Origin of the sequence: Rheinheimera sp. MMS21-TC3 (genome assembly GCF_032229285.1) — a bacterium.
GTDB lineage: Bacteria > Pseudomonadota > Gammaproteobacteria > Enterobacterales > Alteromonadaceae > Alishewanella.
Map to the genome: position 1 here is coordinate 977,675 of NZ_CP135084.1, position 56,814 is coordinate 1,034,488.

General features: G+C 42.2%; 58 protein-coding genes and 1 other RNA gene (1 of these 59 running past the window's edge). 24 read left to right on the plus strand and 35 right to left on the minus strand.

The features are described 5' to 3' along the window. Positions 1-410 carry the 3' portion of a DUF599 domain-containing protein gene (locus RDV63_RS04925; protein WP_313908393.1) on the plus strand. The gene continues 268 nt to the left of window position 1, outside the view, so the window shows 410 of its 678 coding nt (coding positions 269-678); its start codon lies off the left edge, out of view; its stop codon occupies positions 408-410. Between the two features lie 70 nt (positions 411-480). Here RDV63_RS04925 and RDV63_RS04930 read toward each other — a convergent pair whose 3' ends face one another. Genes RDV63_RS04930 through RDV63_RS04945 form a run of 4 tightly spaced genes read right to left on the minus strand, consistent with a single transcriptional unit; the run spans position 481 to position 3,843 of the window. Then, entirely contained in the window at positions 481-1,050 is a 570-nt protein-coding gene (locus tag RDV63_RS04930) for a BON domain-containing protein (protein ID WP_313908394.1), read from the minus strand. Between the two features lie 8 nt (positions 1,051-1,058). Next, a complete protein-coding gene (locus RDV63_RS04935; RefSeq protein WP_313908395.1) occupies positions 1,059-1,634 on the minus strand; it encodes an SIS domain-containing protein in 576 nt (191 codons plus the stop codon). Positions 1,635-1,659: 25 nt separating this feature from the next. After that, complete coding sequence (locus RDV63_RS04940) at positions 1,660-2,004, minus strand: YraN family protein (protein WP_313908396.1); 345 nt, start codon at positions 2,002-2,004, stop codon at positions 1,660-1,662. 6 nt (positions 2,005-2,010) lie between these two features. Then, positions 2,011-3,843, minus strand: a complete 1,833-nt coding sequence (locus RDV63_RS04945) for a penicillin-binding protein activator (RefSeq protein WP_313908397.1) — start codon at positions 3,841-3,843, stop codon at positions 2,011-2,013. A 96-nt stretch (positions 3,844-3,939) separates the two neighbouring features. Between RDV63_RS04945 and rsmI the strand changes: the two genes are divergently transcribed. From rsmI to lpxC, 18 genes are all read left to right on the plus strand, one after another. After that, positions 3,940-4,791 carry a 16S rRNA (cytidine(1402)-2'-O)-methyltransferase gene (gene rsmI, locus RDV63_RS04950; RefSeq protein WP_313908398.1) on the plus strand — a complete coding sequence of 284 codons (852 nt, stop codon included), beginning with the start codon at positions 3,940-3,942 and terminating at the stop codon, positions 4,789-4,791. A 19-nt stretch (positions 4,792-4,810) separates the two neighbouring features. Beyond that, an RNA gene (rnpB, locus tag RDV63_RS04955) (RNase P RNA component class A) lies at positions 4,811-5,190 on the plus strand. 325 nt (positions 5,191-5,515) lie between these two features. Continuing rightward, positions 5,516-5,980 carry a division/cell wall cluster transcriptional repressor MraZ gene (gene mraZ, locus RDV63_RS04960; RefSeq protein ID WP_313908399.1) on the plus strand — a complete coding sequence of 155 codons (465 nt, stop codon included), beginning with the start codon at positions 5,516-5,518 and terminating at the stop codon, positions 5,978-5,980. Then, positions 5,981-6,925 carry a 16S rRNA (cytosine(1402)-N(4))-methyltransferase RsmH gene (gene rsmH, locus RDV63_RS04965; protein WP_313908400.1) on the plus strand — a complete coding sequence of 315 codons (945 nt, stop codon included), beginning with the start codon at positions 5,981-5,983 and terminating at the stop codon, positions 6,923-6,925. Further along, positions 6,918-7,226: a cell division protein FtsL gene (gene ftsL, locus RDV63_RS04970; RefSeq protein WP_313908401.1), complete on the plus strand. Its 309-nt coding sequence runs from the start codon at positions 6,918-6,920 to the stop codon at positions 7,224-7,226. Before rsmH ends, ftsL begins: the two co-directional genes overlap by 8 nt. Further along, on the plus strand, positions 7,223-8,971 hold the full coding sequence (locus RDV63_RS04975; protein WP_313908402.1) for a penicillin-binding transpeptidase domain-containing protein: 1,749 nt from the start codon (positions 7,223-7,225) through the stop codon (positions 8,969-8,971). Before ftsL ends, RDV63_RS04975 begins: the two co-directional genes overlap by 4 nt. Further along, positions 8,961-10,418: a UDP-N-acetylmuramoyl-L-alanyl-D-glutamate--2,6-diaminopimelate ligase gene (locus RDV63_RS04980; protein ID WP_313908403.1), complete on the plus strand. Its 1,458-nt coding sequence runs from the start codon at positions 8,961-8,963 to the stop codon at positions 10,416-10,418. The genes RDV63_RS04975 and RDV63_RS04980 overlap by 11 nt, the downstream gene beginning before the upstream one ends. Beyond that, positions 10,415-11,803 (plus strand): UDP-N-acetylmuramoyl-tripeptide--D-alanyl-D-alanine ligase, encoded by a 1,389-nt coding sequence (gene murF / locus RDV63_RS04985; protein ID WP_313908404.1) that lies wholly within the window; start codon positions 10,415-10,417, stop codon positions 11,801-11,803. Before RDV63_RS04980 ends, murF begins: the two co-directional genes overlap by 4 nt. Continuing rightward, positions 11,797-12,879, plus strand: coding sequence for a phospho-N-acetylmuramoyl-pentapeptide-transferase (gene mraY, locus RDV63_RS04990; RefSeq protein ID WP_313908405.1), 1,083 nt, complete (start codon positions 11,797-11,799; stop codon positions 12,877-12,879). The genes murF and mraY overlap by 7 nt, the downstream gene beginning before the upstream one ends. A gap of 4 nt (positions 12,880-12,883) precedes the next feature. Continuing rightward, positions 12,884-14,209: a UDP-N-acetylmuramoyl-L-alanine--D-glutamate ligase gene (gene murD / locus RDV63_RS04995; protein WP_313908406.1), complete on the plus strand. Its 1,326-nt coding sequence runs from the start codon at positions 12,884-12,886 to the stop codon at positions 14,207-14,209. Continuing rightward, positions 14,206-15,417: a putative lipid II flippase FtsW gene (gene ftsW, locus RDV63_RS05000; RefSeq protein WP_313908407.1), complete on the plus strand. Its 1,212-nt coding sequence runs from the start codon at positions 14,206-14,208 to the stop codon at positions 15,415-15,417. Before murD ends, ftsW begins: the two co-directional genes overlap by 4 nt. Beyond that, a complete protein-coding gene (gene murG, locus RDV63_RS05005) occupies positions 15,410-16,537 on the plus strand; it encodes an undecaprenyldiphospho-muramoylpentapeptide beta-N-acetylglucosaminyltransferase (RefSeq protein WP_313908408.1) in 1,128 nt (375 codons plus the stop codon). Before ftsW ends, murG begins: the two co-directional genes overlap by 8 nt. Next, on the plus strand, positions 16,534-17,988 hold the full coding sequence (gene murC / locus RDV63_RS05010; protein ID WP_313908409.1) for a UDP-N-acetylmuramate--L-alanine ligase: 1,455 nt from the start codon (positions 16,534-16,536) through the stop codon (positions 17,986-17,988). Before murG ends, murC begins: the two co-directional genes overlap by 4 nt. Further along, the gene (locus RDV63_RS05015) at positions 17,985-18,923 is read left to right on the plus strand and encodes a D-alanine--D-alanine ligase (protein WP_313908410.1); all 939 of its coding nucleotides are present in this window, start codon (positions 17,985-17,987) and stop codon (positions 18,921-18,923) included. Before murC ends, RDV63_RS05015 begins: the two co-directional genes overlap by 4 nt. Beyond that, positions 18,920-19,672 carry a cell division protein FtsQ/DivIB gene (locus RDV63_RS05020; protein WP_313908411.1) on the plus strand — a complete coding sequence of 251 codons (753 nt, stop codon included), beginning with the start codon at positions 18,920-18,922 and terminating at the stop codon, positions 19,670-19,672. Before RDV63_RS05015 ends, RDV63_RS05020 begins: the two co-directional genes overlap by 4 nt. Further along, entirely contained in the window at positions 19,669-20,904 is a 1,236-nt protein-coding gene (ftsA, locus tag RDV63_RS05025) for a cell division protein FtsA (RefSeq protein ID WP_313908412.1), read from the plus strand. Before RDV63_RS05020 ends, ftsA begins: the two co-directional genes overlap by 4 nt. Before the next feature lie 33 nt (positions 20,905-20,937). Then, positions 20,938-22,146 (plus strand): cell division protein FtsZ, encoded by a 1,209-nt coding sequence (gene ftsZ / locus RDV63_RS05030; protein WP_313908413.1) that lies wholly within the window; start codon positions 20,938-20,940, stop codon positions 22,144-22,146. A gap of 174 nt (positions 22,147-22,320) precedes the next feature. Further along, positions 22,321-23,232 carry a UDP-3-O-acyl-N-acetylglucosamine deacetylase gene (gene lpxC / locus RDV63_RS05035; protein ID WP_313908414.1) on the plus strand — a complete coding sequence of 304 codons (912 nt, stop codon included), beginning with the start codon at positions 22,321-22,323 and terminating at the stop codon, positions 23,230-23,232. A gap of 79 nt (positions 23,233-23,311) precedes the next feature. Here the strand turns inward: lpxC and RDV63_RS05040 are convergent, their stop codons facing one another. Then, the gene (locus RDV63_RS05040) at positions 23,312-23,773 is read right to left on the minus strand and encodes a DciA family protein (RefSeq protein ID WP_313908415.1); all 462 of its coding nucleotides are present in this window, start codon (positions 23,771-23,773) and stop codon (positions 23,312-23,314) included. Positions 23,774-23,978: 205 nt separating this feature from the next. Between RDV63_RS05040 and secA the strand changes: the two genes are divergently transcribed. Both secA and mutT read left to right on the plus strand, forming a co-directional pair. Continuing rightward, complete coding sequence (secA, locus tag RDV63_RS05045; RefSeq protein WP_313908416.1) at positions 23,979-26,705, plus strand: preprotein translocase subunit SecA; 2,727 nt, start codon at positions 23,979-23,981, stop codon at positions 26,703-26,705. A gap of 2 nt (positions 26,706-26,707) precedes the next feature. Continuing rightward, a complete protein-coding gene (gene mutT / locus RDV63_RS05050; RefSeq protein ID WP_313908417.1) occupies positions 26,708-27,160 on the plus strand; it encodes an 8-oxo-dGTP diphosphatase MutT in 453 nt (150 codons plus the stop codon). Positions 27,161-27,370: 210 nt separating this feature from the next. Here the strand turns inward: mutT and RDV63_RS05055 are convergent, their stop codons facing one another. The 18 genes from RDV63_RS05055 to nadS form a co-directional block, all read right to left on the minus strand. Continuing rightward, on the minus strand, positions 27,371-27,880 hold the full coding sequence (locus RDV63_RS05055; protein WP_313908418.1) for a hypothetical protein: 510 nt from the start codon (positions 27,878-27,880) through the stop codon (positions 27,371-27,373). A 475-nt stretch (positions 27,881-28,355) separates the two neighbouring features. Beyond that, positions 28,356-28,589, minus strand: a complete 234-nt coding sequence (gene yacG, locus RDV63_RS05060; protein WP_313908419.1) for a DNA gyrase inhibitor YacG — start codon at positions 28,587-28,589, stop codon at positions 28,356-28,358. A gap of 67 nt (positions 28,590-28,656) precedes the next feature. Beyond that, positions 28,657-29,403 carry a cell division protein ZapD gene (zapD, locus tag RDV63_RS05065; protein ID WP_313908420.1) on the minus strand — a complete coding sequence of 249 codons (747 nt, stop codon included), beginning with the start codon at positions 29,401-29,403 and terminating at the stop codon, positions 28,657-28,659. 14 nt (positions 29,404-29,417) lie between these two features. Further along, a complete protein-coding gene (coaE, locus tag RDV63_RS05070) occupies positions 29,418-30,032 on the minus strand; it encodes a dephospho-CoA kinase (protein ID WP_313908421.1) in 615 nt (204 codons plus the stop codon). Positions 30,033-30,069: 37 nt separating this feature from the next. Further along, positions 30,070-30,972 carry an A24 family peptidase gene (locus RDV63_RS05075; RefSeq protein WP_313908422.1) on the minus strand — a complete coding sequence of 301 codons (903 nt, stop codon included), beginning with the start codon at positions 30,970-30,972 and terminating at the stop codon, positions 30,070-30,072. After that, the gene (locus RDV63_RS05080) at positions 30,972-32,201 is read right to left on the minus strand and encodes a type II secretion system F family protein (protein WP_313908423.1); all 1,230 of its coding nucleotides are present in this window, start codon (positions 32,199-32,201) and stop codon (positions 30,972-30,974) included. Before RDV63_RS05080 ends, RDV63_RS05075 begins: the two co-directional genes overlap by 1 nt. Before the next feature lie 168 nt (positions 32,202-32,369). After that, on the minus strand, positions 32,370-34,064 hold the full coding sequence (gene pilB / locus RDV63_RS05085) for a type IV-A pilus assembly ATPase PilB (RefSeq protein WP_313908424.1): 1,695 nt from the start codon (positions 34,062-34,064) through the stop codon (positions 32,370-32,372). A 343-nt stretch (positions 34,065-34,407) separates the two neighbouring features. Further along, positions 34,408-34,596 carry a hypothetical protein gene (locus tag RDV63_RS05090; protein WP_313908425.1) on the minus strand — a complete coding sequence of 63 codons (189 nt, stop codon included), beginning with the start codon at positions 34,594-34,596 and terminating at the stop codon, positions 34,408-34,410. Beyond that, a complete protein-coding gene (locus RDV63_RS05095) occupies positions 34,586-35,059 on the minus strand; it encodes a hypothetical protein (protein ID WP_313908426.1) in 474 nt (157 codons plus the stop codon). Before RDV63_RS05095 ends, RDV63_RS05090 begins: the two co-directional genes overlap by 11 nt. A 4-nt stretch (positions 35,060-35,063) precedes the next feature. Continuing rightward, positions 35,064-35,840: a hypothetical protein gene (locus tag RDV63_RS05100; protein ID WP_313908427.1), complete on the minus strand. Its 777-nt coding sequence runs from the start codon at positions 35,838-35,840 to the stop codon at positions 35,064-35,066. 345 nt (positions 35,841-36,185) lie between these two features. Then, positions 36,186-36,578 (minus strand): hypothetical protein, encoded by a 393-nt coding sequence (locus RDV63_RS05105; RefSeq protein WP_313908428.1) that lies wholly within the window; start codon positions 36,576-36,578, stop codon positions 36,186-36,188. 2 nt (positions 36,579-36,580) lie between these two features. After that, positions 36,581-37,291: a DNA/RNA non-specific endonuclease gene (locus tag RDV63_RS05110; protein WP_313908429.1), complete on the minus strand. Its 711-nt coding sequence runs from the start codon at positions 37,289-37,291 to the stop codon at positions 36,581-36,583. A 331-nt stretch (positions 37,292-37,622) separates the two neighbouring features. Then, entirely contained in the window at positions 37,623-38,567 is a 945-nt protein-coding gene (locus RDV63_RS05115) for a hypothetical protein (RefSeq protein ID WP_313908430.1), read from the minus strand. 9 nt (positions 38,568-38,576) lie between these two features. Continuing rightward, entirely contained in the window at positions 38,577-39,482 is a 906-nt protein-coding gene (locus RDV63_RS05120; RefSeq protein WP_313908431.1) for a hypothetical protein, read from the minus strand. Next, positions 39,483-39,983: a hypothetical protein gene (locus tag RDV63_RS05125; RefSeq protein ID WP_313908432.1), complete on the minus strand. Its 501-nt coding sequence runs from the start codon at positions 39,981-39,983 to the stop codon at positions 39,483-39,485. A 38-nt stretch (positions 39,984-40,021) separates the two neighbouring features. Continuing rightward, positions 40,022-40,771, minus strand: coding sequence for an Imm49 family immunity protein (locus RDV63_RS05130; protein ID WP_313908433.1), 750 nt, complete (start codon positions 40,769-40,771; stop codon positions 40,022-40,024). Positions 40,772-40,780: 9 nt separating this feature from the next. Beyond that, positions 40,781-41,863 carry a hypothetical protein gene (locus RDV63_RS05135; RefSeq protein ID WP_313908434.1) on the minus strand — a complete coding sequence of 361 codons (1,083 nt, stop codon included), beginning with the start codon at positions 41,861-41,863 and terminating at the stop codon, positions 40,781-40,783. A gap of 325 nt (positions 41,864-42,188) precedes the next feature. After that, positions 42,189-42,476, minus strand: coding sequence for a NadS family protein (nadS, locus tag RDV63_RS05140; protein ID WP_132581636.1), 288 nt, complete (start codon positions 42,474-42,476; stop codon positions 42,189-42,191). 493 nt (positions 42,477-42,969) lie between these two features. On the opposite strand from nadS, the gene RDV63_RS05150 reads away from it, so the two are divergent. After that, positions 42,970-43,656, plus strand: coding sequence for a transposase (locus RDV63_RS05150; protein WP_313908436.1), 687 nt, complete (start codon positions 42,970-42,972; stop codon positions 43,654-43,656). 177 nt (positions 43,657-43,833) lie between these two features. Here the strand turns inward: RDV63_RS05150 and RDV63_RS05155 are convergent, their stop codons facing one another. The 4 genes from RDV63_RS05155 to RDV63_RS05170 form a co-directional block, all read right to left on the minus strand. Next, positions 43,834-44,181, minus strand: a complete 348-nt coding sequence (locus tag RDV63_RS05155; RefSeq protein WP_313908437.1) for a prepilin-type N-terminal cleavage/methylation domain-containing protein — start codon at positions 44,179-44,181, stop codon at positions 43,834-43,836. A gap of 223 nt (positions 44,182-44,404) precedes the next feature. Next, entirely contained in the window at positions 44,405-45,205 is an 801-nt protein-coding gene (locus tag RDV63_RS05160; protein ID WP_313908438.1) for a DUF1294 domain-containing protein, read from the minus strand. A gap of 377 nt (positions 45,206-45,582) precedes the next feature. Continuing rightward, positions 45,583-46,491 carry a carboxylating nicotinate-nucleotide diphosphorylase gene (gene nadC, locus RDV63_RS05165; protein WP_313908439.1) on the minus strand — a complete coding sequence of 303 codons (909 nt, stop codon included), beginning with the start codon at positions 46,489-46,491 and terminating at the stop codon, positions 45,583-45,585. A gap of 50 nt (positions 46,492-46,541) precedes the next feature. Further along, a complete protein-coding gene (locus tag RDV63_RS05170) occupies positions 46,542-47,096 on the minus strand; it encodes a TIGR02281 family clan AA aspartic protease (RefSeq protein ID WP_313908440.1) in 555 nt (184 codons plus the stop codon). Between the two features lie 80 nt (positions 47,097-47,176). Between RDV63_RS05170 and ampD the strand changes: the two genes are divergently transcribed. Then, positions 47,177-47,749 (plus strand): 1,6-anhydro-N-acetylmuramyl-L-alanine amidase AmpD, encoded by a 573-nt coding sequence (ampD, locus tag RDV63_RS05175; protein WP_313908441.1) that lies wholly within the window; start codon positions 47,177-47,179, stop codon positions 47,747-47,749. Continuing rightward, positions 47,746-48,609, plus strand: coding sequence for a regulatory signaling modulator protein AmpE (gene ampE / locus RDV63_RS05180; protein WP_313908442.1), 864 nt, complete (start codon positions 47,746-47,748; stop codon positions 48,607-48,609). Before ampD ends, ampE begins: the two co-directional genes overlap by 4 nt. Positions 48,610-48,667: 58 nt before the next feature. Here the strand turns inward: ampE and RDV63_RS05185 are convergent, their stop codons facing one another. From RDV63_RS05185 to RDV63_RS05220, 8 genes are all read right to left on the minus strand, one after another. Next, a complete protein-coding gene (locus RDV63_RS05185) occupies positions 48,668-49,954 on the minus strand; it encodes an amidohydrolase (protein WP_313908443.1) in 1,287 nt (428 codons plus the stop codon). Between the two features lie 90 nt (positions 49,955-50,044). Continuing rightward, positions 50,045-50,521, minus strand: a complete 477-nt coding sequence (locus tag RDV63_RS05190) for a hypothetical protein (RefSeq protein WP_313908444.1) — start codon at positions 50,519-50,521, stop codon at positions 50,045-50,047. Positions 50,522-50,765: 244 nt separating this feature from the next. After that, positions 50,766-51,299 carry a hypothetical protein gene (locus RDV63_RS05195; protein ID WP_313908445.1) on the minus strand — a complete coding sequence of 178 codons (534 nt, stop codon included), beginning with the start codon at positions 51,297-51,299 and terminating at the stop codon, positions 50,766-50,768. 3 nt (positions 51,300-51,302) lie between these two features. Further along, positions 51,303-52,640 (minus strand): hypothetical protein, encoded by a 1,338-nt coding sequence (locus RDV63_RS05200; RefSeq protein ID WP_313908446.1) that lies wholly within the window; start codon positions 52,638-52,640, stop codon positions 51,303-51,305. A gap of 101 nt (positions 52,641-52,741) precedes the next feature. Further along, a complete protein-coding gene (gene dusC, locus RDV63_RS05205) occupies positions 52,742-53,701 on the minus strand; it encodes a tRNA dihydrouridine(16) synthase DusC (protein WP_313908447.1) in 960 nt (319 codons plus the stop codon). An 8-nt stretch (positions 53,702-53,709) separates the two neighbouring features. Beyond that, positions 53,710-54,174, minus strand: a complete 465-nt coding sequence (locus RDV63_RS05210) for a hypothetical protein (protein ID WP_313908448.1) — start codon at positions 54,172-54,174, stop codon at positions 53,710-53,712. A gap of 88 nt (positions 54,175-54,262) precedes the next feature. Beyond that, positions 54,263-56,119: a M48 family metallopeptidase gene (locus RDV63_RS05215; protein WP_313908449.1), complete on the minus strand. Its 1,857-nt coding sequence runs from the start codon at positions 56,117-56,119 to the stop codon at positions 54,263-54,265. A 15-nt stretch (positions 56,120-56,134) separates the two neighbouring features. Then, positions 56,135-56,728 carry a LemA family protein gene (locus RDV63_RS05220; protein WP_313908450.1) on the minus strand — a complete coding sequence of 198 codons (594 nt, stop codon included), beginning with the start codon at positions 56,726-56,728 and terminating at the stop codon, positions 56,135-56,137. Positions 56,729-56,814: the final 86 nt, after the last annotated feature.

A 56,814-nucleotide genomic window follows, 5' to 3' on the forward strand; every position in this document is an offset into this window, starting at 1 on the left:
CTGATCAAGTTAGTTCTATGCTAACAAACTTGCTGCCTTGGTCTACGGCAACGGGTACTAGTGTGCAGTTAAAGATATTATTTTTGACCTTTATTTACGTGTTCGGTTTCTTTCAATTTACTTGGTCATTGCGCCAATATGGTTTTAGCGGTGTTTTAGTTGGTGCAGCGCCAGATGGCCGTTCTATGACTGATGAAGAAAAAGAGCTATTTGCTAACAGGGCAGCAAAGGTTTTAGACCAGGCCGGTCACTCATTTAATTATGGTTTAAGATCGATTTATTTTTCACTGGCGGCATTAAGCTGGTTTATTCATCCTTTGCTATTAATCATCTCGTCGGTAGTAGTAGTGGTGGTACTTAAACAACGTGAGTTTCATTCCGCAGTATTAAAAGCTTTACGGCTTTGTTAAGTTAGATTTTGCCTAAAAAAAGCAGCTATAAGCTGCTTTTTTTTTAATCTATTGTTGGTTAGCCAACTAGTTAACGAACCTCAAACGCTTTAATCACTCTAGATACACCATCGACATGGCGGGCAATATTGACGGCAGTATTGGCTTCTTGCTCGCTGACTATGCCCATTAAAAATACTTCAGCGTTTTCTGTTACTACTTTGATATTTAAACCGCTGACTTCTTTATCAGCCAAAAGCTGCGATTTTACTTTGGTAGAAATCCAACTGTCGCGGGTACGGGTTGTCATAGAGGTATTGCTACTTAAGCGTATTTGGTTTTGTACACTGCGCACACCTGCGATTTGCTTTACAGTTGCAGTGGCTTGTTGTCGGGTCTGTTCACTTGCAGTTTGCCCTGTTAGTAATAAAACACCGTTATAACTAGTAACATTAATATTGCTGCCATTGGCTGTAGCAGGATTATCAGCTAAAGCGCGTTGGGCTTTAAGGACAACGTTTTTATCATCAATTTGTGCACCAAGTGTACGCCTATCATTGGCTGAGGTGACAGCAGTTGCACCACCAGCAACAACTGCAGCGGCGCAACCTTGTAAGATAGCGACTACTACAAATACACTTAGCAATTTTGTTGTGTTCATAAGGCTCCCTATTGCGGAAAAAGTGTCATATCTATCAGTTCACATAAGCTGTGTACTAAAAATGTGTAACATTCAAAAACACGGGCTCTGCGATGCGGTGGTACTTTTAATTCAACATCTTGTTGATTAAGTAGTCCAGAGAGTTCACCACTGTTATCAACCGTAAGTGCAATGATTTTCATATCATTAGTTAATGCTGCTTCGACTGCTTTAATTAAGCTAGGTTCAGCGCCGGTTAGTGAAATAACTAATAAAATATCGTCAGCTTGGCCTATAGCTTTGATTTGTCGCGCTAAGTAATCACTATCGCGTTGCGGATTATAGTGCAAGCTGGCGTGGTGAGGTTGTAAAGCGATAGCCGGTAAACAAGGCCGCTCAGTTTCAAACTGATCAAGTAATAATGCACAAATATGGTTACTTAATGCTGCAGTAGAGCCTTCACCACAACAGATTATTTTACCGCCATTAATTAAGCTGTTTACCATGACAAAAGCAGCATTCTCTAATGGCTGTGCTAGGCTTTCGCCACTGGCAATCATGGTTTGGATATTTTCGCTAAATAGCTGGCGAATATGTTCTTGCATGGATTAATCCTGTATCTGAAGTAGGCTAGTTAATGGCATTGCGAATCCAGTGATACTGATAAGGTTCAAGACCTTCAATGGCAATAACATCGAAGCGGCAGGCAGCATTGCTAAGGTTGTGTTGTTGTAAATACCATTTTGCAGTACGGATTAGCTTTTTTTGCTTCGCCACTGTTACTGCAGCCGCCGCGCCACCAAAGGCATTGCTAGCACGATATTTTACTTCGACAAATACTAGCTGCTTATCATGCTGCATAATTAAATCTATCTCGCCTACTTTGCATAAAAAATTTTGCTGAATTAAACGCAAGCCTTGCTGTTGCAAATAAGCAAGAGCAAGCAATTCAAAGTGCTGGCCGCGATTATTCATGACGATTTAGGGTTCTTGTACCGCTACTAAACGGTTATTTTGGTATTTAGCCCAACTAAGTTGCCGCACAATACTGCCGTTGCTGTTTAAACGCAACTGACCGGTTAAACCAGGAAAGACAATAGCGCTTAATTGTTGCTGTTGGCGTAAGCTGCCAATTAGCCGGTAGGCATCAAAGCCCATGGCAAAAAGGCGTTGCAAGCTTTCATCTTGAGTTTGGAACAGCTGTTGATATTCCTCGCGTAAGGCCGGGTTGGTCTTCAATGGTAGCATCCAAGGCATTTCGGTAAAGGTTAAGCCATTTAAATCACGTTGCTCGGTACTGTCTAAGGCGGTGCTATGGCTGCGAGAACTAGCATAAATGGGTAATCTTGGCGCTGTTTCACTTACTGATACATCGACAAAAGGTTTAAACAGTTGGGTTTGCACTGGGTCGGCAATTAAATAAATTGCATCAATGTCTAAGCGGCTATGGGTGTCGCTATGCAACTTAACTGGCACTAAGTTATCTATTTGCTGCACTCTTTCCTTACTTTGTTCGGTTTCTAATAACTGATTAATTAAGGTATCTAAATCAGCTTTATCATTAAATTGATAAAGCTGCGGAGCTTTATGGCCTAACTGCTGCCAAGACTGAGAAAACTGCTGTTGCATTCGTAAGCTAATATTATTAGCAGCACTAATGACCACAGGTTGCTGATAATCTTTTTGTTGAAATAATAAAGCAGTTTGCTGTGCTTCATCTTCCATACTTAAGGCAAAGAAAAAGTGTTTGTTGTGGTAAGGCAGTTGGCTATCTTGGCTATTTAAAAATAAAGTTGGCCAAATCCATTGTTCTAGCTGGCTTATAGTATCCACTTGATTTTTTAATAAAGGCCCAAGCACAAAATCAGCTTGTTCTGCTGTCAATTGTTCTACTAGCTGCTGTGGGCTTTGTTCACTATCGATAAAAATAATTTGACTGGATTGGGCTTTAGCAGCTGCCGCTAAAATACCGTACTGAATAGCCAGTGCATGTTGTCTAAATTGGCCACTTAGTGGTAGCAAGACGGCAATCTTTTGCGGCTGAAAGGGTTGCAGCGATAACAGTTGCTGTACTGTTTCTGGCATGGCTTGTGGTTGTGGCATCCAAGGGTTACGTTGTTGCCAATCGGCATAAGCTGCTTGTAATTGCTCTGGCTGACCAAGCAGTCTTCTACTTAAATCGGCTAATGCTAGCCAACTACTACTTGGACTATTAGGGTTAGACTGCAAACTAAGAAGTTGGTTATCAGTTAAGGCGGTAATGTTTTGCCATAATAGCGCCATATGCTCAGGGTAAGTGGTTTGGCTGTTAGGTACGTCAGCCAGCAATAATAAGTTTCGGCTGGCAGCTAACAGTCGTTGTTGTTGGCTTAAATATTGACTACTTAGCCATAAATACTCAGCGCTATCTTCTTCTGCAATCTGTGAGATAGTAGTGTTTCTTAATAGTAGTTGTAAGCTTTGGTGCTGTTCGGTAGCAATATAAGCTTGTAATAGCGGCAAGATATTTTGCGCTTTAATATTAGGGTAGGGACTTTGCTTTAAGTTTTCACTAATAGCTAGTGCTAGCAAATAGTCTTGCTCGGCAATAGCTAATCTGGCTGCCTTTAATAAATGATAGTGCTGTGGTTCGGCCTGATATTGAGTGGCTAATTTATACTGGATTCGGGCAGAAGGGCTATCTAGCTGCTCTTGACTAGCCTGGCTCTGCTCAGGCTGCTGCTTGGGATCTGTTGTAGTGATATTTGATGCACAACCAAATATTAAACTACTGCAGCCGATAAAAATTAAGGTCTTTAATTTGCTGGAAATCACAATGCGCAGTACCATATTAAAATAATAGTTAAATAATAGCCTTATCTTACTGGCAGTGTTAGATAAGCTCAAATAAATAGCGATATATAATCGAAAATGATAACAGAAACTGGTTGTTTATATGTAGTTGCCACTCCTATAGGAAATTTAGGTGATATTAGTCAACGCGCTATTAGTACTTTGCAGCAGGTGCAATGGATTGCTGCTGAAGATACCCGTCATACTGGGCGTTTATTACAGCACTTAGCTATTGCAACCCGTACTATTGCCTTGCATGACCATAACGAAAAACAACGCGCAGCTAGCATTATTGATAAATGCTTAGCAGGTGAGTCTGTCGCTTTAGTGTCAGATGCTGGCACGCCTTTAATTAGTGACCCTGGTTATACTTTAGTGCGGCAATGCCGGGAAGCGGGGGTACGCGTTATCCCTATACCTGGGCCTTGTGCTTTAATTACTGCTTTATGTGCTGCGGGCTTACCTACAGATAAGTTTCACTTTATTGGTTTTTTACTGCCCAAAAGCTTACAGCGCCAAGCCCAACTTGCAGCTGTGCCTAATGGTGTTGGTACTATTATTTGTTATGACACTGCAAGGCGCATTAAAGCTACATTGCAAGACGTAACAGCAGTGTTTGGTCCAGAGCGTGAGTTAGTCTTAGCCAAAGAACTGACAAAAACCTTTGAACACCTAGAATATGGTACAGCTGAGCAAATAACTGCATGGTTAGAAGCCGATCCACAGCGCTGCCAAGGCGAGATGGTACTTATGATAGCGCCCACGCCAAAATCTGATGGCGATATCAATGAAGAAGTGCAAAAAACTCTACAATTACTGTTGGCTGAACTGCCGCTAAAAAAAGCCGCTGCTCTTACGGCGCAAATTCATAATGAAAAGAAAAACGCTTTATATAAACTCGCTTTGCAATGGGCTGGTACTGAGCAGTAAATCGGGTATAATCGCGCCGTGAGTTGGCCAAGGCAATCGCTGCTTGCGTAAGCAAGGGGAGGAAAGTCCGGGCTCCATAGGGCAGGGTGCCAGGTAACGCCTGGGGGGCGCGAGCCTACGACTAGTGCAACAGAGAGTATACCGCCGATGGCTCAACTTTGTTCGCAAAGGCTGAGAACAGGTAAGGGTGAAAGGGTGCGGTAAGAGCGCACCGCGCGACTGGCAACAGTTCGTGGCACGGTAAACTCCACCCGGAGCAAGATCAAATAGGCTCTCTTTGGCGCGGCCCGCGCTGAGAGCGGGTAGATTGCTTGAGGCTTAGGGTGACCTAAGTCCTAGAGGAATGATTGCTACTCTGGCAACAGAGCACAGAACCCGGCTTAATGGCTAACTCACACCTACTTTATAAAACCGCTATTAATGATAATAGCGGTTTTTGCTTTTAAGCAGATTAATATTAATTCTTACTTGGCTGTCTACAGTTGTTTAATCGTTAATCTATCCCACTTTATCCCACCAAATTATTAATCTTGCTATAGCGCTTATTTTTACCGCTTTAGATATCCGACTATCAGTAGGGTTTTTACCTTGACAATAGACAAAGCTGCACCCTAAACTGTAGGTTCGTGGAGAATTGTGGGTAATTGTGGGTCAAAAGTGATTCGGCAGTAAAATTATCTAGCAAGAGGCCGTAAATTGAACAGTAAATAATGCAGGCAACTTAATGTTTCGTGGCTCATTTACATTGACATTAGATGCAAAAGGCCGGTTAGCGCTACCCGCACGCTACCGTGAAACCTTGCTGTCTGATTGTCAGGGCCATTTAATCTGCACTATTGATATCCACGATAATTGCTTATTGCTGTACCCGTTAGCTGAATGGGAAGTGATTGAAGAGAAATTAAATAGGTTATCTAACATAGATCCTAAAGCACGGCGCTTACAACGTTTACTGTTAGGTCATGCAACTGATTGTGATATGGATAAAAATGGCCGTATTTTGCTGCCAGCATTATTACGAAATCATGCTGGGTTAAATAAAAATATTCGTTTAGTTGGCCAACTTAATAAATTTGAAATCTGGGATGAAACAGCCTGGTTAGAGCGTGCAGCAGAAGATATAGCACTAGAGCAAGCTCAAGCCGGTGATGTTGAATTATCAGAACGATTACAGGACTTTTCACTGTAAATGACTACTTCAGCCCATATTAGTGTGTTATTAGAAGAAGCAATTCAAGGCTTGGCTATCAAGCCTGATGGTTGCTATCTGGATGGCACCTTTGGTCGTGGCGGACATAGTAGAGCAATTTTAGCGCAATTAGGGCCACAAGGGCGCTTATATGCCATTGATCGTGACCCTGCAGCCATAGCAACCGCAGAAGCGTTTAAAGAAGATAGTCGCTTTCACATTACCCATAGCGCCTTTTCGGCTTTAGCCGATATTGCAGAGCAGCAAAATATCGTAGCTAAAGTTGACGGTATTCTATTAGATCTTGGCGTTTCTTCGCCGCAACTTGATGATGCCGATCGCGGCTTTAGCTTTATGCGCGATGGCCCTTTAGATATGCGGATGGACCCAACAAGTGGTATCAGTGCTGCAGATTGGCTAGCCCAAGCTGATGTGGAAGATATCAGCTTTGTGTTAAGAGAATACGGTGAAGAGCGCTTTGCTTGGCGTATTGCCCAAGCTATTGTTGCGGCTCGCGTTGCAACTCCTTTTACCCGTACTGCTGAGCTAGCTAAACTTATTAGTGACAGCGTGCCAAAAAGCAATAAAGAGAAAAAGCACCCCGCGACCCGCAGTTTTCAAGCTATTCGTATTTATATTAATAGTGAGTTAGAGCAAGTTAATCAGGCTTTGCATGCGGCACTTAAAGTATTAAAGCCGGGCGGCCGCTTAGTGGTAATTAGCTTTCACTCTTTAGAAGATCGTTTAGTGAAACAATTTATGCGCCGCTTCGCTAAAGGCGAGCCAGTTCCGCGCGGCATTCCACTAACCAATGCTCAAATGCAGCAACGCACCGAATTAACGCTTGTTGGCAAAGCCATTAAAGCCTCAGAGGCAGAATTAGTGGCTAATCCAAGGGCACGAAGTGCCGTGCTGCGTATAGCCCAGAGGCAAGCTTATGACTAGTATTAGCTTACCTCGTCTTATTGGCCAGCAGTTATGGCAGCAAAAGTTTGCTGTGGTGTTATTAGTAGCTTGTATTATTACTGCTTTAGCCATTGTTCAATTTGCCCATTTAAATAGGCAATTAATTACTACTCAAGACAAGTTGTATCATGAGCGTGATCAGTTAGATATTGAGTGGCGCAACTTATTATTAGAACAGCGGGCCTTGTCGGAGCATAGTCGGGTAGAGGATATAGCCCGTCATCGGTTAAACATGATTAGGCCCAGTGGTGCTCAAGACATTAGGGTGACAATGCCATGAGCCGAAGCACAAAAACACCTCAGGCTAAAGCCAGAACTACACCGTCAGTAATAAGCTGGCGTTTTGCGTTAGTAATGGGGCTATTAACTACAGTGTTTTTTGCTTTAGTCGCACGAGCGGCTTGGTTGCAGGTAATAGAGCCGGATATGTTAATTAGCCAAGGTGATAGACGCAGTTTACGCGTCGAGTCTGACAGTGTTATGCGCGGTATGATTGTAGACCGTCATGGCGAAGAATTAGCCGTAAGCGTGCTGGTTGAAGCTATTTGGGCCGATCCAAAAGTTGTTATTGAAGAAAATGCTGCAGCAGATGAGCGGCGTTGGCATGCACTAGCTGAAATTTTACAATTAACACCAGCCGAATTATTAAACAAAATTGGCAGCAATACTCAGCGCCGTTTTGTGTATTTACAACGTCAAGTTAACCCTGCTGTTGCCGGTTATGTACGGCAATTAAAAGTGCCGGGTATTTTCTTTCGGCAAGAATCGCGTCGTTATTATCCTGCAGGTGAAGTGACGGGCCAGTTAATAGGCTTTACCAATGTTGATGATGTTGGAGTTGAAGGCATTGAAAAGCGCTTTAATGATTATTTAACCGGTACTGAAGGTCGCAAGGTTATCCGTAAAGACGCCAAAGGCCGAGAAATAGAAGTTGTTGCCCGCGAACAAGCAGAAAAAGCCAATAACTTACAGCTAAGCATTGATCAGCGTATTCAATCTGTCACTTACCGTGAATTAAAGTCGGCAGTGTTGTCTTATGGTGCTACTTCTGGTTCGGCTATGGTAGTAGATGTGCAAACAGGTGAAGTGCTAGCTATGGTCAATAGCCCTTCTTTTAACCCCAATAACAGACGTAACGCCCCTGCTTATTTATTCCGTAACAGAGCCATTACTGACACTTTCGAGCCGGGCTCGACTATGAAACCGCTAGCAGTGTTAAGTGCTTTAGAATTTGGTGCCACTAGCCTAGATGCAAAAGTAGATACCAATCCAGGTTATATGCGGGTAGGCGGCAGCTGGGTTCGGGATGGCGTCAATAATAAAACCTTAGATTTAACCGGTATTATCCGCCGCTCTAGTAACGTTGGCGTCAGTAAGCTAGTTTTATCTATGCCGGTTGAGCATGTGTTAAATCTATACGCAAATATGGGCTTAGGTATAGATACCGGCTTGAGTTTAAACGGCGAAAGTAGCGGCATGTTAAGCCATCGTCATCGCTGGTCTGACTTTGAGCGTGCTACCTTATCCTTTGGCTACGGTTTATCCGTTACTGCTGCGCAGTTAGTACGTACTTATGCCACTATGGCTAATGGCGGTATTAGTCGGCCACTGAGTATTTTAAAAACAGAGCAAATTCAACCTGGTGAACAAGTACTTAGCCGGCAAAATGCTTTAGCCATGCTAGAAATGATGGAAGCTAATGTGTTGCCAGGCGGGACAGCTACTAGAGCGCAAGTGCGCGGTTATCGTGTTGGCGGTAAAACAGGTACGGCGCGTAAAGCCATCACCGGTGGTTATGGTGAAGATTATATTGCTTCTTTTGTTGGTGTTGGCCCTATTTCACAGCCTAGGCTAGCCTGCGTTGTGGTGATTAATGAACCGGCAGGTGACTTTTACCACGGTGGCGAAATTGCAGCGCCAGTTTTTGCTAAAATAATGGCCGCTACCATGCAGCTATTAAATATTGCGCCTGATGCGCCAGAACAAGCTCAACTATCTTTAATCGGAGGTGGCAATGCCGGTTAATGCAGCTAAATGGTTAGCCCCGTTTTACTTACTACCCGCTGATTTGATGGTAAATCAGTTACAGCTTGATAGCCGTAAAGTTAAAGCAGGCGATGTGTTTATTGCTATTCCGGGGCTAGCCCAGCATGGCAATATCTATATAGAACAAGCCTTAGCTAAAGGCGCCGCTTTAGTGCTAACCGAGAGCGGTCACTATGCTGATGCGCGGATTGTAGTGATGCCGCAGTTAATTAAAATCTTGCCAGAATTAGCGGCCAGTTTTTACCAACAGCCAACTGAGCAGTTTGATTTAGTGGGCATTACTGGTACTAATGGCAAATCCAGCGTAGCATTTTTTATTAACCAATTAGCGCTAAGTGTTCAGCGTAAAGCTCAGGTTATTGGGACTTTAGGCTATGGCAATATTAAGCATTTAACGCCGCTTGCTAATACCACACCACATTTTATTGATCTGCAAAGAATAATCAGCCAAGCCAAAACTGAGCAGGCTGATTTAGTGGCGATGGAAGTATCTTCTCATGCTTTAGCCCAGCAGCGTTTAGCCGGCTTACAATTTAAGGTTACGGTGTTTACAAATTTAACCCGAGATCACTTAGATTATCATGGCAGTATGCAGGAATATGGTGCAGCAAAAGCTTTATTATTTCAGCCAGACATGGCGCAATCGGCAGTAATTAATGTTGCTGATGAATTTGGCCGTCAGTTAGCTCAGACGACAAGCTTGCCTTGTCTTGTTTATGGCAATCCAGAGCAATGCCAAGGTTTTAGCCGATTTTTAGCTTATTCTGATGTTTTAGCCACGCCAAGTGGTTATCAATTTGTTGTTAGTACGGAAAATGAACGTTATAGCCTTAACTTACCCTTATTAGGCGAATTTAATATTCAAAACGTTTTAGCTGCTATAGGCAGTATGCAATTACTTGGTTACGACTTAGCTAGCTTAGTTAAAGCTGCAGAAAAACTGACAGCTGTACCAGGTCGCATGGAGCAGTTTGTTTGTGAGCATGAGTTTACTGCAGTTATTGATTATGCCCACACACCAGATGCGTTACAACAAGCATTAATATCGTTAAAACAGCATAGTACTAACCATATTTGGTGTGTGTTCGGTTGTGGTGGAGATCGAGATAAAGGAAAACGGCCTTTAATGGGCCAAATTGCAGAAAAGTACGCCGATCATGTGATTATTACCGCTGACAACCCACGTAGTGAGGATGTATTAGCCATCTGTGCCGATATTGCTGCGGGTATGAGCGCAGATGCTTATTATCAAATAGAGCCAAACCGGCAAGCGGCTATTAAGCTGGCGCTAATTAGTGCCCAGCCTGAAGATATTGTACTGATAGCCGGTAAAGGTCACGAAACTTTACAAATTATTGGCCAGCAACAATTAATTTATGACGAACGGGCTTATGTCCAGCAGTTGGTAACGGAGTTAGCGCTATGATTAGCTTAAGTTGCCAAGATATTACGCAAATAGTCCAAGGTCGCTTAGTCGGCGCTGATGCTATTATTACTAGTGTCAGTACTGATAGCCGTAATATTAGTCCAGGTCAGTTATTTATAGCGTTAAAAGGGCCTAATTTTGATGCTGCTAATTTTGTTGCCGATGTTAAAGCCCAAGGGGCGGCAGCGGTAATTGTTGAACGACCTGTTGCGGTTGAGATAAGTCAAATTATTGTTGCTGATAGTCGGGTCGCTTTAGGTCAGTTGGCTGCTGCGGTAAAAGCTAAACTAGGCTTAGCAAGCGTTGCTGTCACTGGTAGTGCCGGTAAAACCACAGTTAAAGAAATGATCGCAGCTATTTTAAGCCGCTCAGGTTCAGTGTTAGCCACTAAGGGCAATTTTAATAACGATATTGGCTTGCCGTTAACCTTACTCGAATTAACCCAGCAGCATAAGTATGCAGTATTAGAGTTAGGTGCTAATCATCAAGGCGAAATTGCTTATACCACAGCCTTAGCTAAACCTGATGTGGCTATTATTACTAATGTAGCGGCTTCGCATTTAGAAGGCTTTGGTAGTATTGCTGGGGTAGCGACGGCAAAAGCAGAAATATTTACGGGCTTAACCACTAACGGCGTAGCCATTATTCCAGCAGATAGCGAGTTCACTGAGTTTTGGCTGCAAAGACTTAACGGGGTAAAAGTGCTGCAGTTTTCTAGTAGCCAGCACAGCAATCAACAAGCAGATTATTATGCCAGCCAGATTACGCTCGCTTTAGATGGCTGTGCTCAGTTTATATTGCACAGCCCACAAGGCCAAATAGCGGTCAAATTGGCATTGCCCGGCAAACATAATATTAATAATGCGCTGGCAGCTGCAGCAGCTAGTATCTGTTTAGGCGCCAGTTTAGCTGATGTGCAATTAGGTTTAGCTAACATGAAAGCCGTTAAAGGCCGGACCAATATTTTACAACTTAGCCCTAAATTACGCATTATCGACGATAGCTACAATGCTAATGTCGAGTCAGTAAAGGCAGCAATTGATTTATTAGCCTCATATTCAGGAACACAAATTTTAGTGCTAGGTGATATGGGAGAGTTAGGCCCTGATGCGCGCTTATACCACCAAGAAGTCGGATTATATGCTAAAAAAGCCGGTATTAATCTGTTGTTCACCCTTGGCGTGTTATCTAACAGCGCCAGTGACTTGCTGCAGCAGCAAGGCGCTCACTTTAGCTCGCGACAAGCCTTAGTTTCACGCTTGCTCGCTACCATTAATGAACAGCAGAAAGTCACTCTACTAGTGAAAGGTTCGCGTAGTGCGAAGATGGAGTTAGTTGTGCAAGACTTGCTAGAAAGTTGTCAGCAGGAGATTAACCCATGCTAGTTTGGTTAGCAGAATACTTAACCCAATACTACAACGCTTTTAACGTTTTTAGTTATTTGACCTTTAGAGCTATTTTGGGTGTTTTAACCTCGTTATTAATCAGCTTATATTTTGGTCCTAAGTTAATTGCTTATTTACAAAAAATGCAAATTGGCCAAGTGGTGCGTAACGATGGCCCAGAAAGCCATTTCTCTAAACGCGGTACGCCTACTATGGGTGGTCTATTAATTTTAGGCTCAGTGCTTATTAGTAGTTTGTTGTGGGCCAATTTAAGCAATAAATATGTTTGGGTAGTGCTGTTTGTGTTAGTAAGCTTTGGCACGGTAGGCTTTATCGATGACTACCGTAAAGTGATCCGTAAAGATCCTAATGGCCTGATTGCTCGCTGGAAATATTTTTGGCAATCGGCTTTTGCTATTATTACGGCATTTTTCTTATATTTAACCGCTGAACGCCCAGCTGAAACGGCATTATTAGTGCCTTTCTTTAAAGATGTAATGCCGCAATTAGGGATCCTATTCATTGCTCTAAGTTATTTCGTCATAGTTGGCACCAGTAATGCGGTTAATTTAACAGATGGTTTAGATGGTTTAGCCATAGTGCCTACTATTATGGTGGCGTCAGCCTTTGCCCTTATTGCTTATGTTAGCGGTAACGTTAATTTCTCTGCGTATTTAAATATTCCTTATCTGCCCCATGCTAGTGAGCTAGTGGTGCTTTGTGCCGGCATTATTGGCGCGGGCTTAGGTTTTTTATGGTTTAACACTTACCCAGCGCAAGTCTTTATGGGTGATGTTGGCTCTTTAGCCTTAGGCGCTGTATTAGGCGTGATTGCCATCTTAGTTCGTCAAGAAATAGTGCTGTTTATTATGGGCGGTGTTTTTGTGATGGAAACCCTGTCAGTTATTTTACAAGTGGGCTCATATAAGCTGCGCGGCCAGCGAATTTTTCGCATGGCGCCTATTCATCATCACTATGAATTAAAAGGTTGGCCAGAGCCGAGAGTAATTGTTCGGTTTTGGATTTTATCCATCATCTTTGTATTGGTTGGCTTAGCCACCTTAAAATTGAGATAAAAAAATGATGCAAGGTTTAGCTAAAAAGCGGATTGCAGTAGTAGGGTTGGGCCTTTCAGGTCTGGCGACTGTGCGCTTTTTACAAAGCTTAGGCATTAAACCAGTATTAATGGATAGCCGAGCTAAACCTGCAGCTATAGAGCAAATTGCAGCAGATAAAGTAGATGGCATTTATTTAGGCAAGCTAGATGCAAATCGCTTAGCTAAAATGGATATGATAGTGCTAAGCCCTGGGTTAGCACCAAGCCATCCAGCAATCCGCTTTGCTGTAGGTCAAGGTGTGGAGCTTGTAGGTGATGTAGAGCTATTTGCCCGCTTTTGTCAAAAGCCTATTATTGCTATTACCGGCTCTAACGGTAAATCTACCGTCACTAAACTAGTAGAAACCATGCTGCAACATAGCGGTATTAACGCTTTAGCGGCTGGTAATATTGGCTTGCCAGTACTTGATGCTATTAGTCAAAAAAATATAGATGTTTTTGTGTTAGAGCTATCTAGTTTTCAGTTAGATACTACGACCTCCTTAACTAGTGTAGCTAGCTGTATTGTTAATATTAGTGCCGATCATTTAGATCGCTATAGCAATATGGCGGCTTATACCCAGTCTAAACAACAAGTCTATCAGCAAACTAAACTTGCTGTTTACAATTTAGATGATGCAGCTACTAAGCCGCTGCAGGCGGAGCAGACTTTAGGCATTAATCTAGCAGAGACAAATTATGGTATTACCCTGCTAGATAACAAAGCTTGGTTAAAGGTAGCAGGTGAAGCTTTACTGCCAGTGGCGAAAATGAGCTTATTTGGTGCTCATAATCAATTTAATGCCTTAGTTGCCGCAGCTTTAGCTTTAGCTGCAGGTGCTAATCGCCAAGGTTTAATTACAGCCTTACAACAATTTACGCCTTTAGCTCATCGCTGTAGTTTAGTGCTAGAGCACAAAGGTGTGCGTTGGGTTAATGATTCTAAAGCAACCAATATAGGCGCGACTTTAGCTGCTATAGCGGGTTTAAAACCCAGCATAGCAGGCAACTTAATTTTAATTGCCGGTGGTGATGGCAAAGGTGCTGATATGACCGAGCTGCAACCAGTATTGCAGCGCGAGGTGCAGCAGCTTATTACCTTAGGTAAAGATGGCCCAGCAATAGCAAGATTAAAAGCTAATAGTATAGAGGTTAAAAGTTTAGTTGCTGCTGTTGAAGCTGCGGCTAAATTGGCAAAGTCGGGTGATATGGTGTTGCTATCGCCAGCCTGTGCCAGCCTAGATATGTTTACTAGCTACGCAGACCGCGGCGAGCAGTTTACCCAAGCGGTTAAGGCGGTTCTGCTATGAAACAATTAAGCTTAACCGTTTGGCCTAATCCAATAGCTTACATCTTGCAGCAGCTAGTAAATTGGTGGCAAGCCGATGATGCTGCGGCCTACGATAAGCTGTTTCTTGTTCTATTAATGGTTATTTTATGCTTAGGCTTAGTTATGGTCACGAGTGCGTCAGTGCCTGTAGCCGCGCGTTTGTTTGATAACGAATTGCACTTTACTATTCGTCATTTAATTTATATCGGCATAGGAATTGGCTTATCAATCTTAGTACTATCTGTGCCAGTGCAGTGGTGGCATAACAGTAACTTATTGTTATTAATTGCTGGAGTAGTGTTACTGGTTGCTGTTTTGCTAGTTGGTAAAAATGTTAATGGTAGTACCCGTTGGTTGTCTTTGGGGCCGGTTGGTATTCAAGCCGCTGAGCCAGCTAAGTTGTTTTTCTTTGTCTATTTGTCTAGTTATTTAGTACGCCGGCATGAACAAGTACGAGAGAACTTTAAGGGCTTTTTAAAACCATTAATTATGCTGGTTGTTTTTGCTGGTTTACTACTAATGCAACCAGACTTAGGCACTGTTATTGTCATGTTTGCTACCACAGTAGCCTTGCTGTTTTTAGCGGGTGCTCGAATTTGGCAGTTTGGCTTATTGATTGTTACCGGTTTAATGTTAATTTTTGCCCTGATTTTTTATAGTGAATATCGCTGGAAACGTGTTACAGCTTTTCTTGATCCTTGGGATGATCCTTTTGGTAGTGGTTATCAATTAACCCAATCTTTAATGGCTTTTGGCCGCGGTAGCTGGTTTGGTCAAGGCTTGGGTAATAGCATTTTAAAGTTAGAATACTTACCAGAGGCTCATACTGACTTTATTTTAGCCGTTATAGCCGAAGAAACCGGCTTTGTTGGCGTGACTATTTTATTGGCTTTACTCTTTACTTTAGTTTACCGCGCTTTACGCATTGGCCAGCGGGCTTTAGCCAAAAATATGAGTTTTCATGGCTTTTTAGCCTACGCTTTAGCTATTTGGATTGGCTTTCAATCGGCAGTTAATATTGGTGTAGCAACTGGTGCCTTACCAACTAAGGGCTTAACTTTACCTTTCGTCAGTTCGGGTGGCAGTAGCTTAGTGGTAATGTTAATTGCAGCCGCCTTATTAATTCGGATTGACTTTGAAGCTCGCTTAAAAGGCCGTCAGGCCATTAGTGGTGGCCGCCATGCCTAAATCAATCCATTCACCCCGTATTTTAATTATGGCCGGTGGCACCGGAGGCCATATCTTTCCAGCTAAAGCTGTTGCTATGGCTTTGTTAGAGCTGGGCTGGCAAGTGCATTGGTTAGGTAGTGCAGACAGAATGGAAGCGCAACTAGTGCCTCAATTTGGTATACCTTTTCATAGCATTACTATTTCTGGCTTACGTGGCAAAAGCAAATTATCGCTATTAACCGCACCTTGGATGTTGCTGAAATCAGTGTGGCAATCTTTAAGTGTTGTCAAAGCTGTTCAGCCTGATGTTGTGCTAGGCTTTGGTGGTTATGCTAGTGGACCAGGTGGCTTAGCGGCTTGGTTAAGAAAAGTGCCTTTAATTATTCATGAACAAAATGCGGTAGCGGGCACAACTAATAAGTTACTGGCAAAACTTGCTAAACAAGTTTTAGTCGCTTTTCCAACAGCATTTCCAACTTTAGCTAAGCAACAGCTAGTGGGTAACCCAGTACGGGCAGAATTAATTGATGCTGCTTTAACACCAGCAGCTAGCAAAGTGCTAGCAGATAACAGTTTAAATATTTTAGTCATTGGTGGCAGCTTAGGGGCAAAAGCTTTAAATGAGCAATTACCCGCTATTTTTGCTACGGCAGCAGCTTCTGGCCAGATAAATGTTCAGCATCAAACCGGCAGCGCCTTGTTAGCAGCAACTTCTGCAGAGTATAAAGCACTGGCTCAGCCAGGGTTAAGCGTTACTGTGGCAGCATTTATTGATGATATGGCCGCAGCTTACCGCTGGGCTAATATTGTTATTTGTCGGGCTGGCGCTTCAACCGTAAGTGAAGTCGCCAGTGCAGGTGTGGCAGCCATTTTTGTGCCGCTACCTAATGCGATTGATGATCATCAAACGGCTAATGCTAACTGGTTAAGCCAGCAAGATGCAGCATTAGTGCTTAAACAAACAGAATTAACGGCTGCCAACTTGCTGCCTTTATTACAGCAATGGTTAACAGATAAAACCCCATTACAACAACTTGCTAGTGCGGCCAAGAGCTGCGCCTTAGATAATGCTACGCAAAGTGTGGTGCAGTTTTGTCAGCAAGTTGTGGCGCAGCCCGTAACAGGAACAACGATATGAATCAGGCACCTCAACAGCAAAAACTTGCTATGCGCCGTGTAGAACGTATCCACTTTGTTGGCATAGGTGGTGCCGGCATGGGGGGGATAGCTGAAGTCTTAGTAAATGAAGGCTATAACGTATCTGGCTCAGATATAGCGCCAAGCGCAACAACAGAGCGCTTAGCCGAGCTAGGTGCAGTGGTACACTTTGGCCATAGTGCTAATTATATTGCCGGAGCCAGCGTTGTAGTTGTATCCAGTGCTATTAATCCAGAAAATCCTGAAATTAGTGCTGCTCGAGCTTTACGTATACCTGTAGTGCGTCGTGCTGAAATGCTGGGCGAACTGATGCGTTTTCGCCACGGGATTGCGGTTGCTGGCACTCATGGTAAAACTACTACCACAAGTTTATTAGCCTCTATTTTTGCCGAAGCTGGTACAGATCCAACCTTTGTTATTGGTGGCTTATTAAATTCAGCTGGCTCTAATGCCCGGTTAGGCGCGGGGCGTTATTTAATTGCAGAAGCAGATGAAAGCGATGCCTCATTTTTACATTTGCAACCACTCACCTCAGTGGTGACTAATATCGAAGCCGACCATATGGATACCTACCAAGGCGACTTTGAAAAAATGAAAGAAACTTATATCGAGTTTTGTCATAATTTACCCTTTTATGGTGTAGCGGTAATTTGTTTAGATGATCCAGTATTACGCGAGTTAATTCCACAAATTGGTCGGACTATTTTAACTTATGGCTTTAGTGCCGATGCTGATTTTGTGATCAGTGATTTTGCCCAGCTAGGCACGCAAACTCGTTTTACAATCACCGATCCCAGTGGTAAGCAACGCCAAGTACAACTGAATTTGCCAGGAAAGCATAATGCTTTAAATGCAACAGCCGCTTTTGCTTTAGCTGTAGATGAAGGCATTTGTGAAACTGCAATTTTAACTGCACTGCAGCAATTTGAAGGTATTGGTCGTCGCTTCGAGCAATATGGTGAGTTTGAGACTGGTAAGGGTAAAGTTTTAATGCTGGATGATTATGGCCATCATCCAACTGAGGTTGCGGCGACTATTGCCGCTGTGCGCGCTGCTTGGCCAGAGCGACGCTTAGTGATGGCTTATCAGCCGCATCGCTATAGCCGGACTCGCGATCTGTATGAAGACTTTATTAAAGTATTATCAAGCGTAGATAGTTTATTGTTGCTAGAAGTCTATGCTGCAGGTGAAGCCCCAATTACGGGGGCTGATAGTCGCAGTTTATGCCGCTCTATTCGCGCCCGAGGCCAACTAGATCCTATCTATGTTGCTACACCAGCCGAGCTTGCTAGTAATATTGCCGATGTATTGCAAGATGGTGATGTATTAATTACCCAAGGTGCAGGCAATATTGGCTTTTTAGTTAAACAATTAGTCGCTATGCAATTAAATATTCAGCAATTAAAGCAAACAATAGGAGCCACTGTATGACAGAAAAAGTCGCCGTATTATTGGGTGGACATTCTGCAGAGCGCGAAGTCTCATTACGCTCAGGCACCGCTGTGTTAAATGCTTTACTCGCCAGCGGCGTTAATGCTTTTGCTTTTGATCCTAAGCTGCAACCTATAACCGAGCTAGTGACCAGTGGTGCTACTAAGGTATTTATTGTGTTACATGGTCGCGGCGGTGAAGATGGTACTATGCAAGGTGCCTTGCAAACACTGGGGTTAGCTTATACCGGTAGCGGTGTTTTAGGTTCAGCCTTAGCTATGGATAAAATTCGCTGTAAGCGCTTATTTCAAGCCCAAAACTTGGCTACCGCGCCTTTTGCTGTAGTACATAGTCAAGACACTGATTTTGCTAGTTTACTGGCAGACTTAGGTGGCAAAGTTATGGTTAAGCCAGCTAATGAAGGTTCTAGTATAGGTATGAGTGCCGCTAACAACGTGGCAGAGCTAGAGCAAGCTGTAAAAAATGCCTTAGTTTATGATACAGAAATCTTAATTGAGCGTTGGATCAGTGGCCGTGAATTTACGGTTTCTATTGTGAACGATCAAGTGCTACCCATTATAGAAATGCGTACACCTCATGACTTTTATGATTACGATGCTAAGTATCAAGCCAATACCACTGAATATCTATGCCCGGCACCTATTTCAGCCGAGCAAACTGCATTAATGCAACAATGTGCCTTACAAGCATTTAAAGCAGTTGGTGCCAGTGGTTGGGGCCGAGTAGATCTGATGATGGATAGCGCAGGCCAGCATTATTTATTAGAAGTAAACACAGTGCCAGGTATGACAGAAAAGTCATTAGTACCTATGGCAGCTAAAGCTGCTGGTATGAGTTTTCAGCAGCTAGTTGTGGCAATTTTAGCCCAAGCAGATAGCCACACTACTAGTAAAACGGAGCTAATGTCTAAATGAGTCAGCAACCGAACACTTATGGCAAACAACCTGCAGCATTCTATGCTGGCTTGGTGTTTTTCGTCTGTTCGGTTATAGGCGTTATATGGCTAGGGGTAGCGGCTCACTCTTGGTTACAAGGCCAGCAAGCTGCGCCAGTGCAGCAGGTTAAATTGTATGGCAATTTTAAGCAGATTGAAGCCAGTAGTTTACACCAGCTGTTACAACATCAGTATGTAGGTAATTTTTTTTGGGTAGATGTGGCAGAGGTGCAAGAGTTTATATTACAGCAACCTTGGGTATATCAGGTGGCCGTTCGTAAACAATGGCCAGATGCTTTAGTCGTGGTAGTAACAGAGCAACAGCCAGTAGCGCGCTGGAATCAGCAGCAATTAATTAATAAACAGGGCGACTTATTTACGGCGCCTATTCAAGAGCTAACAGCAGAGCTGCCGTTACTAACAGGGCCTGAAGGTAGCCAGCAAGATGCTTTGGCTATGTTTGAGCATATTAAAGGTTTACTGGCATTGTATCAGTATACTCCAGCCAGCTTAACCTTAACGGAGCGGTTTTCGTGGCAGTTAACCTTAAGCGATGGCATAGCCTTAAAATTAGGGCGCGAAGATATATTAAAACGGGTGCAGCGTTTTGTGGAACTGCATCCGGTAATTAGCAAATATAAAACTGAACCCGTTAGCGAAGTAGATTTACGCTACGACACCGGTATAGCTGTGCGTTACAGCAATAATCAGACGAAGAGAAAAGCATGACCAAGTCTTTAGAACGAGATTTAATCGTAGGGTTAGATATAGGCACTGCGCAGATTAAAGCGGTAGTAGGCGAGATCACCGCTGATAATCGCTTAAGCATAGTTGGCGTAGGTACCCATGTTTCTCGCGGCATGGATAAAGGCGGTGTTAATGATCTTAATTTAGTGGTGCAAGCGGTGCAGCGGGCAATTAATGAAGCTGAACTTATGGCCGACTGCCATATCTCATCAGTGTATTTAGGTATTTCTGGTAAACATATCCGCTGCCAAAACGAAAGTGGTATGGTGCCAATTAATGATACTGACGTTACCGCAGAAGACGTATTAAATGTTATCCATGCCGCTAAATCGGTGCCTATTTCTGCAGAGCGCAGAATGCTGCACGTTTTACCGCAAGAATATTCAGTTGATATGCAAGAGGGAATTAAAAGCCCTATAGGCATGTCAGGCGTACGGATGGAAGCCAAGGCGCACATTATTACTTGCGCTAATGATATGGCTAAAAATATTGAAAAATGTGTAGAGCGTTGTGGCTTACAAGTTGATCAGCTTATTTTTACCGCTTTAGCTTCTAGTTATGCCGTATTAACTGATGATGAAAAAGAACTAGGTGTCTGTGTAGTCGATATTGGCGGTGGCACTATAGATATTGCCATCTTTACTAATGGTGCTTTACGCCATACTGCTGTGATCCCAGTGGCAGGAAATCAAGTAACGAGTGATATCGCTAAAATATTCCGCACGCCAATTAGTCATGCAGAAGATATTAAAGTGCAGTATGCTTGCGCGCTGCGTAGCATGGTGGGTAAAGAAGAAAGTATTGAAGTACCAAGCGTAGGTGGCAGACCCGCACGTTCAATGTCACGCCATACCTTAGCTGAAGTGGTTGAGCCACGTTATCAAGAATTATTTGAACTGGTACAAGAAGAAATTCGCAGCTCAGGCTTAGAGGAGCAAGTTGCAGCAGGAATACTGCTTACAGGCGGCACGGCCAAAATGGAAGGTGCAGTTGAGTTTGCTGAAGATATATTTCAAATGCCGGTACGTGTAGGGCAACCTATGCATATCAGCGGATTAAAAGAGTATGTACAAGATCCGGCCTACGCCAGTGTGGTCGGGTTATTGTTATACGGCAAGGATGCACGCACAGAGCAGAAAAAAAATGCCGATGTGCGCAGTACAGTTAGCAGTTTCGTTAAACGGATCAGCAGCTGGTTTAAAGGTGAGTTTTAAGCAGCAAAGCGTAAAAACAACGGAGAGAGAGCTATGTTTGAATTAATGGAAAACCACAGCCAAGAAGCTGTAATTAAAGTAATAGGTGTTGGCGGCGGCGGCGGTAACGCTGTTGAATATATGGTTGCCAGCAATATTGAAGGTGTTGAATTTATAGCAGCAAATACCGATGCACAAGCATTACGTAATTCATCTGCTAATATCACCTTACAACTAGGGGCAACTGTCACTAAAGGTTTAGGCGCCGGAGCTAACCCTGAAATTGGCCGTCGTTCAGCAGAAGAAGATCGCGAAAATATCAAAAAAACTATCCAAGGTGCTGATATGATCTTTATCGCTGCCGGTATGGGTGGTGGCACAGGTACAGGCGCAGCGCCAGTAGTAGCAGAAATTGCCCGCGAGCTAGGCATTTTGACTGTTGCTGTGGTCACTAAGCCTTTCCCATTTGAAGGCAAAAAGCGTACTGCTTATGCTGACGAAGGTATTTTAGAATTAAGTAAGCATGTTGACTCTTTAATCACTATTCCTAATGACAAGTTATTAAAAGTATTAGGTAAAGGCACTAGCTTACTCGATGCTTTTAAAGCGGCTAATAACGTATTATTAGGTGCAGTACAAGGTATTGCCGAGTTAATTACTCGCCCAGGTTTAATCAACGTCGACTTTGCAGACGTCCGTACTGTTATGGCGGAAATGGGCACTGCTATGATGGGTAGTGGCCGTGCTTCAGGGCCAGACCGAGCAGAAGAAGCCGCAGAACAAGCTATTTCTAGCCCGTTACTAGAAGATATCGATTTATCAGGTGCTAAAGGTATTTTAGTCAACATTACTGCTGGCCTAGATATTAGTATTGAAGAATTCGAAATCGTTGGTAATGCCGTTAAAGCCTTTGCTTCAGAAAATGCGACTGTTGTTGTAGGTGCGGTAATTGATACCGAGATGGCCGATGAGTTGCGGGTAACTGTAGTAGCTACCGGTATTGGTGCAGAGCGTCGCCCTGATATTAGCTTAGTGCAAAGTAGCCGTCAGCTTGAAACTAGCCGTCCTGTGTATGGTACTGCTGGTGGTAATGCCTTGCAGTCAGAAACGCAAACGGTACGTGTTGAGCAGCAGCAAGTGCAAACGCAAGCCCATAGCCATGTGAATACTCAGCAGCAACCAACAGCTAAGGCACAAGCAGAAAGCAAAACGAATATAGATATTTTTGATATTCCAGCATTTTTGCGTAAACAAGCAGACTAATTGATAGTGTTGAGTGCTTAGTGTGAGTTATGAGCGCTAACAGCTTAGGCTGTGCAGGTAAAACTGTACTGCTATTAAGCGGTTGTTCATTAGAATTTGGTAAAATGGCCAAGTTATGCTATGCTTCGCCGCCGTTTTGGTTAAGGGTGCTTAATTTTTGAGTAGGGCTAAATTATGACTAAACAACGTACAATTAGTAAAATTGTCAGCTCTATTGGGGTTGGGTTACACAAAGGCGAGAAGGTTACGCTTACTCTCCGGCCTGCGCCTGATAACACAGGAATTGTGTTTCGCCGTGTAGATCTAAACCCTATAGTTGACTTTAAAGTGTCACCAGAACTGGTAGGTGATACGGTGATGTGTACCTGTTTAATTAATGAAAACGGCGTCCGTTTGTCTACTACTGAGCATTTAATGGCAGCAGTAGCGGGATTGGGCATAGATAACTTAGTTATTGAAGTTGATTCGGAAGAAATTCCAATAATGGACGGCAGTGCTAATCCTTTTGTTTACTTGCTACTTGAAGCCGGTGTCACCGAGCAGCGTTTAGCTAAAAAGTTTATTCGGATTAAAAAAGCAGTGCGAGTAGAAGACGGTGATAAATGGGCAGAGTTTAAGCCTTATCACGGTTTTAAAATTGATTTCGCCATTGATTTTGATCACCCTGTGATCTCCGAAACCGTGCAGCATATGCAACTAGACTTTTCAGCTGCTGGCTTTATTAAAGATATAAGCCGTGCCCGTACTTTTGGTTTCTTGCATGAAGTAGAATATTTACGCGCTAATAATTTAGCTTTAGGCGGCAGTTTTGATAATGCGGTAGTTTTAGATGAATACCGAGTATTAAATCAAGATGGCTTACGTTATGAAGATGAATTTATTAAGCATAAAATACTTGATGCTGTAGGTGACTTATATATGGCAGGTCATAGCATTTTAGGCGAATTTAGCAGTTTTAAAACTGGCCATGCTTTAAATAACCAATTGCTATGTGAAGTTTTAGCTCATCAAGAAAACTGGGAATTTGTTACCTTCGAGCATAAAGAAGAGATGCCAATTTCATATTTAGCACCACAACTAGCTTAAGCAAAAGTTTAAACTAACTCTCTTTATTAAGTCAGTTAAAGCCACAGCCTTAACTGACTTTTTTGTATCTAGTAAGCCGTTACTTGGTTCTATTATTAGCTAAATTTAGTAAGGCTTGTTTTAGCTTACCATCTGCGCCTTCCGCTACTGCCAATAACGCCTCAGCAGCTTGCTTAGATAAGCTGTGCTGCACTAGAGTAGGCTGAGCAATTTCAACCTTAAACTGTCGAGTTTGCCCTGTTGGCGAAGCTTCAATTTCAATCCCTGCTAAATCAGGCAAGATTTTCTTGCGAAAATTGTCTAGAATAGCGTCGCGCTGCATTTTAAGTCGAGTAAGCCAAGTCGGCGAGCTACATAATATTATGGCTCTACCGTCACGAATAGTGGTTACTCGGCAAAAGCTAAGCTGCTCAAGCTGTAATACTTGTGCTAATACCGTATTTAGCTGTTGCATCAGTTTAACCTGCTGCTGTTGGGTTGCTAGCGAGCTATGGGCTAATACCTTATTGATATCCTTTGGTTTTTCAGTAAAACGTACCATGGCTTTAAAGCGCTCAACGTAATTTAATCGCTACACTAGTGTATCAGTTTCTGTATTTTTTCACAGAATCTAAATAGACTCTTGAAAGTTTTAGCGTTAAACACCATATCTAGCGTAATATGGTGAAAAATTCACTTAAAAATACTGGTGTGCATGAGCTAGCCAGGGCTGCACTGCAGTTTTAACTTAATATGGTAACTGGATAATGTTTGGAAAACTTTTCACCAAATTAGTTGGTAGCCGCAACGACCGCTTCTTAAAGAAATTACAAAAACAAGTACAGCAAATCAATGCGCTAGAGGCTGAATATCAAGCCTTAACTGATGAGCAGCTACAGGCAAAAACCGCCTACTTTAAACAAAAAATTAAAGACGGGGCTAGCCTAGATGACATCTTAAATGAAGCCTTTGCCACTGTGCGTGAAGCTAGCGTACGGGTTTTTGGCATGCGCCATTTTGATGTGCAATTAATAGGCGGCATGGTGCTGCATCAGGGTAAAATATCTGAAATGCGCACTGGTGAAGGTAAAACTTTAACCGCTACCTTGCCTGCTTATCTTAATGCCTTAAGTGGTGGCAGCGTTCATGTTATTACGGTTAACGATTACTTAGCCCGACGTGATGCTGAAACTAACGAGCCTTTATTTCGCTTTTTAGGCATGACAGTGGGTGTAAACGTACCGGGTATGTCACATGCAGATAAGCATAAAGCTTATGCTGCTGATATTACTTATGGTACTAACAACGAATTTGGTTTTGACTACTTACGTGACAATATGGCGTTCTCGCCAGATGATAGGGTACAGCGCGATCAAGCCTATGCCATTATTGACGAAGTTGACTCTATTTTAATAGATGAAGCTCGTACGCCACTAATTATTTCTGGCCCAGCTGAAGATAGCTCAGAGTTATATCAAAAAATTGATACCTTAGTGCCGCAACTGATTAAGCAAGATGAAGAAGACGAAGAAGGTAAGCATGGTGATGGCCATTTCACCTTAGACGAAAAAGCCCGCCAAGTATATTTAACCGAGCAAGGGCAAATTAAAGTCGAAGACATGCTGCGTGAAGCTGGCATGATTGGCGAGCATGATACCTTGTTTTCTGCTGCCAATATCACCTTGTTGCACCACGTTTATGCTGCGCTGCGTGCCCATCAACTATTTAAACGCGATGTTGACTATGTAATAAAAGACGGTGAAATCGTTATAGTAGATGAGCATACTGGCCGTACTATGGAAGGTCGTCGCTGGTCTGAGGGCTTACACCAAGCGGTAGAAGCTAAAGAAGGCGTGCATATCCAAAATGAAAACCAAACCTTAGCCTCTATCACCTTTCAAAACTACTTCCGGTTGTATAACAAACTGTCAGGTATGACGGGTACAGCAGATACTGAGGCTTTTGAGTTTCAACAAATCTATGGTTTAGAAACAATAGTAGTACCTACTAACCGGCCTATGGTACGCAATGATATGGCCGACTTAGTTTATTTAACGGCAGAAGATAAATACCAAGCAATTATTGCTGATATTATTAAAAAGCAACAAGCTAATCGCCCAGTTTTAGTCGGTACAGCTTCTATAGAAAGCTCAGAATACCTATCTGAACTGCTTAACAAAGCTAAAATTACCCATAAAGTGTTAAACGCTAAGTTTCATGCTAACGAAGCTGAAATTATTGCTAATGCCGGTCGGCCAGGCCATGTCACTATTGCAACTAACATGGCAGGTCGTGGTACTGATATTGTATTAGGTGGTAGCTTACAAGCTGAATTAGCCGGTTTAACTGAGCCAACTGAAGAGCAAATAGCCAAAGTGAAAGCGGACTGGAAAGTACGTCACGATGCAGTTGTCGAGTCAGGTGGTTTACATATTATTGGTACCGAGCGTCATGAGTCACGCCGTATCGATAACCAATTACGTGGTCGCTCTGGTCGTCAAGGTGATAAAGGGTCAAGCCGCTTTTATCTATCGCTAGAAGATTCGCTAATGCGCATTTTCGCTTCTGATAGAATGGCCGCTATGATGCGCCGTTTAGGTATGGAAAAAGGCGAAGCCATAGAGCACCCTTGGGTCAGTCGTGCCATTGAAAACGCTCAGCGTAAAGTGGAAGCCCGTAACTTTGATATTCGTAAGCAATTACTAGAATTCGATGACGTAGCTAACGACCAACGTAAAGTGGTATATGAGCAACGTAATGAGTTATTAGACGCTACAGATATTAGTGAAACTATTACTGTTATTCGTGGTGATGTAGTTGAAGATTTAATTAGCCAATATATTCCGCCAGAGTCTTTAGACGAAATGTGGGATATTCCAGGATTAGAGCAGCGTTTAAAAGCTGACTTTGCGTTAAATTTACCTATAGCGCAGTGGTTAGCCGATGATAAAAAGCTATTTGAAGAAAAATTGCGTGAGCGTATTCAGCAAGAAGTAGAAAACGCTTATCAGCTAAAAGAGCAAATGGTGGGTGCCGATGTTTTGCGTCAGTTTGAAAAAGCCATTATGTTGCAAAGCCTAGACACGCACTGGAAAGAACATCTAGCGGCTATGGATCACTTACGCCAAGGGATCAACCTACGTGGTTATGCCCAAAAAAATCCTAAGCAAGAATATAAGCGTGAAGCCTTTGAGTTATTTTCGGCTATGCTAGAAAACCTGAAAATAGATGTGGTGGGTGTGCTGGCTCGAGTTCAAGTACAAGCTGCTGAAGACGTAGAAACGGTTGAAGAACAAAGACGTAAAGCCGATGCCGTGCCGCACAGCTATGAGCATGCTGAAGCTGAGCAGTTAGGCGCCGAGCTGCCAGAAAATGCTACTGAAGCTAAAAATCCACAGCCAATGATCCGCGATGGCGTAAAAGTAGGCCGTAACGATCCTTGCCCTTGTGGTTCAGGTAAAAAGTATAAGCAATGCCATGGTAAGTTAGTGTAAAGATGGCAAGCAATAGCAAAGCAAATACAGAGTCAGCGCAAGCTGGCTCTGTTGTTTTAGCCGCAAAACAACTGCATGTTGCAGTAGGCGTTATTATTCAAAATAACCAAGTACTTTTAAGCTTGCGCAGTAAGCAGCAGCATCAAGGTGGCAAATGGGAGTTTCCTGGTGGCAAAGTAGAAGCGGGTGAAACCGTCTACCAAGCCCTAGCGCGAGAGTTAAAAGAAGAGTTAGCCATAGACATTATTAATGCCGAACCTTTTATGCAGCAGGCGTTTAGCTACCCTGAGCGCGATGTGTTACTAGACATCTACTTAGTTACAGACTTTAGCGGCAGCCCGCAAGGAGTAGAAGGCCAGCCATTGCAGTGGGTTAGCTTTGCTAAGCTGTCACAGCTTAAGTTCCCCGAGGCCAATCAACCCATAGTTAACAAGCTACAACAGCAGTTTAGGTAAATAGATTATTCATTTTTAGGTTATTATTAATAACTACTTCATTTATTAGCGGATAAGTTATATTTGCTTCTTTCTAACTCAAAACTATAAATTCAATAGCTATTTTTTATATACCTTAAAAAAACACTTTAAGTAGTAAAAGCTAGAAAGTTTAAATATCTATATTAGATTTTAAGGCGTATTACTAATAATAGGACTATTGAATTTTATTTAATTATTTGGCCATACCAACTCTTTTAATGCGAGCCCATTAAATGGTATTTGCAATGTTTGGATTTTTTCTAATTTTTGTCTTGTTTCACTAGGTAATTGGGAATAATTAATTTTAATTTCCAAGTCTGTTGCATTAAAATTATTTAATTTGTGATTTTGAAGATATTTAACAACTTCTTTATTGAATTTATCTTTATTTAAGTTTTCAAGTAATATAAGTGATTCAATATAAACGGACTTTTCTTCTAATGCACAAAGTTGAAACGCTCTATCTTCAAGATATAGAATAATGAAAGGGGTATAGGATATATTAGAAAGTAATTTTCTTTCATCTACCGTCAATGTGATTTCAGAATTTCTACTTTCCATACACTTCTGTAGTGTTTCTTCATATTGATTAAATTTAGATTGACTATATTGCATAGCACTTTCTAGAGTAATACTTTTTGCAGTTCCAGATATTAAAATTAAAACTAATAACAATTTACTCAAAATGGCATCCTTCATAAATCGCTTTCCAAAATTGATATTCTTTAGAGCTTACTGTGTTTTGTAATACTAATTTAAGAGCAACCTTTTCAATTTGGCGCCTTTTAATCGCATTTTGGCTATGAATAGAACTAAAAAATATATCCCAATTAGCTGAATAAATAGCATATCCTGATTGTGATAAATCAGAAGATGCTATATTAAAAGCTAATCCTTTATCGAATTGTGGAAGACCAGATCCTGAGGCACCTTTTCTAGCAGAGCCACCAAAAATAGACCATAAATGACCTAAAAGAAGTACTTTAGTACCTAGCTTTTCAAGCTCAGCTCAAGCTCAGCTAATCGTTCAATTTCTTGAATAGCACTTAAACTACTTTGGCTTAGCTGGAGATCAATAATTGTTGGGCATTTCATTTAATACATTCCTTTGCTTCGAAAACAAAAGAGTAGCATAATAGAGGTAAAAATGTAACACCCTTGTGTCAATGGTGTGCTAACTGTTAAAAAAATCATTATCCTGAGCAATAAACTCTTGCTCTAACTCGTCTAAGTACTGCTCTGACAGTGCCGCATCTATAGGCGACTTATCAGGAATACGATGATTCTCCGCCGCCCAATCGCCTAAATCAATCAACTTACAGCGCTTACAACAAAACGGCCTAAACTCAGACTCAGTTGACCAAACAACTTCTGCTTTACAAGTTGGACAATTAACTTTAGTTACCATAATTGAATTTTATCCTAGTTAAGCCTAAGGCTAATAATGAACTCTAAACTGGCAGGATAACGATTTTTTAGCAGCACGCAAGTTTAAAAGCTTGGTTATCACTGCTGTTGCTGCGGCCGCTTTGATCGCAAAGTTGCATAAAGCGGATAGCGTAACGGTATTTGTTGCCGCTAATAGTGGGGTAAACACCGGCATTAATTGGGTAGCTTAAGCGCAGTAACTCGTATTTATCAGTGTTACTTTGGTAAAAACCATTATCAGCGGTAAGGGCTTCAAAGTGGCCGCGTTCGCGGATAAAGCTTAAAACAAAATCTATAGCTTGCTGGACTAAGCTTAGCTGTTGATACCAAGATTTAGCCACTTTTTGCCGATAGCTTAGCTCTAAATGCAGCCAATATTGCAGTTGCGGCATATCAAAATAACAGCTGCCACCTGGGATAGAAAACCTTTGGCGCAATGGGGCTAAAAAAGGATCTTGTTTAATGCTAGCAATAAACTTAGTGCTACGCAGTAAGTCGCTTTGTAGTTTAACGGCCTGTTGCAGCATCGTTTGTAATTTATCGTCCGATACCGAAGGGTGGCTAGACCAAGCAACTAAGGCTGCCTCGCAGCGCTCTACGTCTTTTATTAAGTCTGGCCTAATGTCGTTACGGTCGAGAATTTCAATTAAATTAAACAGGTTATTAAAAAAAGCTTGTTGTTGCCATTCGCTGTCTAAACTGAGTAATTGTTGCAGCTGATTAAATAAATGCTCTACCCGCAAGTAAGTTCGTACTTTTTCATTTAAGGGGTGTTCATAAATCAGCTCTGTCATGCCATTCCTATTGGTTAGCCTGAATTGCCTTTAGCGGCAAGTTGTAAATAGCGTTGATGTAAGGCTTGCACTTGGGGCACTAATGCCTCTAGGTTGCTATGGTTATGTATTATATCATTGGCTTGGGCTAAGCGTTGTTGCCTGGGTAACTGCGCTGCCATTATTGCTGCCACTTGTTGCTCTGACACCTGATCCCGAGCTAAAGTTCGGCTTATTTGCAGGCTTTCTGGTAAATCAATCACTAATATCCGCTGACAATAAGGTTGCAAGTTGTTTTCAAGCAATAAAGGCGCAACTAACAAGGCATAAGCTGAATTGCAACTAGCTAATTCGGTTAACAATTGCTGGCGAATGGCAGGGTGTAGTAGTTGCTCTAACCAAGCTTTAGCGGCGCTATCAGTAAAAACTAGTTGTCTAAGTGCGGCTCGGTTTAAACTGCCATCAGCTTGTAATATTGACTGACCAAATTTAGCTGTTATAGCCGCTAAACATTTAGTGCCGGGTTGAACTAAGTTGCGGGCTATTACATCAGCATCAACATGCTGCACACCTAAATTGGCAAATAATTTAGTAACAGTGGTTTTACCACAACCTATACCACCGGTTAGACCAACTATAAATTGACTCACAACTCACCACTAAACATTCAATCCTCACCACTAAGCATTAATAAACCCCAATATAATTTAAATATATTTGGCTTATTTGCTCGCCCCACAGCATGGCAATCCAGCCCGCTGCTGCTATATAAGGGCCAAAGGGGATAGGGGTAGTTTTATCTTTACCCTGAATGCTAAGTAAGGTTATGCCCACTACAGCACCAACCAAGGAAGATAGTAAAATAATTAAGGGTAATTGCTGCCATCCTAACAGGGCGCCAAAGATAGCCAGTAATTTAAAGTCGCCATAGCCCATACCTTCTTTACCGGTTAATAATTTAAACAGCCAATACACCGACCATAAGCTTAAATAACCTGCAGCTGCACCTATAATGGCTTGGCTTGGGCTAACCAAAGCTGAGTCGCTAAGGCTAAATAGCAGTACTAACCACAGTAAAGGCAAAGTTAGCTGATCGGGCAGGAGCATTTTATCAATATCAATAAAGCTTAAGGCAATTAGGCCCCAAGTAAGCACTATCAACAGCATAGCAGTTAAGCCAAAGCCTAGTTGCCAGGCTACCAACATGGCCATAACTGCTGTTAAGCCCTCAATAAGCGGATAACGGCTACTAATAGGCGCTTTACAGCTGCGGCATTTAGCCTTAAGTAATAGCCAACTTACAATAGGAATATTGTCATAAGCTTTAATCGGCGTTTGGCAATTAGGGCAGCATGAGCGCGGTACGGCTAAATTAAAGCTAGCTTCATCAGTGTCAGCACCAGTACTAGTATCATCAGCAGCAGGTTGGGTAAAATAGGCTTTATACTCAGCTTGCCAGTCTAGCTCCATCATTTTGGGTAAACGATAAATTAGCACATTTAAAAAGCTGCCTACTATTAAGCTAATTAGGCCAACTAGAATAATAAACAGCACGGGCTCTTGTTGCAGCACTAAGCTTAGCTCTGCCATTACACTATTGAACCCATAGCAAAGATAGGTAAGTACATAGCAATAATAAGGCCGCCTATTACTACACCTAATACCGCCATTATCATTGGCTCTAATAGGGCGGTTAAGCCATCTACGGCATCATCTACTTCTTGCTCATAAATATTAGCCACTTTAGATAGCATGCTGTCTAAAGCACCGGTCTCTTCACCTATAGACACCATTTGCACTACCATTTCCGGGAAGCGCTTAGTCTGCTTCATAGCAATGTACATAGGGTTACCTGAGGATACTTCTTCGCGAATATACATAATAGAATTTTTATACACTTCATTACCCGAGGCACCAGCGGCAGACTCTAAGGCTTCTATTAAAGGCACACCAGCGGCAAAAGTAGTAGATAAAGTGCGGGCATAACGGGCCACAGCGGCTTTATTTAAAATATCGCCTATTACTGGGGCTTTTATTATTAAGCCATCCATCCAGGTTCTAAACCTTAAATTGCTGCCATAGGTTTTTTTAACTAAGTAACCAAAACCAATTAAGCCAAACAGCACTACCCACCAATAGGCTTGCATTAGTTCTGACAATTTTACCACTAGCTGAGTAAAGGCCGGCAGCTCAGCGCCAAAGCCAGCAAAAATTTCGGCAAATTGCGGTACTACAAAAATTAATAAAATAGAGCTAACAATACCGGCTATAATGAGTACAGCCGCAGGGTAAAACATGGCTTTTTTAATTTTTGACTTTAAGGCTTCGGCCTTTTCTTTATAAATAGCAATACGGTCAAAAATGCTATCTAAAGCACCTGATGCCTCGCCCGATTTAACTAAGTCACAATATAACTCATCAAAATACTTAGGGTGCTCGCGTAATACCTCAGACAGTGGTATACCAGCTTGCAGCTTAACCGAAATCTTTTGCATTAAAGCGCCTAAGTTTTTATGGTCTGAGCCACTAGCAATTAAATCGACCGACTGCACTAAAGGCACACCAGCGCCTAGCATAGTGGCAATTTGCCGGGTCACTAAAGCGATATCGGCAGCAGTTATTTTTTTGCCTTCGCCAAATAATGAGCGCGGTTTTTTCTTAACCCCAGAGGGGGTAATACCTTGCTGGCGCAATAAGGCTTTAACCTCAGCAATATTAGCGCCTTTTAACTCACCGCTAACCTTAGTACCGCGGCGGTTAACCCCTTTGTAATTATAGATATCAAGCTGTTTTATTTTTAGGTTATTGGCCTGAGTCATAGTTAATCCCTGTTGTCATCATGCTGCTTACAGCTTTTGCCTAAGCAAATAGCTAAAATACCATATTAGCTAATATTTTATTATGCTTAACTAAAGCTAAGTTAAACTTAAAACTTAAAACTTAAAACTTAAAACTTAAAACTTAACACTTAACACTTAGCACTTAGCTTAGCCTTGAGTCACTCGGTTTACTTCCGCTAAGCTAGTTAAGCCAGCAGCGGCTTTAATTAAGCCCGACTGGCGTAAATTGTTAACGCCTTCTAGTTGGGCTTGGTTGCTAATATCTAACGAATTACCGCCTTGCATTATAATGTCGGCCATTTTAGCGCTAACTGGCATAACTTCATAAATACCGACTCGGCCTTTATAGCCACTAGTGCAGTTATCACAACCAACAGGTTTATAAATAGTTATACTACTTAGTTGCTCTGGGGTAAAACCTTGCTTTAATAATTCTGCCTCTGGCAGTTGCTCGGGAATTTTACAATGGCTGCATAGCCGGCGCGCTAAGCGCTGGGCAATAATTAGGGATACTGAACTGGCCACGTTATAAGAGGGTACGCCCATATTAAGCAGTCTGGTTAAGGTTTCTGGTGCCGAATTAGTGTGCAAAGTAGACAATACCAAGTGACCGGTTTGCGCCGCTTTAATGGCTATTTCGGCGGTTTCTAAGTCTCGCACCTCACCCACCATAACTACGTCGGGGTCTTGGCGTAAAAAAGATTTTAAAGCCGATGAAAAGGTTAAACCTGCGCGTGGGTTAACTTGCACTTGGTTAATGCCAGCTAAGTTAATCTCTACAGGATCTTCAGCAGTAGAAATATTAGTTTGCTCAGTATTTAAAATGGCCAAGCCGGTATAAAGTGATACCGTTTTACCCGAGCCAGTAGGGCCTGTTACTAAAATCATGCCTTGCGGTTGCTTTAAAGCATTTAAGTACAGCTGTTTTTGCTCTGGCTCGTAGCCTAACACATCTATGCCTAACATAGCGCTGTCGGAGTCGAGGATCCGCATTACTATTTTTTCACCCCAAATAGTAGGCAAGGTACTAACCCGAAAGTCTATGGATTTTTTAGCAGAAATTTTTAACTTTATGCGGCCATCTTGCGGTACCCTTTTTTCGGCAATATCTAAGCGCGACATTACCTTTAACCGTGCCGATAGCCTAGTGGCTAGTTCAACAGGTGGGCTGGCCACTTCATTTAAAATACCGTCTATACGAAACCGAATGCGGTAGGTTTTTTCATAAGGTTCAAAGTGTAAATCCGAGGCGCCCTTGCGAATAGCGTCATGGAGCATTTTATTAATAAAAGCAATAATGGGCTGATCTTCAGCGTCCACTACCATGCTGGCATCATCGTCTGCTTTATCTTCAATGCCTAAAGAGCCTAAATCCCACTCGGTATGGCCATACTCTTGGCCAAAACTGTTATCAAAAACGGTATCAATTAATTTAGTTAATTGGCTGTAATCTACTACAACCACTTCAGCGTTTAGGCCAGTATTAAATTCGCAATCTTCAATGGTTTGAATATCAGTAGGGTCTACTACAGCTAAAAACATACTGCGACCGCGTTTACCTAGCGGTAACATATGGGTTTTGCGCACTAGCTTTTCGTTGCGCAAATCTTCTGGCACCATGCTGCTGTCATAATGGGTTAAATCAAACTGAGTAGTTAAACTTATTTTAGCCGCAGCATTGGCTAGCATCTCACTACTAATTAGCTTTTCGGTAATTAGCAGCTCGGGCAAGTTTTTATATTGACTGCCTTTTTCAGTAATCACTTTTAGGGTCTGATCAGAATCAACCAAGCCAAGTTGACTTAAGCGTTTTAATAAAGTAGAGGTTGCTGTAACTGCCATTAAAGGAAAAGTTCCTATTGTTATTTTTTATATTAGGAAGATTAATTGATTATGCCATTAATAGCCGTTAATTCAAGTTTTAACGTTAGGTTAGGTAAGACAGCTGGCAAAGAAATTGATGTCTCTTTAACAGAAATAAAAAGCTGTTCACTACAGTTTAAACAAGCTATTAAGTAATATTCTTTAAGCTATTTGCTAAAAAACTTGTGCTGGATGTAAGAGTTTAAAAGCAAATTGATGAGCGGTTTAAATAACAAATAACCTAGTATTTAAATCGCCAAGTTAGCCCATGCTGTAAATCGACGAATGGAGATGATTAACAATTGGTTAAGCCTCGAAGGTTTCATTGAATTGATTTTGCTTCAGTTGTGAGCTTATAAGGTAATGCTTTATAGCGTTCTAACCTTAATAAGCGGTTATCAATAAGCTGAATAAAATGCTCAGAAAGTTGCACGGAATACATTATTGAAGAGAATAATCGCAGTAAAAACTGCTTTTTAAAATCTGGCTCTACGTTAATACTAATTAACACCTAATTTACTCAATAATGGCAGTAGAACGCTTTCTACTCGTTCATCTGTTATTTGATAAGTTTGAGGTTGTGATGCTAAAATATGTGAACTTCTCGATTTATTGACAATTTTAAACCCTGCTTTGCCATACTCACCCGCATTCATACTGCGACCGATTAAGAGTTCTTCGCCAGCAAATTTTGCCATACAAGTATGTTGGTTTTTAGGCAAACCACCTTGCGAGGGTAAGCGCCAAAAGCCATCTACTATAGTGTCTTTAATCCATTGTAACGCAGAAAGCGGTAACTCGGTTTGGTCCTCTGTATTGTAATTTTTCCCACGGCTTATCTCGTAAATAACAAGTAAATTATTATTTGCAAAGCAACTAACTTCATCATTACCTTTATCGTCAAGCGTAATGTTTTCTAAAAGCTTAAAATCAGCTTTATTTGAATCAGTATTTAACAGATTTATTTTTTTCATAGGTTTAACACTTACCTTTTAGCTTTAATGTCTTCACTACTCGTTGTGATTCTAATGTTTTAAGAGATTCAGGGCTATGTTGAATTTCTAAAACCTCTAATGCACCAGCTGTGCCTTTTTGACTATAACGTTCAGTCAGCCCATTACCAGTAAAAATCTCCCAAGCACCTATTTCAGATAATATTTTTTGTCTTGCAATAAACATTTCTTGCTGCTTGGGATCAGAGAAGTGAATAGCTGCATACTTTACAGCTTCATCCTCATCAAACGATTTTTGCCAGCTTTTACCATTAGCTGCTAAATCATTATTGAAGTCATCCCAATGCACCCTGAACTCATCAGCATATTCAGGAGTCATTACTTCATCAATCAATTCAGGTTGTATATCACCAGTAAATTCACTTTTGAGTTTTGACTTCATGTTTTCAAAAGTAGGCACAAATGTATCTGAACCATCAACTAAATAATTCTCTCCGCGGTCAATAATATAAAGCGAATATTCTTTTTTCGGATCATACTTTGTACCGAATACATCTGCAATTAGCTCAGGGTCGGTATCTGCTCGTTCAATCATATCAAAAGTAGACATCCAAAGAGGATGTCTACCAGAGGGGCGTTGATGACCAATCGGTGCATCAGGCGTCCTCGCTGAAGGACTAAATCTTACTAAAAAACGATCTTTGGGAAGTGTACCTGCTGCGGCCATTGCATGAAGCTCATCATTACTATATTTGGGGACATAACCGTTCTTTGCTAAATTTTCTGCGGCTATTTTTAGCAAAGCTTCACAATCTTCTAAGGATTCTGGGTTGATATTGGTTTTTTTTGATTTATCTGGTTTTGCTTCATGCTCTTGCGCTTTCGCTGGGGCGTTTTCAGCTGCTGCCGTGGTGCCGCCTTTTGGTTTAGCAGCTGGTTTGTTTACTGGGGCTTTATTGCTTGTGTTGCCTGCGTCAGGGGCTAGGCCGCCGTCGCCTATGCCGTTGTTATCGGTTTTTTGGCCCCAGCCGTCGCTGAGTAGATAAATAAATGAAAGACTTTAGTGACGCATCGTCACTAAAGCGAGACAAAGAAACTTCAAAAGGCGCTGAACCGGAAACGGGTAGCGGGTTGTAATTAAATCCGATTAAACAAATACTGGGCGCAGTTGTTCGCGCATAGCGTGGTAATTGGCCGGGCCCATATTCCAGCGCTTGGGGTTATCAAACTCGAAGTCGATATGAATTTTACCGGCTGAGTTCATTTGAATAAGTAGTTGCACAAATTTATGACCGCAAGCTTCAAATATTGCTTGTTGAAACTCGCGGATTTTGTTGCTTAAAGCCATTTTGTCTTCTTGTATTCTCGCGGATGCTGGAATAACTTCATCACCAATATAGATAAAGCCTGAATTGGCCATATGGCCATCAGCAATATCAAATACAAAGGCCAGCAAATCCCAATTATGTTCTGCGATAACATCTTTGCAACGCAGTACTAACTTCCCCAACTCCTGAATATATTTTGGATCAATCTTCATCGTTAACCTCTATAGTTCTGCATATCTTTGCGGGCAACTCGCTTAAATGCCTCACCTTGTTGATTATTAAATTCGTGATCACGCTTAAAGACTCTTGCACCAGTGACCTTATCAAAAACCTGATACTCGGCAATAATGTTATCTGGTCGTTCAGCGCCGGGCGGATCTAATTCTACCGTTAACCGGACCTCATAGCCCTCTTTGGTCCAGTCTTCCCACTCATTTTCCATCGATTTATAGGCACCGCGGTTTAAGTTAGCATCTTGCGGAAACAGGTTCTTTAAGCCCTGGTCGCTCATAAAACGGTGGCCGATAATATGGCCGCCATCGTCTGAGCTTAAGCGGGCATCACCACCTACAGTGCGTTGATGCTGCTTTTCCTGTGATGTGCGGGCTTCACTATAGGTGCTGGTTAACGTGGCAGTTACCGATAGCGGACGGCCTTGCTCATCTATTACCCATACTGCTTCGTTGTCACCAAAGCGCTCGGTGACACTTTGCGTTGCTGGCGCGGAACTAGCTGACGGATCTGTACTGCTATGCGCTGCTGTTGTGGCGTTACTGCTAGCTGCCGGCGTTACGCCACCGCTGGGTTTAATCGCTTTTTTGCTGACGGGGCAGAGACAGCATTGCTGCTTGCCTCTGGCGCTAAACCACCTTCGCCTATACCGTTGTCTTCTGGCGGCGCGCCCCAGCCGTCGCTGAGTTGCCATACGCGCATTTCATCAGCAGCGAAGATTTCAAGCAGTGCATCACGTAACTTAACTACGCTGTAACTTTTAGTTGCGAAGCCTCACCGTTTAACCCGTCACTCAATGAGTCCAACAATTTTCCGTAAGCCGCTAATGCGGCTTGCTGGCTGGTGTAGTGCCGGTTACTCAGCCGATACCAATTATTGCAGCGGTAGCCGGGAACTAATAAGTAATAGCCTTGCTCACAATACTGCAGTTTAATCAACGACAGCAGGTTTTTTACCCTGCTGTTGCCATAGCTTCAGTTCGGTTTGGACCTGTGTAGCTGTAATAACAAGGTAAGTGAGGTTTATCACGTATTTACCTTTGTCCATTCGCGGGCTGCACCAGGTTCATACCTGACAAACCATGGGTTAGGTTGCTGCTCAGCAGGTATAAAGTTAATGGCGTTTGGTGTTTCAAATACGCCTACCGGCTGGCCATTAGCTGTCAACTGGACGACTTGAGTATCAATTAATTCAAATATGCCAGCCTCACCACCAGCTAAAAATACCCGTTCAGCCAAAGTGCCTACACCATACCAACTGTACTTAGGCGAACCAATATCTTTAAACCCGTCGGCGGCATTACCAACCAACAGGCAACCGCTGCGCCCTGTAATGTAAACCAGGTGCTTTGATACCACTTTTACATCAGTAAAGGCATCTTGCTGTGGAATGTTGGCAGGCAGTGTTACTTTGCGCCAATGGTTACCGTCAAAATGGTGAATATTGCCATGATAACCAACAATGTATATATCATCGCTGGCAGAGCCATCAATGGCGTTAGGTGCTTGCGGCAGGGTGTACTCGGTCCAGTCTTTGCCATTCCAGTGTAAGGCAGGTCCTTTAAAGGAAGTTACCCACACATCGTTGTCGGTTGTGCCCCAAATACCGTTTAGTTGGCCTTTAAAGGCTTCAGTTACTTGCCAGTCAATATCAAAACTACCGGCATTATACTTTAATAAACGATAAGGCGGCTGGCTAAAGCTGACCTTAGCAGTAGTAAACACATCGCCTTGATCATCAACTACCCATAAATTACCGCTGTCGGATATCCACATTGCGTTTAGCTGGAAGTTAGCGCCGAGATAAGTTCTGGAACGTGTTTTACCATCAACATCTACTAAATGTTGAACGGAGCCAACAGCTTCCAGTGACGATGCCTCATTGTAATAGGTAATTAACGCAAAATCGGATTCGCCAGTACCTGTTAGATCAATCACATGCACAATTTCGTATTTATCTGTGTTGCTCATTTGCCAAACCTATATTAAACGGAATTCTTCTTTATCTTTATCTTGATCAATCTGCGGCACATCACCACCACCCACCAGATTAGATAGCGGTGCATTTTTATCTACACCAGCACTGTCCAAGTAGTTTTCTGTGTCAATCCGTATGGCCTTAGCCACCAGTTTTGCTTCGTCGTCTGGTACACGCGCTTCATATACGCCCGGTGAGCGCTCTATGGTGTCCATACATAAGGATGTTGCGGTTTCGTGCTCCATATGGTCTAACCATTGATTCACTGTCGCGTACTCGCCAGCATCATTCAGTGATTTGGCATAGTTTTTTTCAACGTCAGTGAGATAGCGGTGCTCTGTACCTTTACTTTGGTCATCAAACACAAAGTAAGTAATGGCATCGGCTTCATTATAAGAACCAAAGGCCGCACCAGTAGGCACATTAGCACGGCTCTCGCCACTGGCCACCGAGCGCACCATAAAACAGCTATGCGGTATAAAATGCTCACGCTGATAACCCGGCTTGGTGATTTTTTGTAGCTCTTTGTAAGGGCCGACTTTAATGCCATGCTTGGCATACAACGCTTTGCGTGCGGCAGGGGCGTTTGCAATATCATCTGCTGATGTTGCTTTTGTAGTCTCTGCTTTAGCATCGTGGTTAGCTGTATTAATAGGCGTTGGATTATCTTTATTCGCACCCCCGCCTTGTGGTTTAGCAGCTGGTTTGTTTACTGGGGCTTTATTGCTTGTACTGCCTGCGTCAGGGGCTAGGCCGCCGTCGCCTATGCCGTTGTTATCGGGCTCTTGGCCCCAGCCGTCGCTGAGTTGCCAAATCCACATTTCATTATTATTGAAAATATCAATTAACCGGTCGCGTAACTCAAAGTCACTTAAGCCAGATAAATTAAGCTGATAAGGGCGGGCCAATTACTGTTCAATTAATACAACAATCGATTTACCTTGCTCAGCGGCGTCTCTAAAGGTCACAAAGTATTTATCGCGTACAATCTCATAAGCCTCAGGATTAACTTCATCAACACCGTCTTGCTCTATTGCAGCGATAATGTGTTGGCCTTCTTGGCTATCAATATCAAAGTTATATTCTTCTTGCATGACGGTATATAAATCTTTCACCATATCGGCAGGAAAGAAGCCAAAACTGCCACTGATGTCAGCGTCAGGTGGTAGCAATTTGTGCGGATAAAAGTTAAAACTGGCAATCAGTAAAATACGGCTATTACCCGCAACGGCATCCCATAATTGCAACGCTGGTTCAAAGCCACGCATGTTCATTTCAATGCTTTGCCAGCGAATGGCATTTTCTTCGGTGATTTCAAGCAGGGTTTGGTATTTACTTTCATCATCACCTGACAAAGTAGTGGGGTACTCGTCTTCATCAACAAGATATAAGTGTATTAAACTGCTCATGCGTTATTCCGTTATAAACTGTTAAAGTAATGGTTAAATTAGTCAATTAAAAAAAGGGGTAGATATAATGAGTCAGTGTCACATTGCCAGCCATGTAGGTCTTTGCCTAGCTTTGCCATAGTGAGGGCATTTAAACAAATAAAACCATCAATCATGTCTTTATAATCACCAAATTTACATTCATCAGCATGCCAAGCCACCGCTTTATCTATGGACGACTGCCATAAGGCTTTATCACCTGAAACAAGCGCACTTATGGCTTCAATTAATGGCAGAATATATTGCTGTACGTCTTTGTCTTTGGTTGCTTTAGCTTCAGTGATGGCATCGCTTATATCGGTTAGGGGTGGTGTTTGACCTGTGCCTATTTTTAATAGAAGATGGTCGTATAAATAACACGCTTGGTTGATAATATTATCATCTGGTAAGCACCAACTGGTGGTACTTAATTTGTTAATGATGTCTGATTCAGCAAATAATATAACAATATTAAGCTCTTGTTGAATTGTCCAATCAACATTGCTGGTTTTTAATTCAGGATCAAACCCCCGCAAAAAAGCATACGGAGCGGCTTTTTGTAAGTTAGGTTTGACTTCATCGAAGTGTTCGAGCCAATAATTTAGATAGGCCAATTGTATATATTTACTTGCAACGACAAAGGTTGCTTGTTGCCTGTCATAAGGTGTTAAAGTTGAGTCGAGAACCTGAGGTTCACGCTTTGCTAATACCTTCGGAGCGCGCCTGAAAACACGTTCATAATCTTCTTCAAATTTATTTAACTTCAACATTATTTTTCTCTAAGGTAAAGGCTGCAATTTTGCACCAATCATATTACTATTTTGTTCAACAGCTTCGATTACCAGTTTTCTAATAACAGGCTCTTGATCTTCAATAGCATCTAATAAATCTTGCCCGAGTTGGTTTCTTTCAGGATACTTCTTTGAGTTTTTCATTGAATTCATATTAGATTCAATCCACCTGTCAGACATTTGCACGCCTTTGGTGCTTGTTTTTTGCAACTTAGCCCCTGGCCCCTTGGCTTCAACAATAAAATACTCAAGCACATTGCCGTTTTTATCACGTTTAGCCCAAATTTGGTCAACACCAGGGCCTGGGCCAAAGCCAAGCTCCATTTGTGCAGGAGGTGGTGGCTTACTAAAGTGTTTTTCCATATAGGCAGTAGCGGCTCGTTCACCTTTAGCTTCGGTTAACCTTGCTTTAAATGCACCTATTCGGCGAGTAGACTCGCCATTTTTTATGGCATTATCCAGTTTTTGTTGGTAGTGCTCTTCATATTCTGCAAGTTTTTCATAATGGGCATCAAGTGTAGTATTGCGTGTTTGTTTAATAGCGGCAGCATTTTCAAGCTTATTAGTGCTTTTATTAACATCGTTTGTTTTAGCATTATGGCTAGCAGTATTAATAGACGTTGGATTATCTTTATTCGCCCCCCCGCCTTGTGGTTTAGCAGCTGGTTTGTTTACTGGGGCTTTATTGCTTGTACTGCCTGCATCTGGGGCTAGGCCGCCGTCGCCTATGCCGTTGTTATCTGGCTCTTGGCCCCAGCCGTCGCTGAGTTGCCAAATCCACATTTCATTATTATTGAAAATATCAATTAACCGGTTGCGTAACTCAAAGTCACTTAAGCCAGATAAATTAAGCTGATAAGGGCGGGCTTGCTGGTACATTTTGGCCCAAATTTTCCGCTGCTCAATAGCTGGCTCTAAATCATGTAAAAAAGCACGGCCGTAAATTTTATCTTTAACGTCGCTAATTAGGCTGGGGCCTAAGTCTGCATAAGCGAAAAGGCAATTACTGCACAGGTAGGTTTTACCCCATTTGTCTTCGAGTATTACACCATCGTACTGACTGCTTAACATCCTGCTGCCTTATATAAAAAACTTACCTGTATAAACAGTAAATTTACATGACGGGCATTTTACAATTTGGCAGGATGTTGTCAAACTCAATTAACGATTGGTTAATAAACTGCATCTGCTTAAATTTATGCATGGTTTTGCTAACAAGACTTTAGCCGAAATTTGTTATGCCAGCCAAAAAGGTTGGGTGCTTGGTAGCGAACGGTTTAAACAACAAATAGCCCAGCAATTAAACCGCCGGGTTAGCCCAAGCCGCAAATCGCCGAAACAAGATAATTAACACTTGGATCTGACCCCGAAGGTTTCTTGGATCTGCCCCCGAAGGTTAATTGAGTGCTGCAAGTACATGTTTAGGGTCACGCTCAATAGCTCGCAACAATGCTTTTGCTGGGCCGGTTGGTTCTCTGCGGCCTTGTTCCCAATTACGTAAAGTACCCAACTGAACATCAATTAGGTCAGCAAAAGCAGCTTGGCTTAGATTAGTTCGCTGACGTATTTCTTTAACTTTAATAGCGGCAATAAAGGTTTCACGACAAGGCTGGCGTTCACCGCGAACAATTTCATCCATTTGCTGCACACTTTCTAGAAGCTCATTAAACAAGTTGTCGTTCATGCTACCACCTCTCGATTATATCTTTTAATATTTTCAGTTGTTTATCGGTTAAAGTAGTTTGTTCGCTCTTTGGGTATATTAACAAAAGTCTTATATGGCTGTCGGGCTGTACGTAATAGTAAATTACTCGGACTCCACCGCTTTTGCCCTGACTTTCAGAACCCCAGCGTACTTTACGTAAACCTCCGCTGCCTTTTATTACTTTTCCAGCTTCTAGCTGATTTACCAAAAATTGTTAAAATTTACGATATTCATCGTCAGGTATCAAGGCTTTAAGGTGTTTGGTGAAAATGGTTGTTTCAACAAATATCACAAATATTTCCAGACGCTGCGCCAATGGCGTACTTGATGTCATTATGCGGTAAAGAAATACCGTCGTCAATTCGAAAAAAACTTTTGATTCTGATTAGCCCATTCGAAGGTTAGGATCTGACCCCGAAGGCTGTTTGGTGTATATTTATTGTTGATTAAAGGATAAAAATTCGGAAGGATAATGGCAAGGCAACCGCGCTATCATATCTCAGGTATGGCACAACACGTTATCCAACGTGGTAACAACAAACAGGTGTGCTTTTTTCAGCCTGACGATTACCGAGTATATTTAGACAAAGTGAAACTATACGCAGCCCAACATGGTGTTGCAATTCATGCGTTTGTGTTGATGACAAACCATGTGCATATGCAGCTAACACCAGAGCAGGAAACTAGTATTAGTTTATTTATGCAGGCTTTAGGTCGGTTTTATGTACAATATGTTAATAAAGCTTATAACCGTACCGGAACGTTGTGGGAAGGGCGCTATAAAGCAACGTTGATAGAAAGTGATAACTATTTTTTGGCTGTTAGCCGTTACATAGAATTAAACCCAGTACGAGCGGCTATGGTAACGCACCCTGCTGCTTATCCGTGGTCGAGTTTTCATGCCAATGCATTGGGTAAAGCTATTCAGCTGTGGCAGCCTCATCCATGTTATCTTGCTTTAGGTGATACCGATGAGCAACGGCAACAAGCGTATCGAGCATTATTCGAACACGCTTTTGCCGACAAAGTTTTGGCTGAAATTCGCTATGCTAGTCAAAAAGGTTGGGTGCTTGGTAGCGAACGATTTAAACAACAAATAGCCCAGCAATTAAACCGCCGAGTTAGCCCAAGCCGCAAATCGCCGAAACAAGATAATTAACACTTGGATCTGACCCCGAAGGTTTGTGGGAATCCCTCAGGATCTGCCCATGAAGGCTTTCAAGAGTAATGGTTGATATTAAGACTAGAGCTTAGTTAATTTGTTACTGAAAATATACTTTTATATGCACTCAATAAAAAAGCCAGCTTTGCTGGCTTTTTTTGAAATACTATATATTTACGGTACTAATTCACAAGATGCACTTGCCGCGTTACAGGTAGTATCCTTATCGCCACGACTAGTAACTGTAAATGTTATAGTATCCTCGCCAGTATAGTTAGCTACTGTTGGTACTGCAGAGATACCATCGCAAGCTTGAGGTGTATAAGTTGGAGCCGATTCGCCATTAGCTAAACTAGCAACTGCCGCACCCATATAAGCACGAGCTTCACCTAAACAGCCAGTGTTTGCTGAGCGAATGGTGTAGTCTTTGTAAGCTGGTAAAGCAATCGCCGCTAAAATACCAATAATCGCTACTACGATCATTAATTCAATTAAGGTAAAACCTTGTTGTACTTTTTTCATGGTAAATCTCCTGAGTTTTTTAAAGCCATAAGGCTAGTGTCTATTTTGCGTATTTTTAGCCTAGGTGCAAGGGTTAAACTAAAAAATAAATAATATATATTTAAGTTATTGGTTATTAATAAACTTTATTGTTTTGTTAACAATTTATTCTAGCTAGCAGCTAGTAGTAAAGTACTAGTTACAATACTCTAAAATGACTGCTTAAACCTAAGTACAACGGCTTTTATCCTGCAAAAAAGGCAAACTGGCTAAAAAAGTCGATGCCATTGCTAGAGATTAACCAGATAACCAACAAAGTGTTAGCTAAAATAACTAAAGCAAATTCACGTTGAAATAACCATTTGCTGCTTTTATGCTTTAACTTTTTTTGGGCAATATAAGCACCAGGCCAGCCGCCAATTAAACTAAAAAGCTGTAAGCTTTGCTCGGGTAACCGGTCACGCTGGCGTAACATAGCGGCCTTTTTATCGGCGCGGTATAACCAAAAAGTAAATAAGCTGGCTTCTATATACAAAATAGGCAACACATAAGGCAAGGTGCCAAATAATACGGCGATAATAATTAATACCATAAAACCTAGCCGAAAAAACAGCGCTATGTCTTTAGTGTATTCTATGTCGATATTTTCAAGCTGGGCTTGAGTTTTAGCCGCTGGCTTAGTGTTGCCGCTATTAGGTTGGCTAGCAGCAGCGGGCTTAGCTAAAGGTTGAGCTAATGCCTGGGTTAAAGTAGCAGTGTTAGGTTGCCAAGGGGCGGCGATAGTGCGGCCTTTATGGTCTTTGCCTAAGCTAAAGTTAAGAGTGTCACCAACTTGTGGCCTATAGTCTTTGCTGGTTATTTTGGTTATTTTGGTTGTTTTGGTTAATTGGGGCTTAGTTGTGCTTTTGGTTACGCTAGTGCTAAGGTGCAAATCGCGGATATGAAAAAATAACTTGTCTTGGCTATTAGCATTGTGGCCGTTAGGCACAATAAAACAAAAACCTTTATCATCACGCCAAAATACCACTGTACCAGTTAACTGCATATTCACCACTTGATCCGCTATGCGGAGTGTTTAGTTGTGAGTGTTGAGTGCTTAGTTGCAAAAAAGTTCACTTATAGCTTACCTGTAAGCCCGTAACCGTTCGCAAAGCGAACTAGTGACCGCAGCGCAGCTGCTAGTTACTGCTTGCTAAGCAAGCTAGTTACTCACCACTTACCATTAAGCCCGTAACCGTTCGCAAAGCGAACTAGTGACCGCAGCGCCGCTGCTAGTTACTGCTTGCTAAGCAAGCTAGTTACTCACCACTTACCATTAAGCCCGTAACCGTTCGCAAAGCGAACTAGTGACCGCAGCGCCGCTGCTAGTTACTGCTTGCTAAGCAAGCTAGTCACTCACAATTCATCACTCACAACTCCCCACTAAAGAATCTCCAGCCGCATCGACAAATCGACTGCTTGCACATGCTTAGTTAACGCGCCGCTTGAAATATAGTCTACGCCGGTTTGGGCGAGTTCAGTTAAGCGCTCGCTGGTAATGTTGCCTGAAACTTCAAGTTTTGCTTGGCCGTTATTAGTTTGCTTGTTTTGCGCTACGGCTTGTTCGATATCCGCTAAGCTAAAATTATCTAGCATAATAATATCGGCGCCTGCTGTGAGTGCTTGGTTAAATTCAGCTAGGTTTTCTGTTTCAACTTCAACCGGCTTACCTGGGAAATTTTGTTTAGCGGTAGTCACGGCATTAGCAATAGAGCCTGCTGCGGCGATATGGTTTTCTTTAATTAAAAAAGCATCAAATAAACCTAAACGGTGGTTAGTGCCACCGCCACAGTTTACCGCATATTTTTGGCTAAAACGCAGGCCGGGTATGGTTTTGCGGGTGTCTAGCAGTTGAGTGTGAAAGCCTTCTAGAAACGCAACATAACGGGCTGTTTGCGTGGCTGTGCCGCTTAACAATTGTAAAAAGTTAAGTGCACTGCGCTCACCGGTTAATAAAATTCTGGCCGGGCCTGTTAGCGTACATAGCAGGCTATTGGCGCTAACTTTATCGCCATCTTTTACTTGCCAGCTAATATTGATGTCTTGGCTTAATTGTTTAAAAACTTCATTAACAAAGGCAGTGCCGCAAATAACGCAGTCTTCGCGAGTAATAATAGTGGCCTTTGCTTGTTGCGTAGGCGGGATAAGCGAGGCGGTAATATCGCCTTGTTGCATGGTTAAAAAACCTAAATCTTCGGCCAGCGCAGCGCTGACGTTACGTTCTATTTCGGCTTGTAATAAATCTGTGTACTCTGATTGTTTAGTAATGGTTTGCTTAGTGATGGTTTGCATAGTAGTTGGCTTAGTCTTTGCTGTTTAATGGGTTAGGTTGTTGGCATATATCAGTTGTGCTGAATAAGCGTAAGTTGATTGCCTTGTTGGTGGAATTCTAACTGTTTTAACGCGCTCATGCCTAGCAATATCTCGGTTCCTGCTAAATTAGGGACTATACTAGCGGGAATATTATATAACACTATATCGCCTAATTGTAGTTGCCTAATTTGGCTGCGATAAGCAGTAGTCAAACCATTAGCCGTGCTTACTTGCATAGCTTGGCCAAGTGGCATACCTAATTGCTTTGCAGCATCGGCAGTAATAGCAACTGTAGTAGCGCCGGTGTCGAGCATAAAGTTGATAGGTTGTTGGTTAACTAGGGCAGTGCCAACATAGTGACCTGCTTTATTGCGAATAAGCACAGTACGTACTTCGCCTTTACTGCCAATGCTGCTGTTTAATTGCTGGTTGGGGTTAAGCTGGGCATTAATAGCGTCTTGAAAAAATAAATATAGCATTGCCATTAAAATCAGCCAAGCCACTATAGAGAAAGTTTTGCCAAAGCTGTGGCTAGACGTTTTATTATTAGCTTGGTTAGCTGTTTGGGGTGTTGGCTCTTGCATTCAGATCCTCCAGCATTGACAATGTGCTTTAGCTTAATAATGGCTAACTAGTAAGGCAAAAGCTTTAAGGTAAAGCGCTAATGAACTCATTTACAGATACTAACACAACTAGGCCTGTTTTTCGGCAAAGCCCGCATTTTGATGCTAGGCCCGCCAATACAGAAATAAGCCTGTTGGTAATTCATAATATTAGCTTACCCGCTGGCCAATTTGCAGCTAACCCTGAACAACATGCTTATGTTGATGATTTATTTATGGGGGTGTTAGATCCTAAAGCTGATGCTAGTTTTGTCGATTTAGCAGGCGTTAAAGTGTCGGCACACTGTGTAATATGGCGCGATGGCAGGGTATTTCAATATGTGCCTTTTGCTAAGCGGGCTTGGCATGCCGGCATTAGCCAGTTTGCGGGGCGTGAGCGCTGTAATGATTTTTCTATCGGGATAGAGTTAGAAGGCACAGACAATTTGCCTTATACTGACAGCCAATATCAAAGTTTAATTATGCTAACACAACAAATTATGCAATTTTATCCAGCAATTACGCTAGAGCGTATTGTCGGCCATAGCGATATTGCGCCAGGACGAAAAACCGATCCGGGGCCAGCATTTGACTGGGCTCGATTTCAAACCGCTATTAAGGAGTTTACCCTATGACGTTAATCAGTATGCTGTTAGCGCTAATTATTGAGCGTTTAGCCGTACGCAGCGATGCTTGGCAGGCACATGGTTACTTAAAAAGCTATGTTCGCTTAAGTGCCAGCTCTGGCTTAAGCAAATTAGCGTCACATCGTTTTGGCCAGTATCTTTGGTTAGCCTTACCCGGCGCTGTGGTTGGCTTAGTATTGTGTTTACTAGATAGCCATTTAATTAGTTTTGTTGTTAATACCTTAGTGTTATTAGTTTCAATAGGGTGTTGGCATTTTAGACAACTGTATAAGCAGTATTTAAATGCAATGGAACGCGGCGATGAAGAGGCGGGCTTTTTGGCTATGCAGCAAATTCGGCATGACAGTGGCAGTCGTGAGCAAAGTAGTTATGGCCAAGTGTTAGTTTGGTTAAACTTTCAATATTATGCCGCTGTCGTCTTTTGGTTTTTAGTTGCTGGTGTCTTTGGGGTTATTACTTACGCCTTAGTACGCCACTTACAGCAACCTATAGCAGAAGATGATACAGAGCAAGCCGCAGCCCATGCCAGTTGTGTACCAGTTAACAGTAAGGCGGTAGCAAGATTAGGCCATTGGTTAAATTGGTTTCCAGCCCGGTTATTTGGTTTAGGTTTTGCTTTAGTTGGCCACTTTTCTCATGCCTCTTCAACTTTACTTAGCTACTTTTTAGACTTTACGGCCGACAACGAGTTGGTAATAACAGAAGTCGCTGCTGCTGCCGAGCCTATTCCTGAGTTAGTAGTAAATACGTTAGATGAAAGCAGTCATTTGTTGCAGCTAGCTAAGCGTAATATGTTGTTTTTATTGGCTTTAACGGCTGTTTTAACCTTAGCCGGTTGGTTAGCTTAACTGGCAAGGGGTCAGAGTTGTTGATAGCAAAGCGTTGCAACGACTCTGACCCTTTAAATTATAGCTTGGCGTAATCTAGCACCCAATTGATATAAAGCTCAGTGCCGGTTTTTAGTGCTTTTTCATCGGCATAGAAAAACGGCGAGTGATTACTCGGTGCTGTTGCTGCATCTTGGCCTTCTGGTGTGACACCTAAAAAGACAAATAAGCCGGGTACTTCTAGTGCGAAGAATGAAAAGTCTTCAGCGCCTGTTACTAGCTCACTAATATGAACTTTATCTGCACCGGCTACACGCTTTATAGTAGGCAGCATTTTTTGAGTTAGTTTTATATCGTTTACGGTAACAGGGTAGCCTTCAGCTATATGGACATGGGCTTCAGCACCTGTAGCTTTTGCTGTCATTTCGGCGCTAGTTTTTAGGTTTTTAAATATTTGCGCTCTATTATCCATATCAAAGTTACGAATAGTGCCTTCTAGGTAAACTTGATCGGGAATAATATTATTGCGCACACCGCCTTCGACAATACCAAAACTGACAACAGCAGGCCCTTTAGTGATGTCTACTTGGCGGCTGACGATAGCTTGGCTATTACTAATAATTTGGCCAGCAGCGATTATAGGATCAACACCACCCCAAGGCCGCGAGCCATGAGTTTGCTGGCCTTTAACGGTAATTTCAAACCGATCGGCTGAGGCCATAAGTGGCCCTTCACGGTAACCAATATGGCCAACAGTACCGGCCGACCAAACATGGATGCCAAATACAGCTTCAGGTTGATGCTGCTTAAACAGGCCTTGTTTGAGCATTAGCTCTGCGCCGCCTTCTTCGCCAGCAGGGGCACCTTCTTCGGCAGGCTGAAAGATAAAGACAATTTTACCGGCTAGTTCACTTTTCATGGCGCTAAGTTGCTCTGCCGCTCCCATTAACATAGCAACGTGCATATCATGGCCACAAGCATGCATAACGCCGACTTCGTTACCGCGATATTCGGCAGTAACCGTAGATTTAAAAGGCACATCGGTTTGTTCGATAACAGGTAGCGCATCCATATCGGCGCGTAAGGCAATAGTAGGGCCGGGTTTGCTACCGGTTAACACAGCCACTACGCCGGTATGAGCTATGCCTGTTTGCACTTCTAAACCTAAAGCAGTGAGATGGTTTGCAATAACTTTAGCAGTGCGAAATTCGCGGTTACTTAATTCTGGGTGTTGGTGCAAGTCGCGGCGCCATTCAATTACCTTTTGTTCTAGGGTAGGAGAGATGGCAACACTAGGCTGGGCTTGAACGCTAGTAAATAAGCCAGCGGCGGCAACAACAGCAAGGCTAATTGACGATAATTTCATACAGAACTCCAGGGCAGTTAAACAGATTAGCTGCTTTGAGTATGCATGGCAGGGCTAGTGCTGACAATATTTGTTTTTAAACCCGTCTAATTACAGCTTGCGTAATACATTAAGCAAACCACCTTCTGTAAGTAAGCGATCTGAAAATTGAATATCTTGATAGTCTTCATCAAAACTTACGCTAGGTCGACTAGAGTTCATTAAAATAAAGCCTTTATCTCTGTCGTTACCGACGGCCATTACACGACGTAAAGTCAGTGTTTCACCAGCTACTTGTTCTCTAACTGAGTTCTTTCCTGACGGTTCACCACCTTCTGCTGCAGAGCGCCAAAGGCGGTTTTCTATGGTATCAACTATCCAAGCTGCTGCAGCTCTTGGAAATTCAGTTTGATAAATACGAAGCCCAGGCTCATTCTCCTTGTGTTTATAAGGAGATGGCTTTTTTTTAATAAATATTAATTCCTGTACGGAGCTAATAATAAATAACTTTTGATTGGGAAATAATAAATAATTCATTTCTGATATAAGTTTGTAGCCAGCCGGAAGGTTGTCGGTATGAAGTAGCATTTATCCATCCTTTAATGGTCTTGCAGGAATAACTGCAACACAAGAACCAAGCTCATTAGGCTTTAAACACTTTAATCATAACTGTTCAGAGTATTTAATTGATAAAAATAAACGCGGTAATAACTGCTCTTTCAATGCTGGATTCATAGCTACATATCAGTCTAAACTATTGATTAATTTAAACTTTAGTTGATTTTCAACATTAATAACTAATTTGTTTAATTAATGCCACACACCCATATATTTATAACGCATTTTGGAGATATTTATCAGATAGCGATTTCCATAGTGCTAATAACCCGCCTTCAAACAGTAAACTATCGGAAAAAGATATTTGCTGAAAAGTCCCTGGAACTTTGCGATCTTCTCTTGAGAAGTTATTAATTTGATAACCACCATCACCTCGGCGATTACCTGCATTCATCAGTCGACAAATTGCCAGACTCTCTGTAGCGACTTGCTCTTTATCTGTCATAATTTTGCCATGGGGTAAGCCACCTTCATGGGGCATTTTAAGGAAAAAATCAAACTTATCGACAAACCACGGCAATACAGCTAACGGAGCATCAAATTGAGATATTATTAATTTTTTCGTACCATCTTCCAACTCGACAAAACGGTGGCGGCAAATTGACAAATAGGCACCTTGCATAAAAAATGAATAATAGCGGCCTGGGTAATTAAGGGTATCTTCTATTGTAGCTAAAGCCCTAATATCTGACGGTAAACTAGTGGGATCTTGTATAGTGGTTATATTAGGTTGAAATACTTTATTCATGGTTTATCCGTTAATAGGCTTAAGTTTGTTATTTATGCTTATGGCATTGCCGTAATCATCAAAGCTAATGACTTTTCGTTCAAAATTAACCGTTTCTACAACGCCGTATTGTTGTTCGCAATCTAATAGGTTTTTAGTAAGCCCGTTTCCTAGATAATGTTGGTTATTGCCGAGCGTTTTATGCATATCAAGTCTTTTTCTAAGTAAATCGAGCTCGGTAATTGGAAGATTTTGTTCAGTAAAATAATCAAAAGCACCATCAGTATCATTACTCCATTCCATATAAGGCGAACTTAGTGCTTCTGCATATTTTTCTGCATAATACTCTTGATATTCAGCAGTTAAAAATAAATCAATTTCGCTGTCAGTAAAGTTATCGCTTAGCTCTTCTTTGCAAAACGTATTTAACTCTGAAAATGACGCAACCACACACTTAGTATCAGCAATCTGATGAGCTTGTTCAGTATCAATAATGACTAATGCCCACTCAGTAGCGGGATCGTAATCAATACCAATTGCTTTACAAATAATCTCAGGATCAGAATCAGCAGCTTCCATTTGATCAAAGGTTGTTGACCAATATTTTGCACCTTTCCCGGTATTGCCTTCTAGTACAGCACCTAATGAGTTGTACTTTAAATTACTTGCAGCCATAAACCTAACATGAAAACGTTCGTTAGCAACATCGCCAGCATCAGCCATCTCTAACAATTCTGAATCTGAATATTTTGGCTGATAACCATTTTTTTCAATTTGTTTACGACGCTCGGCTAAAATTTGCTGAGCATGTTCTAAACTTGCTGGCTCAACTTTTTTAATATTATTCGTTTTAGGCTGAGTTTGCACCGTAGTTGTAGGCTTTGCCTCATGCGAAGCTGCTTTCGTTGGGGTGTTATCATCGCTTGCAGCACCACCGCTAGTTTTAACTTTTTTAGCTGTAGTAGTAGGGGGCTTGCTGCTTGCACTGCCTGCGTCTGGGGCTAGGCCGCCGTCGCCTAAGCCGTTGTTATCTGGCTCTTGGCCCCAGCCGTCGCTAAGTGGCCAAATCCACATTTCATCATTGTTAAAAATATCTACTAAGTTGTCACGCAGTTGCAGGTTAGATAGATGAGACAAATTTAATTGCCCAGGACGGGCCTGTTGGTACATGTTAGCCCAAATTTTCCGCTGCTCACTAGCTGGCTCTAAATCATGTAAAAAAGCACGGCCGTAAATTTTATCTTTAACGTCGCTAACTATGCTGGGGCCTAAGTCTGCATAAGCGAAAAGGCAATTACTGCACAGGTAGGTTCTTCCCCATTTGTCTTCGAGTATTACACCATCGTACTGACTGTCTAGCATCCTGCCGCCTTATATAAAAAACTTACTTGTATAAACAGTAAATTTACATGACGAGCATTTTACAATTAGGCGGGATATTGTCAAACATTGTATGTAAATAGTTAAAAAGATGTGTTTGATTTAAGCTGACTAAGAGCCTGTTGCAGGGTAGTAAGAATGTCACTGCTTTTACGCTGTAGCCTTAGCTGGATAAATAATGTGGCTGCTTCTGGATATTGGAGTTTTAGGTAACTAAACCATTGCTTAATTCTATTGGCATAGTATTTCCCTTTATCACCACAAATCTCATATTCTGAATATTGCATCAGTAGGGTGAGCACTTCTGACCAAGGCATAGCAGGGATATTGTGTTTAATGCTTTGGGCTAAATTAGGCATGGCTAAGACGCCACGGCCTAGCATAATATCTTGGCAGTTGGCTTGTTGCTGACACAAAAGGGCAGAGTGTCGATCCCAAATTTCGCCATTAGCAATAATAGGTATAGTTAGATGCTGTTTAATTTTAGCTATCCAAGGCCAATAAGCAGGTGGTCGATAGCCGTCGGCTTTGGTTCTAGCATGGATAGCTAAAACTGTGGCACCAGCTTCAGCAATAGCTTGAGCATTTTCTAAGGCCAGGCTGGTATCATCATAGCCTAAGCGGACTTTGGCACTAACACTATGCTGGCTTGGTACTGCTAAGCGAACCGCTTTAACAATTTGATATAGCTGTTCGGGTTGCTTTAATAATACAGCACCGCCACGACTTTTATTAACGGCCTTGGCGGGGCAGCCAAAGTTTAAGTCAACGCCGTGAGAGCCTAAACTAACGGCGCGATAAGCATTCTCTGCTAGCCAGTTTGGCTCTTGGCCTAACAGTTGAATACGCACTGGTGTGCCGGCAGGGGTTTTTCCTTGCTGGGCTAGCTCTGGGCAAATGCGCTGAAATACCCGCGGTGGCAGTAACTGATCAACAATGCGAATAAATTCGGTGACACATAAATCAAAACCCCCTATGCGGGTGAGCATGTCACGCATTAGGTGATCTACTACACCCTCCATAGGGGCTAAGGTGATTTTCATGTCTGCTGTTAGGAGTCTAAGTAAGGACGGCCTAGCATCATCTGTTGGGCTAATTTTTGTTCAGATTGAGCTTCATTTAATTGTAAGTCATTAAATTGAACGTCAAACTGCAATAAGTCTGGATCATCTAAATTTTGCACTAACAGTTTATCGGGCACTTGGTTTACCTGGCGATAAGCATTAATCGCCACTTGTGCTGCTTGTTCCATTAACAATAAAAATTGGCCTAATGGAAAACGCTGGAAGATTTCTTGATCTAAATGGGCCCAGCCCAATAAGTCACCACTGATGCTGCCATCGGCATGATCAGTAAACAACATAGAAACAGCCGCATTTTCAGGGTTTTCGCCGGCTACAAACTTTTCGGCATCGTCACGACTAAAGACCAGCACATAACCAAAGCTAGGGCAGCCTTCTACGTCCATTTCATCAAATGACGCATCATACATCAGAAATAATTCATTATCTGTCATCACGCAGCTCCTGCTGAAAAAACGGTGGCCAATTCTACCTGATTATTCAACAAGGCTAAAGCTTAGTGCGAACTAAATCTAATTTGGCTTAGATTTCGTTGCTGTTGTAGGGCATTTCTAATAATAATGCTAAGGCATGCAGTAAGGCTTGCTCTTGAGTGGTAAGTTGATTATCGGCATTAACAGCCGCCTGTATTGCCTGCCATAAGCGTTGCTTATCATTAGGGGCTAAGGCTAAAAACTGCGGTAAGGCAGCACTGAGCTGCGACCAGTCAATATTAGGTCTAGCCTTAGTATCAGCTAACTCTAAACTTAGTAGCGCATGCTGCCAAGCTGTTGCTTGCTCAGCGTCGTTATCGCCAGCTGCTTGGCTAATTAGCGCCAGTAGCATAAGTATTGACGGTTCTAATTCAGTTATATTTTGGCGGGTGAATTTACGGACAATTTGTTTTTTATCAAATTCTACCGCTACAGTATGTTGAATAAACTGATAGGTTAACCAGCTACTAAGATTTTGCTGCGGTAGCTGTTGTTGTAATGATTTAAGTAACTGATTTAGCTCAGTGAACTCATTTAGGCTTAAGGTTTTTAAGGCTGGAATAACCCGCTGTAATAGCTGAACTTGTTGCAGTAAATCTAACTTTTCAACTTGATCGCAAAGCTGATCAACCTGTTGTAATAATTCGTTTGAGCCTATTTGCTTAATTAAGCTAAGCTGGGCTTGACGAATTTCAGGGTCAGATTGTAACAATAAACAACAGACCAAAGCGCTAGCAGGTTGGCTTTGTCTGGTACTGTGTAGTAGCAATAAGGGTAGAGCGGCCATTAGCTTTTCTTGCACGCTTTGCGGGGTTGCAGATGAATTGTCACCTGCTAATTGAGCGTTAGCCTCAGCTATTTGCTGCTCTTTATTGCGGGGCGTGGGGTATTTGCCATTCCAGTGTGGATCTAGACGTTGAATGCGTTTTGCTAAAGGTGGGTGAGTGGCAAAAATGCTCAGCCAACTACTGATAGCTTCGCCAAAGAATAGATGGCTATTTTCACTGGCATTTTCACTGCGGATAATGCTTTTACTACTGTGGCTACCTATTACTTTTAACGCCCCAGCTATGCCTCTTGGATTACGACTAAATTGTACGGCTGAAGCATCGGCTAAATATTCCCGTTGGCGACTTACCGCAGCTTTAATAAGGTTGCCAATAAAAGAGCCAAGATAGCCAATTACAATAAAACCTAAAGCTAAAGCTAATATGCCGCCGCCATTGTTTTTATTATTGCTGCTACGGGAACGATTAATTGAGCTAGCACTGCCGCTGCGCATTAAAAAATAGCCAACATGGCCAATAAATAAGATGCCGTTTAAAATGGCAATAAGCCGAATGTTCATCCGCATATCGCCGTTTAAAACATGGCTAAACTCGTGACCGATAACGCCTTGCAGTTCATCACGATTTAATTGCTCTAACGCGCCTTGAGTAATACCAATAACAGCATCAGCAGGGCTATAACCTGCAGCAAAGGCATTAATACCTGATTCTGGCAATAAGTAAACCGGCGGTACGGGTAAGTTAGCCGCCAGCGCCATTTCTTCTACTACATTTAATAAGCGGCGCTGTAATGGCTCTGTGCTATCTGGTGTTAGCCGTACGCCACCTAAAGATTCAGCCACGGCTTTGCCACCATGGCGTAATTTATGCCACTTTAATAAAATGGCAATAGATACAGCCCCTATCACAAAAAAACTTATCCAAGCAATAATTGACCAAGGCAAAGGATCTGAACCGTATTGGTCATCCAAGGTGCTGGTGTCAATAAAGCCTAAACTAAACAGCACTACGGCATTAGTTAAGGTGACAAGTAACAGCACAGCTAAGGCAAATAACACTATTAACAAACGAGTGTTGCGCCTAGCTAAATCTTGTTGGGCAAAAAAATTACTGCTCATGATATTGGTTTATTGTTAATTAAAGCTAACTTTAGGTGCAGCTTGAATTTCTGCGCTATCGGCAAATTCAAGTAGTTTAGCATCGTTAGCGTGACCAAAGCTGGCTGCTAATATTACGGCTGGAAAGCTTTGTTTGTAACTATTGTATTCTGTTACGCCATCATTAAAGGCTTGGCGAGCAAAAGCCACTCTGTTTTCAGTACTGGTTAGTTCTTCTGAAAGCTGCATCATGTTTTGGTTAGCTTTTAAGTCAGGGTAAGCTTCCATGACTACATTTAAACGACCCATAGCTTGTTGTAAGGCACCTTCAGCTCCAGCTAGCTCGGTCATGGCATTGGCATCACCTGGATTATTAGAGGCTACTTTAAGGCCAGCCATAGCCGCATTACGCGCCTGAATTACAGCTTCTAACGTATCGCGCTCGTGTGACATATAAGATTTAGCGGTTTCAACTAAATTTGGGATTAAGTCATAACGGCGTTTAAGTTGTACTTCTATTTGAGCAAAGGCATTTTGAAAGCGATTTTTTAATTTAACTAAGTTATTAAAAATACTAATAACCCAGAATATTATTGCTAGCAGTAGACCTAGAATAATTAAGCTTGTCATAGTTACCTCTGTTATTTAATTTTAATTAGTACATTGTTAACGAAAGTTTAAACTTATGTCTAGTGATTCTTGCTTAAAGTTGCCAT

What these genes read in the sequence shown, in the direction of transcription:
- RDV63_RS04930 (WP_313908394.1), bottom strand. Translation starts at nt 1,050, where the DNA reads ATGAACACAACAAAATTGCTAAGTGTATTTGTAGTAGTCGCTATCTTA.
- RDV63_RS04935 (WP_313908395.1), bottom strand. Translation starts at nt 1,634, where the DNA reads ATGCAAGAACATATTCGCCAGCTATTTAGCGAAAATATCCAAACCATG.
- RDV63_RS04940 (WP_313908396.1), bottom strand. Translation starts at nt 2,004, where the DNA reads ATGAATAATCGCGGCCAGCACTTTGAATTGCTTGCTCTTGCTTATTTG.
- rsmI (WP_313908398.1), top strand. Translation starts at nt 3,940, where the DNA reads ATGATAACAGAAACTGGTTGTTTATATGTAGTTGCCACTCCTATAGGA.
- mraZ (WP_313908399.1), top strand. Translation starts at nt 5,516, where the DNA reads ATGTTTCGTGGCTCATTTACATTGACATTAGATGCAAAAGGCCGGTTA.
- rsmH (WP_313908400.1), top strand. Translation starts at nt 5,981, where the DNA reads ATGACTACTTCAGCCCATATTAGTGTGTTATTAGAAGAAGCAATTCAA.
- ftsL (WP_313908401.1), top strand. Translation starts at nt 6,918, where the DNA reads ATGACTAGTATTAGCTTACCTCGTCTTATTGGCCAGCAGTTATGGCAG.
- RDV63_RS04975 (WP_313908402.1), top strand. Translation starts at nt 7,223, where the DNA reads ATGAGCCGAAGCACAAAAACACCTCAGGCTAAAGCCAGAACTACACCG.
- RDV63_RS04980 (WP_313908403.1), top strand. Translation starts at nt 8,961, where the DNA reads ATGCCGGTTAATGCAGCTAAATGGTTAGCCCCGTTTTACTTACTACCC.
- murF (WP_313908404.1), top strand. Translation starts at nt 10,415, where the DNA reads ATGATTAGCTTAAGTTGCCAAGATATTACGCAAATAGTCCAAGGTCGC.
- mraY (WP_313908405.1), top strand. Translation starts at nt 11,797, where the DNA reads ATGCTAGTTTGGTTAGCAGAATACTTAACCCAATACTACAACGCTTTT.
- murD (WP_313908406.1), top strand. Translation starts at nt 12,884, where the DNA reads ATGATGCAAGGTTTAGCTAAAAAGCGGATTGCAGTAGTAGGGTTGGGC.
- ftsW (WP_313908407.1), top strand. Translation starts at nt 14,206, where the DNA reads ATGAAACAATTAAGCTTAACCGTTTGGCCTAATCCAATAGCTTACATC.
- murG (WP_313908408.1), top strand. Translation starts at nt 15,410, where the DNA reads ATGCCTAAATCAATCCATTCACCCCGTATTTTAATTATGGCCGGTGGC.
- murC (WP_313908409.1), top strand. Translation starts at nt 16,534, where the DNA reads ATGAATCAGGCACCTCAACAGCAAAAACTTGCTATGCGCCGTGTAGAA.
- RDV63_RS05015 (WP_313908410.1), top strand. Translation starts at nt 17,985, where the DNA reads ATGACAGAAAAAGTCGCCGTATTATTGGGTGGACATTCTGCAGAGCGC.
- RDV63_RS05020 (WP_313908411.1), top strand. Translation starts at nt 18,920, where the DNA reads ATGAGTCAGCAACCGAACACTTATGGCAAACAACCTGCAGCATTCTAT.
- ftsA (WP_313908412.1), top strand. Translation starts at nt 19,669, where the DNA reads ATGACCAAGTCTTTAGAACGAGATTTAATCGTAGGGTTAGATATAGGC.
- ftsZ (WP_313908413.1), top strand. Translation starts at nt 20,938, where the DNA reads ATGTTTGAATTAATGGAAAACCACAGCCAAGAAGCTGTAATTAAAGTA.
- lpxC (WP_313908414.1), top strand. Translation starts at nt 22,321, where the DNA reads ATGACTAAACAACGTACAATTAGTAAAATTGTCAGCTCTATTGGGGTT.
- RDV63_RS05040 (WP_313908415.1), bottom strand. Translation starts at nt 23,773, where the DNA reads ATGGTACGTTTTACTGAAAAACCAAAGGATATCAATAAGGTATTAGCC.
- secA (WP_313908416.1), top strand. Translation starts at nt 23,979, where the DNA reads ATGTTTGGAAAACTTTTCACCAAATTAGTTGGTAGCCGCAACGACCGC.
- mutT (WP_313908417.1), top strand. Translation starts at nt 26,708, where the DNA reads ATGGCAAGCAATAGCAAAGCAAATACAGAGTCAGCGCAAGCTGGCTCT.
- RDV63_RS05055 (WP_313908418.1), bottom strand. Translation starts at nt 27,880, where the DNA reads ATGAAGGATGCCATTTTGAGTAAATTGTTATTAGTTTTAATTTTAATA.
- yacG (WP_313908419.1), bottom strand. Translation starts at nt 28,589, where the DNA reads ATGGTAACTAAAGTTAATTGTCCAACTTGTAAAGCAGAAGTTGTTTGG.
- zapD (WP_313908420.1), bottom strand. Translation starts at nt 29,403, where the DNA reads ATGACAGAGCTGATTTATGAACACCCCTTAAATGAAAAAGTACGAACT.
- RDV63_RS05075 (WP_313908422.1), bottom strand. Translation starts at nt 30,972, where the DNA reads ATGGCAGAGCTAAGCTTAGTGCTGCAACAAGAGCCCGTGCTGTTTATT.
- RDV63_RS05080 (WP_313908423.1), bottom strand. Translation starts at nt 32,201, where the DNA reads ATGACTCAGGCCAATAACCTAAAAATAAAACAGCTTGATATCTATAAT.
- pilB (WP_313908424.1), bottom strand. Translation starts at nt 34,064, where the DNA reads ATGGCAGTTACAGCAACCTCTACTTTATTAAAACGCTTAAGTCAACTT.
- RDV63_RS05095 (WP_313908426.1), bottom strand. Translation starts at nt 35,059, where the DNA reads ATGAAAAAAATAAATCTGTTAAATACTGATTCAAATAAAGCTGATTTT.
- RDV63_RS05105 (WP_313908428.1), bottom strand. Translation starts at nt 36,578, where the DNA reads ATGAAGATTGATCCAAAATATATTCAGGAGTTGGGGAAGTTAGTACTG.
- RDV63_RS05110 (WP_313908429.1), bottom strand. Translation starts at nt 37,291, where the DNA reads ATGGCAACTCAGCGACGGCTGGGGCGCGCCGCCAGAAGACAACGGTAT.
- RDV63_RS05115 (WP_313908430.1), bottom strand. Translation starts at nt 38,567, where the DNA reads ATGAGCAACACAGATAAATACGAAATTGTGCATGTGATTGATCTAACA.
- RDV63_RS05125 (WP_313908432.1), bottom strand. Translation starts at nt 39,983, where the DNA reads ATGAGCAGTTTAATACACTTATATCTTGTTGATGAAGACGAGTACCCC.
- RDV63_RS05130 (WP_313908433.1), bottom strand. Translation starts at nt 40,771, where the DNA reads ATGTTGAAGTTAAATAAATTTGAAGAAGATTATGAACGTGTTTTCAGG.
- RDV63_RS05135 (WP_313908434.1), bottom strand. Translation starts at nt 41,863, where the DNA reads ATGTTAAGCAGTCAGTACGATGGTGTAATACTCGAAGACAAATGGGGT.
- nadS (WP_132581636.1), bottom strand. Translation starts at nt 42,476, where the DNA reads ATGAACGACAACTTGTTTAATGAGCTTCTAGAAAGTGTGCAGCAAATG.
- RDV63_RS05150 (WP_313908436.1), top strand. Translation starts at nt 42,970, where the DNA reads ATGGCAAGGCAACCGCGCTATCATATCTCAGGTATGGCACAACACGTT.
- RDV63_RS05155 (WP_313908437.1), bottom strand. Translation starts at nt 44,181, where the DNA reads ATGAAAAAAGTACAACAAGGTTTTACCTTAATTGAATTAATGATCGTA.
- RDV63_RS05160 (WP_313908438.1), bottom strand. Translation starts at nt 45,205, where the DNA reads ATGCAGTTAACTGGTACAGTGGTATTTTGGCGTGATGATAAAGGTTTT.
- nadC (WP_313908439.1), bottom strand. Translation starts at nt 46,491, where the DNA reads ATGCAAACCATCACTAAGCAAACCATTACTAAACAATCAGAGTACACA.
- RDV63_RS05170 (WP_313908440.1), bottom strand. Translation starts at nt 47,096, where the DNA reads ATGCAAGAGCCAACACCCCAAACAGCTAACCAAGCTAATAATAAAACG.
- ampD (WP_313908441.1), top strand. Translation starts at nt 47,177, where the DNA reads ATGAACTCATTTACAGATACTAACACAACTAGGCCTGTTTTTCGGCAA.
- ampE (WP_313908442.1), top strand. Translation starts at nt 47,746, where the DNA reads ATGACGTTAATCAGTATGCTGTTAGCGCTAATTATTGAGCGTTTAGCC.
- RDV63_RS05185 (WP_313908443.1), bottom strand. Translation starts at nt 49,954, where the DNA reads ATGAAATTATCGTCAATTAGCCTTGCTGTTGTTGCCGCCGCTGGCTTA.
- RDV63_RS05190 (WP_313908444.1), bottom strand. Translation starts at nt 50,521, where the DNA reads ATGCTACTTCATACCGACAACCTTCCGGCTGGCTACAAACTTATATCA.
- RDV63_RS05195 (WP_313908445.1), bottom strand. Translation starts at nt 51,299, where the DNA reads ATGAATAAAGTATTTCAACCTAATATAACCACTATACAAGATCCCACT.
- RDV63_RS05200 (WP_313908446.1), bottom strand. Translation starts at nt 52,640, where the DNA reads ATGCTAGACAGTCAGTACGATGGTGTAATACTCGAAGACAAATGGGGA.
- dusC (WP_313908447.1), bottom strand. Translation starts at nt 53,701, where the DNA reads ATGAAAATCACCTTAGCCCCTATGGAGGGTGTAGTAGATCACCTAATG.
- RDV63_RS05210 (WP_313908448.1), bottom strand. Translation starts at nt 54,174, where the DNA reads ATGACAGATAATGAATTATTTCTGATGTATGATGCGTCATTTGATGAA.
- RDV63_RS05215 (WP_313908449.1), bottom strand. Translation starts at nt 56,119, where the DNA reads ATGAGCAGTAATTTTTTTGCCCAACAAGATTTAGCTAGGCGCAACACT.
- RDV63_RS05220 (WP_313908450.1), bottom strand. Translation starts at nt 56,728, where the DNA reads ATGACAAGCTTAATTATTCTAGGTCTACTGCTAGCAATAATATTCTGG.